Here is a 56874-nt window from a genome sequence, read left to right as displayed (position 1 = left end):
CGCCGCCCAGCCCTCGGTGAGCCCGCATGCCGACGACGACGCCGTGTGCCGCGCCTGTGTGGAGCAGGGCACCCATCCGGTGGCCCTGCGCCGCTGCCTGACCTGCGGCGAGATCGGCTGCTGCGACTCCTCGGTCGGCCAGCACGCGACCGCGCACTTCCGCGCCACCGGCCACCCCGTGATGCAGTCGGCCGAGCCCGGCGAGACCTGGCGCTGGTGCTACGTGCACAGCACCACCGCCTGAACCGATCCCGACGCATCCAGCGCTCGTCGCAGCCTCCTCCGTCGTCCTGGAACCCCGTCCTGCCCGAGCACTGGAGCCGCCGTGTCCACCCCGCCCCCGTCCCAGCCCACGACCTTCGAGCCGGACCGGCCCGTCGGGCCGCAGCCGGCGATCCTGCTCGTCTCGGCCCTTCACGGCGAGGTGCTGACCCGGCAGTTCCGCCGCTACGCCCACGAGTACGACGTCCGCGCGGTGGACTCCCAGCCTGCGCTGAGCGCGGACCTGGAGGAGCTCGAGGCCCAGGGCTCGCCCGTGGCGCTTCTCGTCTTGGACACCTCCCCCGAGACCGAGGACCAGGACTGGTCGCAGACCTTCGCGTCGCTGAAGTCCGTGCGCACGGCCGTGCCCACGGCGCGGCGGATCGTGGTCACCGCCTGGTCCAGCTTCATGCCCCATGTGCAGCTGCTGCGGCACAAGGTGGCCATGGGCGTCCTCGACGCCCACCTGCTGCTGCCGCGCGGGCAGCGCGACGAGGAGTTCCACTCGGCGATCGTCGACCTGCTCAACGACTGGGTCGCCACGACCGGCAGGCCGCAGGTGGAGACCTTCTCGATCGTGGCCCCGCCGGGGCACCCGATCGCCCGGCAGCTGCAGGACCACCTGTATCGGATGGGCACTCCGCACGGGATGCACTCCCCGGATTCCGAGACCGGACGGCGGATCCTGGCCGAGACGGAGGAGGAGATCCGCTGGCCCATGATCAGCGCCTCGGGCCTGCCAGCCGAGCACTGCCCTTCGGCCCGCCACCTCGCCCGGAGGCTCTCGGCGAATCGCGCCCTCACGGTCGATCAGCTGCCCGATGAGCTCGATGTCATCATCGTGGGCGCGGGACCCGCCGGGCTCGCAGCGGCCGTCTATGCGGCCAGCGAGGGACTGAGCACGCTCGTGCTCGAATCCGACGCCGTCGGCGGCCAGGCCGGCACGAGCTCGATGATCCGCAACTACCTGGGCTTCCCGCGCGGCATCTCGGGCATGCGCCTGACGTCGCGGGCGCGCACCCAGGCGCTGCGCTTCGGCGCCGTGATCCGCATTGGCTGGCCGGTCGAGCGCCTGGAGCCCGGGATCGACGGAGACCTGCACACCGTGCACACCGAATCCGAGGCCCTGCGCGCACGCACCGTCCTGATCGCCAGCGGGGTCAGCTACCGCCGGCTCGGCGTCGACTCCCTCGAGCAGCTGGTCGGCCACGGCGTCCACTACGGCGCCGCGATGGCCTCGGCCCCGGAGATGGAGGGCCAGGACGTCGTGGTGGTCGGCGGAGGGAACAGCGCCGGGCAGGCCGCAGTGCACCTGGCACGATTCGCCCGCTCCGTCACGATCGTCGTGCGCAGGCCCGGGCTCGGAGAGACCATGTCGCAGTACCTGATCACCGAGATCGAGGCGAACCCCCGGATCGAGGTCCAGGGCGGGACCCGCGTGGTCGACGGCGGCGCCGAGGAGGGAGAGCTGTCCTGGGTCGAGCTCGAGGAGATCGCCACCGGGCAGCGCCGGCACCAGGAGGTCGGCGGGCTCGTCCTCCTGCTGGGGGCGGCCCCGCACTGCGACTGGCTTCCCGAGGCCGTGTGCCGGGACGAGCGGGGCTTCGTGCTCACCGGCAGGGACGTCCCGGCCGACCACTGGCTGCAGGACGTCCCGCCGGCGCAGCTGTCCACCGCGGTGCCCGGCGTGCTGTGCGCGGGAGACGTCCGCGCGGGGTCCATGAAGCGGGTGGCCTCGGCCACCGGTGAGGGAGCTGCGGCGGTGTCGCTGATCCACGAGCACATCTCGGATGCGCCCGAGCAGGCCTGAGAAGGCCTTTCGGACAAACGTTGAGCGGCCCCTTCATGGGCAGAAGGGGCCGCTCGTCGTTCCACCTCAGGGACCTGCTCCGCGCCGTCCTGCGAGGGGATCCAGTCCTCGCGCGGCTGTCCGGAGTCGAGGCGGTGGGGAGAGCACCGGTCCTCGACAAGTCCTTCAGGAGCGACACCGACACGGACTCCGCGCTGCGCCCTGGATCCGGAAGGTGGAACTTCCCGGGAGCGCGGCGAGGAGCTCCTCACCGAGTCGTCAGCCGCGTCTGGTCGTCACGGCTTTCGCTCACCACGAGTATCCGACGAGTCCATGCCTTCGCACTATGGACTTTGGTCCAGGTTCTCGGGATTTTCTGGCGGACCCCGGGATCCGAGCCGCCGGAGGGGACCCGATCAGTCGACGGCGTCGACCTCCAGGAAGGGCCCCTGGGGGCTGAAGCTGCGCCCCGTGAGCCGCTCGAATGCCTCGATGTAGCGGGCCCGCGTGGGCTCCACGACATCAGCCGGCAGCGCGGGCGCCAGCCCCTCGCCGTTCCAGCCGGAGGCCTCGCTGTGCAGCCAGTCGCGCACGTACTGCTTGTCGAATGACGGCTGCGAGCGCCCCGGCTGCCAGGTCTCGGCATCCCAGAACCGGGAGGAGTCCGGTGTCAGGACCTCATCCCCCAGAGTGATGGCCCCGCGGTAGGAGTCCAGGCCGAACTCGAGCTTGGTGTCGGCCAGGATGATCCCCCGCTCGCGCGCGATCGCCTCGGCGCGGGCGTAGATCTGCAGGCTCAGCTCGCGCAGCCGCTCCGAGACGGCCGTCCCCATGCCCTCGGACATCTCCTCGAAGGTGATGGGGAGGTCGTGCTCGCCGACCTCCGCCTTGCCCGTGGGCGTGAAGATGGGCTCCTCGAGCCGCGAGCCGTCCTCCAGCCCCTCGGGAAGGGCCACGCCGCAGATCTCGCCGTCGCGGCGGTAGTCCTTGAGCCCGGAGCCGGTCAGATAGCCACGCACGATGCACTCGACCGGGAACATCGAGAGGTTCTTGCAGATCACCGCCCGTCCGCGGACCTCCTCCGGGACATCGGTGCTCCACAGGTGGTTGGGGACCTCGCTGAGCTGCTCGAACCACCACAGCGACAGCTGGGTCAGCACGACTCCCTTGTCCGGGATCTCGGTGGGCAGGACCTGGTCGAAGGCCGAGATGCGGTCGGTGGCCAGCACCAGCACGCTGCCCGCCCGGTACTCGGCGTCATCGCCGACGGACGCGCCCGTGGCCGCCATGTGCTCGTCCTCGGGGACGTAGAGCTCGCGGACCTTGCCGGAGTACATGTGCCTCCAGCCCGGCAGCTCGGGCGGGGCGGGGTGACCGGGGAACTCGGGATGCTCCGGTCGACGCTCGCCCTGGGCGGCGGCAGCTGCCGTCGGAACTGCAGGGGCCGGTGCTGCAGCCTCGTCCTCGGCCTGCGCGCGCGCCTGCGCCCGCAGGGCGCCCTCGGCGATGTCGGTGCGGTGCTGGGAGCCCTCCAGCCGGATCAGCTCCACGCCCTGATAGGCACGGTCCCGGGCCTGAGCCAGGTCATCGCCCAGGGCCACGACCGAGAGCACGCGGCCTCCCGAGCTGAGCACGGCCCCGTCCTGGGCGCCGGTGCCGTGCGCCGTGCCCGCATGGATGACCTCGACGCCCTCGAGCGCCTCCGCCTCTTCGATACCGGTGATCGGATCGCCGGTGCGCACGGTGCCCGGGTAGCCGGCCGAGGCGACGACCACGTTGACCGAGCTGCTCGGGCTCCAGCGCAGCGGCAGGGGGCCGTCGTCGGGCGAGGCCTGTTCCTGGGCCAGCCGCCCCTGGGCCGCCGCCTTCAGCAGCTGGCCCAGCGGCGAGACGAGCCGCGCCAGCACGGATTGGGTCTCGGGGTCGCCGAAGCGCACGTTGAACTCGATGACCTTCAGGCCCTCGGAGGTCACGGCCAGGCCGCAGAACAGCACGCCGTTGAACGGGGTTCCGCGGCGGGCCATCTCCTCGAGCACCGGACGGGCCACGGTCGCCACGACCTCGTCGGCGAAACCTGCCGGAAGCCACGGCAGCGGCGTGTAGGCGCCCATGCCTCCGGTATTGGGGCCCTCGTCGCCGTCGAAGATGCGCTTGAAGTCCTGGGCGGGGGTCAGGGCCACGGCCTCGGTGCCGTCGCAGATCACGAACAGCGAGACCTCGGGGCCGTCCAGGAACTGCTCGATCACCACGGTCGAGCCCGCCTCGAGGCAGGCCAGCGCGTGGGCCGCGGCCGCCTGGCGGTCCTCCGTCACCACGACGCCCTTGCCCGCGGCCAGGCCGTCGTCCTTGACCACGTGCGGAGCGCCGAACGCGTCGAGGGCGTCCTGGACCTGCTGCTCGGTCGTGCAGGTCCGGGCCTGGGCCGTGGGCACCCCGGCCTTGTCCATGACCTCCTTGGCGAAGGCCTTGGAACCCTCGAGCCGTGCGGCCTCGGCCGACGGCCCGAACACGTCGATGCCCTCGGCGCGCAGGGCGTCGGCCACTCCCACCACGAGCGGGGCCTCCGGGCCGACGACTACCAGGTCCGCTCCGATCGTTCGCGTCAGGGCGAGGACCGCAGCCGGATCCTGGGGGTCGACCGGATGGACCGGCACCTCCCGGGAGATCCCGGCGTTGCCGGGGGCTGCGTGCACCTCCCTCACGGCCGGATCTCGCAGGAGGGTGCGGACGATGGCGTGCTCTCGACCGCCTGAGCCGATGACCAGAATCTTCACGGGGCCAGCCTAGTGCCCACCCGGGACCGGGTGCGCGGGCCCGCCCATGCCCGATACTGGGGCCATGACGATGCAGAATCCGAGTCCCGACGAGACCTTCGCCGCCTCCTCCGCCGTGGAGATCGCCCGCCTGCGGCGCAGCGGCTTCGTGGAGACCCGCCATATCGGCTCCGCAGTGGTGACCGGCCCGGACGGCTCCCGGCTGATCAGCCTGGGCGATATCGACACGCCGATCTTCCCCCGCTCCACTCTCAAGCCGTTCCAGACGATCGCCGCCATGAACTCCGGGGCGATCCTCAGCCTGGGCCAGATCGCGATCGCCTCCGGCTCCCACCGCGCCGACGACGACCAGGTTGCCGCCGTGCGCTCCATCCTCGAGGAGGCCGGCGTGGCGGAGACGGCCCTGCAGTGCCCGGCCGTGGGGCGCCACCGCCCGGAGGAGCAGGACTCGCGCCTGTTCTACAACTGCTCGGGCAAGCACGCGGCCTTCCTCGCGGCATGCGCGGTCAACGACTGGGATCCGCAGACCTATCTGGATCCGCAGCACCCGCTGCAGCAGGAGGTGCTGCGCGTGATCGCCGAGGTCACCGGCGAGCAGCCCTCCCTCGTGGGGGTCGACGGCTGCGGGGCTCCCCTGGCCGCGATCTCGCTGAGCGGACTCGGCAGGGCGTACGCCTCCCTGGGCGCCGCCGCGCGCAACATCCGCGCAGAGGCCCGCATGGCCACGGTCGCCACCGCCATGCTCGACTACCCCGAGTTCGTCGAGGGCCCCGGCCGGTCGAACACCGTGATCATGGAGCAGCTCGACGTCATCGCCAAGCTCGGCGCCGAGGGCGTGCTGGGGCTGGGCACCACCGACGGCTACTCGGTGGCCGTCAAGACCCTCGACGGCTCCGGGCGCATCAACGCGCTCGTGGGCCTGAACCTGCTGATCGCCGTCGGGGCGATCGACCCCGAGCGGGCCCGACCCGTGATCGAGGACGCCACCCCGTCCATCACGGGCGCCGAGGCGGTCGTGGGCGGATTCGAGCTGGCCCCCGCCGTCGTCGACGTTCTGCGCGAGCACGGGCAGGAGCCGGTCGAGCCGGCCGGAGCCCGGAGGCGCGGCTGATGGCCCGGCGACGAATCGATCCCGCCGACGGCACCCTGGCCGTGGCCGCCTGGCGACGCGACGACGAGCCCCCGCGCAGCACGATCGCCACGGCCGTGCGCTTCACCCTCGAGGAGCTCGCCGAGCGCGCGCCGGGCAACTCGGTGGAGGTGCGCGTTCCGCCCCTGGGCGTGACCCAGTGCATCGAGGGCCCGCGCCACACCCGCGGCACCCCGCCGAACGTGGTCGAGACCGACGCCCGGACGTGGCTCGAGCTGGCCACCGGGCGCCTGAGCTGGGCCGATGCCGTGGCCGATCGCCGAGTGGCGGCCTCCGGGACCCGCACCGATCTCTCGGGCGTCCTGCCGCTGCTCGGGGCCTGAGACGCACGCCTCCCAGCGCGAGGCCTCCGGCGGGATCGCTCGGCCTCCGCGGCCGTTATCCTGAGACCCATGCCCTCCGAAGACTCCCCGACCACCCCGCTCCGCGGCTCCACGGCTCCCGTCGAGGACCAGGAGCAGCTCACGACCCTCAGCCTCCGCCGGGCGCCCAGGGTCTCCGTGTTCCTGGGCACCGGCGCAGCGATCGGCCTGATCGCGGGCATCGTCATCGGCGTGCTGGGATCGGGCAACGTGGAGTTCACGACCACCCAGGTCATCGGCTACATGGCGGTGATCTTCGCACTCCTCGGCATGGCCCTGGGAGCGGTGGCCTACGTGGTCGCCGACCGCATCTCGGTGCGACGAGCCCGGGAGGTGCAGGCACGCCTGGAGTCCCGCACCGCCGCCCCGAACGACCGATCCGCCGACGTGGGAGACTGAACCCGTGCTGCGACCTGATGGACGACTGACCCACGAGACCTTCGACGACGACAGGGCTCCGCAGGACGAATGCGGGGTCTTCGGCGTCTGGGCCCCCGGCGAGGACGTCGCCAAGCTGACGTACTTCGGCCTGTACGCGATCCAGCACCGCGGCCAGGAGTCCGCGGGGATCGCGACCTCCAACGGCGAGCGCATCAGCGTCTACAAGGACATGGGGCTCGTCTCCCAGGTCTTCGACGAGACGACGCTGAACACCCTGATCGGGCACATGGCCGTCGGGCACTGCCGCTACTCGACCACCGGCGGCTCGACCTGGACCAACGCCCAGCCCACCCTGGGCGCCACGCCCCACGGCACGGTCGCCCTGGCCCACAACGGCAACCTCACGAACTCCGCGGAGCTCTACGACAAGCTCATCGACAAGTCGGGCTTCCCCTCTCGAGGCGAGATGGCCCGGGGCAACACCACGGACACCGCCCTGGTGACCTCGCTGCTGGCCGAGCACCCGCACGACTCCCTCGAGGAGGCCGCGCTGGCGCTGCTGCCGCAGCTCGTGGGCTCCTTCTGCCTGAGCTTCATGGACGAGCACACCCTCTACGCCGCGCGCGACCCGCAGGGCATCCGCCCGCTGGTGCTGGGCCGCCTGGAGCGCGGCTGGGTCGTGGCCTCGGAGACCTCCGCCCTGGACATCGTGGGCGCCTCGTTCGTGCGGGAGGTCGAGCCCGGCGAGTTCATCGCGATCGACGAGGACGGCCTGCGCTCGCACCGCTTCGCCGAGGCCCGTCGCGCCGCCTGCGTCTTCGAGTACGTGTACCTGGCCCGCCCGGACACCGCGATCCACGGCCGCTCGGTCTACGAGTCCCGCGTGGACATGGGCCGAGCCCTGGCCCGCGAGCACCCCGTCGAGGCCGATCTGGTCATGCCCACCCCCGAATCCGGGACACCGGCGGCGATCGGCTACGCCGAGGCCTCCGGGATCCCGTTCGGCAACGGCCTGGTCAAGAACTCGTACGTCGGCCGCACGTTCATCCAGCCCTCGGACACGATCCGCCAGCTCGGCATCCGCCTCAAGCTCAACCCGCTGAAGTCCGTGGTCGCGGGCAAGCGGCTGATCGTGGTCGACGACTCCATCGTGCGCGGCAACACCCAGCGCGCGCTGGTGCGCATGCTGCGCGAGGCCGGCGCGGCCGAGATCCACGTGCGCATCTCCTCGCCGCCCATCAAGTGGCCCTGCTTCTACGGCATCGACTTCGCCAATCGCGCGGAGCTGATCGCCAACGGGCTGGCCGTCGATGACATCCGCGCCTCCCTGGGCGCCGACTCCCTGGGCTACATCTCCGAGGACGGCATGATCGAGGCCACCCGGCAGGAGCCCTCCGAGCTGTGCACGGCGTGCTTCTCCGGGCGCTATCCCACCGAGCTGCCCGCAGCCGATGCTCTCGGCAAGTCCGTCGTGGAGGCTCGTCGCGCCCCCTCGGCGCCCCACGGCCGGACTGAGTCCGCAGCCGCCGCGAGCGAGGAGAAGACCGTCGAGGCCTCGGGCGAGCGCATCCGGCTGGCCGACGACGCCGAGCCCTCCTCCGAGGTCGGCTCGTGCGATCCAGGACCCGACTCCGAGCTCGAGGACCTGGTCCTGGAGCAGGACACCCGCACCTCCCACGAGCACAGCTCGTCCCAGCGCTGAGCGCGGCCGTCGGCCCCGCATCGCACACCTCACGACCACCACGCCACCCCAGGAGCATCGTGACCGATCAGAAGAGCACAGACGCGGCCCAGAGCATCACCTACTCCTCGGCCGGCGTCGACGTCGAGGCCGGTGACCGCGCGGTCGAGCTGATGCGCGCCGCCGTCAAGGACACCCACTCGCCCCAGGTCGTCGGCGGGTTCGGCGGCTTCGCCGGGCTGTGGGACGCCTCGGCGCTGACCGGCTACCGCAAGCCGTACCTGGCCTCGTCGACCGACGGCGTGGGCACCAAGGTCGCGATCGCCCAGGCCCTGGACATCCACGACACCATCGGCTGGGACCTGGTGGGCATGGTCGTCGACGACATCGTGGTGGTCGGCGCCGAGCCGCTGTTCATGACCGACTACATCGCCACGGGCAAGGTGGTGCCGGAGCGCATCGCCGATATCGTGCGCGGCATCGCCGCCGCCTGCTCCGCGGCCGGTGCCGCCCTGGTGGGCGGCGAGACCGCCGAGCACCCGGGCCTGCTGCGCCCGGACGAGTACGACGTCGCCGGCGCCACGACCGGCGTGGTCGAGGCCGACGAGCTGCTCGGACCGCACCGCGTGCGCTCGGGCGACGTCCTGATCGCCATGGGCTCCTCGGGCATCCACTCGAACGGCTACTCTCTGGTCCGCCGCGTCCTGGACGTGGCCGGCTGGTCGCTCGAGCGCGAGGTCGAGGAGTTCGGGCGCACCCTGGGTGAGGAGCTGCTCGAGCCCACCCGCGTCTACGCGGCCGACGTCCTGGATCTGGCCCGTTCCTTCCCCGTCAACGGCCGTGACGGCACGACCGGCTCGGGTGTGCGCGGGTTCACCCACGTGACCGGCGGAGGACTGGCCGCCAACCTGGCCCGCGTGCTGCCGCAGGGCACCGTGGCCGTGGTCGATCGCGGGACGTGGTCGGTTCCGCCGGTCTTCCAGCTGATCGGCACCCTGGGCAGCGTCCCGCAGCCCGATCTGGAGCGCACGCTGAACCTGGGCGTGGGCATGATCGCGGTCGTCGATCCGTCCGCGGCCGACTCCGCCCTGGCCCGCCTGCACTCCCGCGGCATGGACGCCTGGATCATGGGCCAGGTCGAGGACCTGCCGGCCGACGGCCTGGGCGGAGGACCGGACTGGGTTCAGGGAGCCAAGGGCGTCGACGGCGGCGCAGTGCACCTGGTCGGCGACTACGCCGGCTGAGCGATCGAGCCCCGCGAGGAGTCGCTCGTGCAGGCCTTCGCGTGCTGAAGCCCTGCACGAGCGACTCCTCGCGGCCGCGGCGGGCCGCTCACGGCCCACGGGGCGCCCGCCCCGAGATCAGCTGGCATGCGAAGAGCCCCCCACCGAACGGTGGGGGGCTCTTCGCACGCCGGTCGCACCGGCTGACCCCTTCAGGAGAGGGGAGGCTCAGCGGCGACGATCGTCGTACTCGTAGCTGTCCTGATCCTCGGAGTGCGAGTCGACCGCGCTGTGCTGGTCGTCCTCGAACGCCGGGCGCCGACTCTCGGTCGGCCCCGACTGCCGCAGCTCGCGCTGCAGTGCGGTGAGGTCGGTGTCGGGGGTGAAGTACTTCATCTCCCGAGCCTGTCGCGTTGCCTTCGCCTTTTGACGGCCGCGCCCCATGAGCGTGACCCCCTCTGTCTCTCGGTTCCGGTCGGCAGCCAGTCGACACACAGTGCTGCCCCGGTGATGTGCGTATGAATCGTGGCCCCAGGGTACACGTTCGAACGCTCCTGGATCGACCCGACCCTACCTGGCAGAGACCTGGCAGTCGCCCCTCCGCGGGAGGAAGGGGCGACCGCCGGGCGGCTGCGGCGTCTGACGATCAGTCGCGCTCGGCGGTGACGACCAGCCCGTCGCTGTCTATGCTCGGATCGACATCCACGCGGACGGTGTCGCCGTCGACGATGTCGCCGGCGAGCAGACCGCGGGCCAGCCGATCGCCGATCTGCTGCTGCACCAGGCGGCGCAGCGGCCGGGCGCCGAATGCCGGGTCGAACCCGGCGAGCCCCAGCCACTCGCGGGCCGCCGGGGTCACCTCCAGGCGCAAGCGGCGCGGCTCGAGGCGACGCGCCAGCTCGCGCACCTGGATCTCGACGATGTGCGACAGGTCCTCGGTGCTCAGCGGATCGAACATGATCGTCTCGTCAAGCCGGTTCAGGAACTCCGGCTTGAACGAGGCATTGACCACGTTCATCACGGCCTCCCGCTTGGCGGTCTCGTCGAGCTCGGGATCCACCAGGAACTGGCTGCCCAGGTTCGAGGTCAGGATCAGGATCGTGTTGCGGAAGTCCACGGTCCGGCCCTGTCCGTCGGTCAGGCGGCCGTCGTCGAGCACCTGCAGGAGGATGTCGAAGACCTCGGGGTGGGCCTTCTCGACCTCGTCGAGCAGCACGACCGAATAGGGCCGGCGCCGCACCGACTCGGTGAGCTGACCGCCCTCCTCGTAGCCCACGTATCCCGGAGGGGCCCCGACGAGACGGGCGACGGAATGCTTCTCCGAGTACTCCGACATGTCGATGCGCACCAGGGCGCGCTCGTCGTCGAACTGGAACTCGGCCAGCGCCTTGGCCAGCTCGGTCTTGCCCACGCCCGTGGGGCCGAGGAACAGGAAGGAGCCGATCGGGCGGTCGGGGTCGGAGACGCCGGCGCGCGAGCGGCGCACGGCGTCGGCGACCGCCTTCACGGCCTTCTTCTGGCCGATCAGGCGCCGACCCAGGATGGACTCCATCTCGAGCAGCTTCTCTGCCTCGCCCTGCAGCATCTTCCCGGCGGGGATGCCCGTCCAGGCGGAGACCACCTCGGCGATGTCATCGGCGGTGACCTCCTCCGAGACCATGAGCTCGCGATCGGCAGCGGCGTCCTCCTGCTCCTGTGCGCGCTCCAGCTCTTTCTGCAGAGCCGGGATCTCGCCGTAGAGCAGGCGCGAGGCCTCCCCCAGATCGCCGCCGCGCTGGGCGCGCTCGGCCTGCGAGCGCAACTCATCGATCTGCGCCTTGAGATCGCCCACGCGGTTCAGCCCGGCCTTCTCCTGCTCCCACCGGGAGTTCAGGACATCCAGCTCGGCCTGCTTGTCCGCCTTGTCCTTGCGCAGTGCGGCCAGCCGCTCGACCGAAGCGGGGTCGGTCTCCCCTTCCAGGGCCAGCTCCTCCATGGTCAGGCGGTCCACCTGGCGGCGCAGCTGGTCGATCTCCTCCGGAGCGGAGTCGATCTCCATGCGCAGCCGGGAGGCAGCCTCATCGATCAGGTCGATGGCCTTGTCCGGAAGCTGGCGCTGCGGGATGTACCGGTTGGACAGGCTCGCAGCCGCCACCAAGGCGCTGTCGGCGATCTGGACCTTGTGATGCGCCTCGTAGCGCTCCTTGAGCCCGCGCAGGATCGCGACCGTGTCCTCCACCGACGGCTCCCCCACGAAGACCTGCTGGAAGCGGCGCTCCAGCGCGGCGTCCTTCTCGATGTTCTCGCGGTACTCGTCCAGCGTGGTGGCACCGATCAGGCGCAGCTCGCCGCGGGCGAGCATGGGCTTGAGCATGTTGCCCGCATCCATGGCGCCCTCGGAGCCGCCGCCGGCGCCCACGATGGTGTGGATCTCATCGATGAAGGTGACGATCTGCCCCTCGGAGGCCTTGATCTCATCCAGGACGGCCTTGAAGCGCTCCTCGAACTCGCCGCGGTACTTGGCGCCGGCGATCATGGCACCGATGTCCAGGGCGATCAGGGTCTTGCCGCGCAGCGACTCGGGGACGTCCCCGGCCACCATGCGCTGAGCCAGACCCTCGACGACCGAGGTCTTGCCCACGCCGGGCTCGCCGATCAGCACGGGGTTGTTCTTGGTGCGCCGCGACAGCACCTGGATGACGCGGCGAATCTCGCCGTCGCGTCCGATCACCGGATCGAGCTTGCCCTCGCGGGCGATCGCGGTCAGGTCGGTGCCGTACTTCTCGAGCGCCTGGAAGGTCTGCTCGGGATCCGGCGAGGTCACGCGACGGTCACCGCGCACCTTGGGGATCGTCTCCCGGATGACCGCGGGCGAGGCGCCGGCCGAGGCCAGCAGCTCGGCCGCAGCGCCCTGGCCCTCGGCGATGCCGTAGAGCAGGTGCTCGGTCGAGACGTACTCGTCCCCGAGCTCGCGGGCGAAGGCCTCGGCCGCCTTGACCGCCTGCAGGGCGGCGCGGTTGAACTGGGCCTGGTTGGCAGTGTCGCCAGAGACCGACGGCAGCGCGCCGAGCTTGGCGGTGACCGCCGTGGCCAGTGCGGCGACGTCCGTGCCTGCGGCCTCCAGGATGGCGACGGCGACGCCGTCGCGCTGCTGGAGCAGCGCGTCCAGCAGGTGCAGAGGCTCGATCTGCGGGTGGCCTCCGGTCGAGGCCGCAGCGGCCGCCGCCGAGACGGCCTCCTGCGAGCGAGTGGTCAGCTGAGTGTCCACAGGTTCCTCCTTGTTCCGGCGCTGCCGCCCGCTGCACTCCTGCGGACCTCGACGCCTCTTGTGTTGTCTTGACTTGAGTCTACTCCACTCAAGTTTATTGCGCCATACACCATGGGCACGGGCTTGCGTCACCGGAGTGATGCTCGACACCTCTCCCCGCTATCTTCTCTACCATCGGGGCATGACCTCCACCTACCGGATGTACCAGCAGTTCGCCGCCCGCCCCCTGGGAAAGCGAGCGTTCTCCCTGGCCTACATGCTCAAGGCCCCCTACTTCGCCTCCGTGCGCCCGCAGGTCCTCGAGATGGCCCCGCACCGCGCCGTGGTGCAGATCCGCAAGCGGCGCGCGGTGCAGAACCACATCGGCACCGTCCACGCCCTGGCCGTCGGCAACGGACTCGAGGCGGCCATGGGCCTGCTGGCCGAGGCCACGCTGCCGGAGGGCACGCGCTGGATCCCCAAGGGCATCCGGCTCGACTACGTGGCCAAGGTCCCCGGCGACGTCCGATGCCTGGCCGAGACCGACCCGGCGGACTGGGAGCAGCCCCTCCCCTGCGAGGTGCCCGTGCGCGTGACGGCCCACCTGCGCGACGGCACCGAGGTGGTGCGCGGCGTCATCCCCCTGTGGCTCTCGGAGGCCAGGCGCTGAATGCCCTGCAGGGCCGCCGCCGGACTGGATAGTGTGACCCCGCTGCCCCGACGCGCTCCGTAGCGGCGCAGTCCCGACCCGAAAGGCTCCGCGATGACCACCTCCGAGACCGCGATCCGCGTCCGCCCGGCAAGCGCCGAGGACCTCGAGACGATCGCCGGAGTGATGGCACTGGCCTTCACCGATGATCCGTGGGCCCGCGCCCATGCGGCGCCGGGCGAGGACCTCACCAAGCGGCTCGAGGCCCACTACCGCCTGCTGCTCGAGCAGGTCTGGCTGCCCCATGCCGCGGTGGACGTCGCGGAGCTGCACGGCGATCAGGGTCCACAGATCCTGGGTGCGGCCGTCTGGGACCGCCCCGAGTCGAAGGCCCACGAGGACCCGGCAGCCCGGGAGGCCGAGCGCCGCGCTGGCGAGATCCTGGGGACGGACCCGCAGAAGCAGCAGCAGGACAGCCGCACCTACGACCGCCTGCACCCCCAGGAGCCGCACTGGCGCCTGTCCTACCTCACGGTGGCTCCGGCCGCGCAGGGCCGTCGCGTGGGCTCGACCCTGCTGGAGCACGGCCTGGCCCGCGCCGAGGGCCTGCCCGTGGGCCTCGAGTCGACCACCCCGGGCAGCCGTCGGCTCTACGAGCGCAGCGGCTTCGAGCTCGTGGAGCTGATCACCGACTCCGCCGGGGTGGAGCAGGTGGTCATGCGCCGCGGCTGATCCGCAGGGCGGTGCGTGCGTAGCCGATCCCGTTGAGCACGTGCAGCACGGCGCCGACCTGCACGCACACCGAGCCCAGGGCGGTGAGCCACGACCAGTCGAAGGCCGGCCCTGCCAGCACCCCGACCACGCCCAGCATGGTCAGGGCGGTGCGCAGCTTGCCCGCCCAGGTGACCGCCATGCCCTCGCGCAGGCGCAGCCGGACCAGCATGACCAGAAGCGCCACATCGACCGCGGCGATCACCAGGATCGCCCACAGCGGCAGCATGCCCTCGACCGTCAGCGCGATGATCACCAGGCCCAGGCCGATCCGGTCGGCGATCGGATCCAGCTTGGCGCCGAACTCGCTGAACTGGTCCAGCAGTCGCGCCAGGAAGCCGTCGACCCAGTCGGTCAGCGAGAAGATCGCCACCAGCACCAGCGGCATCCAGGGCCGCTCCTGGATCTGCAGGATCGCGATGACCGCCGGGATGATCAGCAGGAAGCGCAGCGCGGTGAAGGCATTGGGGACCGTGACCACGCCGCTGTCCGCGTGCGACGACGACTGCGCGGCACGCCCCTGTCCCGCGGGCTCATCGCCTCGCAGGGACGGCGGCAGGAGTCCGTCGCGCAGAGCGGTCAGGGCCTTGTTCATGGTGCGGATCCGTTGTTCGGCGGGAGGGGTGCAGGCGCGGTCACCGGAAGGAGTCGAGCCACTGCTCGCGCAGGCGGTCCTCGTCCTCGGGCTCAGGGATGAGGGGCACGCCGCGGCTCAGCAGGCGGGTGCGGCGGACGTCGAGCGCCGCAGCCAGCAGGCTCGCAGCAGCCGCGGCGAACATCAGCACGCCCACGGTGTTGGCGAATCCCGAGCTCAGACCGGGGGTGGCTCCGGGGAAGGTGGCCAGGAAGAGCGAGGCGGGCTCGCCGTCCACCAGATCCGGCAGCAGCGCCCCCAGCACCACGGCCAGGGACCAGGAGACGACCATGAGCCAGCAGGTCAGCGGCCGAGCCCGGCGCTGGATGTAGTGACGTGCATCGGCGAGCACCATGCCCGCGGCGATCCACAGCAGCAGTGCCAGCGGGGCGCCCAGCGCGCCGAGCCAGATCGGCCAGCGCTGCCCCGGCCCGCCCACGGGTGCTGAGGACAGCGCGAGCCACGCGGCCAGCAGCAGCGCCATCGCCGGGGCCAGCAGCGGCACCGTCCTGGCGACGGCTCCGCGGCGTCGGGGGTCATCCAGCGGGGCGCTCATGGCTCCATCCTAGAAGCGCTCTCCGACGCTCCCGCCCAGCGCTCACGGGGCCGGGCACCGCACCGGCGGCAGTGGAGCTGCCGGCGGCGTGATAATTTCCGGAAGGGTCGGCGTCGACGAGGCCCCGTGCTGCAGGAGGTGCGCCATGGCTGATCGCCCCACGATCCCCCGCCCCCACGACCATGCCTGCGCGCAGACCCGCAGCGCCCATGCCGTCCCCGACGGCGCCGCCGCAGAGGCCTCCGGCCACAGTCACGGCCATGCGCACGGAGGCGGGCACTCCCACGACCATGCAGCGGGTGCGGGCCGTCGCCGCCTGGCCATCGCCTTCGCCATCACGTCGAGCATCCTGATCGCCGAGGTCATCGGGGCGGTGATCACCGGCTCCCTGGCCCTGCTCGTGGATGCCGCCCACATGCTCGTCGACGCCGGCGGTCTGCTGCTGGCCCTGCTCGCCGCCTCGCTGGCGGCCAGGCCGAGCTCCTCGCACCGGACGTGGGGCTGGCTGCGCGCCGAGATCCTGGCCGCGGGCATGCAGGCCGCCGTCCTGCTCGTGGTCGGCCTCTACGCGATCGTCGAGGGCGTCCGGCGGCTGCTGGATCCCCCGCCGGCCGCGGACACGGACGTGGTGCTGCTCGCCGTGATCGGCGCCGTGGGCCTGGCTGCCAATATCGCCTCGCTGCTGGTTCTGGCGGGCGGGCGCGGGGATTCGATGAACATGCGCGCCGCCTTCCTGGAGGTGCTCAACGACGCCCTGGGCTCCGTCGCCGTGATCGCGGCGGCCGCCGTCATCCACTTCACCGGCTGGACCGGCGCCGATGCCCTGGCCGGCCTGCTGATCTCGCTGCTGATCCTGCCCCGGGCGCTCATGCTGCTGCGCGAGTCCGGCTCCGTGCTGCTCGAATCCGCCCCCCGCGGTCTGGATGTGACCGAGGTCCGCGAGCACCTGGAGACCGTCCCGCACGTGGCGGCGATCCACGATCTGCACGCCTCCGTGGTGGCCACCGGGGTGCCCGTGCTCACCGCGCACGTGGTCGTGGACGACGACTGCTTCCACGACGGCTCCCTGCCCGCCGTCCTGGACGCGCTGCAGCTGTGCACGGTGGAGCACTTCCCCGTGGCCGTGGAGCACACCACCTTCCAGCTCGAGCCCGCATCGCACCGCCGCCACGAGGCTCTGGGCCCCGCCCACGACTGAGGCTGCGCCGCCCCTCGGCGTCACCTGTTCCCCTCTGCAAACCGGAGGGCCACCCTGGATGGCGTGCCCCCGACGCCGAAGGAGGCAGATCATGGCACGCCGTCTCTTCTCCGAGCTCTCGCCGACGACCTATCAGATCGCCCTCGCCCGCCGCCGGATGCAGCGCAGGATCGCCGACGGCCTGCGGCGCAGCAGCTTCGCGCGGCAGGCGTCGCAGGAGTCGCTGCCGGTCAAGGTCTACACCCACAACTCGCTGATCCGCCGCCGTCTGGGCAATGCGCAGCCCGAGCTGCAGGAGGGGAAGGCCGTCTCGCTCGGTCTGGCCGCCCCGCACGTGGACGGGATCCTGATCCGCCCCGGAGAGACGTTCTCCTTCTGGCGGCTGGTGGGCGAGCCCAGCTCCAGGCGGGGGTTCCAGCCCGGCGTGGTGATCTTCGACGACCGCGCGGAGACCGGGGTGGGAGGCGGGCTGTGCCAGTTCACCAACCTCCTGCACTGGATGGCGCTGCATTCGCCGCTGAGCATCGTGGAGCACCACCACCACTCCGGCCTGGATCTCTTCCCCGACTTCAAGCGACAGATCCCGTTCGGCACCGGCACCTCCATCGTGTGGAACTTCCTGGACTACCGCCTGCGCAACGACACCGGCATCACCTTCCAGTTCCGGGTCCGCACGGATGACGAGCACCTGCGCGGCGAGCTGCGCGCCGATGCTCCCCTGGACCAGAAGTTCCATGTCCGCGAGGAGGACGGGTGGTTCTACGAGGCGCTGGACCCGCAGACCGGGAAGCTGCAGGTGCGCCGGCACAACATCGTCAGCCGGAGCACCAGGGACAAGCGCACGGGCAACATCGTGGCGAGCGAGACGCTGCTCGAGAACGACGCCCTGGTGGTCTACGACCGCGACCGGATCACCGAGCCCATCCGCCCGCTGTCGGAATCCGAGTCCGCCCAGCGCCGATAGGCTGGTGCGCATGTCCTCTCGCACCTTCCCCCAGGCCGTCCTGTTCGACCACGACGGCACCCTGATGGACACCGAGCCCCTCTGGGACCTGGCCAAGCGGCGGCTGGCCGCTGAGCACGGCGGCACGTGGACCGCCCAGGACACCGACGACGTCATGGGCCGGTCGATCGGGCTGACGCTGCAGCGGCTGCGCGAGCGCGGCGTGGAGCTCGAGGACCGGGCCATGGGCGAGCGCCTGGTGCTGCTGTCCCGCGAGCTGCTGCGCGAGCAGGACCCAGAGCTCATCCCGGGTGTCGAGTCGCTGCTCGAGGAGGTGGCCGCTGCCGGCATCCCGGCCGGGATCGTCACGAACGCCACCACCGAGATCGCCGAGCACACGGCCGCCAAGGGCCCCGAGAACATGTTCGACGTCATCATCGGCGACCGCGAGCTCGCCCAGGGCATCGCCGCCAAGCCGTCCCCGGAGGGCTACCTGGAGGCCGCTCGCCGCCTGCGGGTGGACCCGGCGCAGTGCATCGCGATCGAGGACTCCCCCTCCGGTGTGGAGGCCGCCCAGGCCGCGGGCATGACCGTGGTCGTCGTCCCCGGGGCCCTGCCCGTGGACCCGCAGCGGGGAACCGTCCATCTGACCGATCACCGCCAGCTCTCCCTGGCCCTGCTCGAGTGGCTGGATCCCCAGCACCGCTCGTGGCCCAAGGCCGTCCTGCTCGATCACGACGGCACCCTGGTGGACACGGAGCCCGAGTGGGCCATCGCCAAGCGCACCGTGGCCCGCTCGTTCGGCCAGGAGTGGACCGAGGAGGACGACATGGCCACCCTGGGCCGCACCGTCCAGGAGTCGGCGCAGCTGATGCTCGATCGCGGAGCGCAGGGAGAGCTGCAGGAGGTCACCGACCGCATCGGCGCCGAGGTGGCGGCGGCGACCGCCGAGCACGTCCCCTTCCTGCCCGCACGCCCGCAGCTGCTCGACGAGCTCGCCGAGGCCGCGATCCCCGCCGCGATCGTGACCAATGCGCTGGCCGCGGTCATCGCGGGCACCGCGGCGGCAGCCCCGCACGCGATCCGCGCGGCGGTCTCGCGCGAGGACGTGGAGCACGCCAAGCCGCACCCGGAGCCCTATCTGACGGCCGCCGAGCGGCTCATGACGGCCCCCGAGGACTGCATCGCCGTGGAGGACTCGATCGCCGGCGCCCAGTCGGCCACTGCCGCCGGCATGCCGGTGGTGATCGTCCCCGGCGAGCGAGAGGTCCCCACCGAGCCCGGCTTCGTGCCCGTGGCCCGGCACGAAGACGTGACCCTCGAGCTGCTGCGCTCGATCGGCCCGCTGGTGCCCGAGCTGCCCCGCTGTGACATGACGGCAGATCTGCAGGGGGATCCGTCCGAGGCCTCCGCTCGGGCAGATGCCGCCGATCGCTCCCGCGCCGAGCTCGAGCGCGCCACCCGACGCCCCGCCAGTCAGGTGCTGCACCTGAACCGCGGCTGATCCGCCGCCCCGGTCGGGCACGGCAGAAGCCCGGGATCTCCACGTGGAGATCCCGGGCTTCTGCTCTGTGCGGGTGCCGCCGTCCGCCTGAGACGACGCGGCCCTGGGCGGCAGGGGCCGGCCCGGCTGCTCAGCCGAGCCGGCCCCTGCGCCTCACGGGGCGGGCCTCAGCCGCGCGGCGAGCCGCCGGCGCGGCGGTCACGACGACGAGCCGCTGCCTGCGTGGCGCGATCGGCCACCGCGTCCGCGGTGCCGTGCAGCGCCACAGCGCTTGCCGGGGCGTCCGTGCGAGCAGCGGTGCTGCGAGCGCCGCCGCTGCGTCCGCGGCCCGAGCCGGCGGGACGACCGCCGCCGGAGCGGCCGCCGCCCTGGACCGGACGGCCTCCGCGGCCTCCGTCGCGCCGGCCCTGGGCCTGGCCCTGCTCGGCGCCGCGTCCACCGCGACCGCCCGAGCGGGACTGGCCGCGCTCACCGGCGCGGCCCTCGGAGCGCCCGCCCCGCTGGCCGCCCTGGGCCTCGGGCTGTGCGCCGCGGCCGCCGCGCGAGCGGCCGCCCTCGGCGCGGGACTCGCCGCGGGCGTCGTCCCCGCCGCGGCCGCCGCGGCCCGAGCCCTGACGACCGCCCTGGCGCTGGGCGGGACGGCCCTCGACGGCGCGGCCGCCGGAGCGCCGCGCACCCCGGCCGCCGGAGGGCTGCTGCTGGGCCGGAGCCACGTACTCCACGCGCTCTGCGCGCTCGCCCACGAGATCGGCGACGACCGGCGAGCCGATCGAGACCTCGGAGAACTCGGCGATCACACCGGCCTGCTTCATGAGCTTCTCGACGTCGCGGCGCTCCTCGCGCGTGGCGATCGTGATGACCTGGCCCTGGGCGCCGGCGCGGGCCGTGCGACCGGAGCGGTGCAGGTAGGACTTGTGCTCGGCCGGCGGATCGATGTGCACGACCAGCTCGACGTCATCCACGTGCACGCCGCGGGCGGCCACGTCGGTGGCCACGAGCACGCGGACATCGCCCTGGGAGAAGCTCGCCAGGTTCCGGTCGCGCGCGTTCTGCGAGAGGTTGCCCTGCAGGTCCACCGCCGGAATGCCCTGCTGCGAGAGCTTCTTGGCCAGCTTCTTGGCGCGGTGCTTGGTGCGCGTGAACATCACGCGCCGCCCCGTGCCGGAGGCCAGGGTCTCGATCAGCGCCTGCTTCTCATCGGCATCGACCACGAGCACGTGGTGCTCCATGGTCGAGACCGCGGCCTTGGGCGCATCCACCGAGTGGGTGACGGGGTCGTGCAGGAACTTCTTGACCAGCACGTCCACGCCGCCGTCGAGCGTGGCCGAGAACAGCAGGCGCTGGCCGTCGTCCGGGGTCTGCTTGAGGATGCGGGTGACCACGGGCAGGAAGCCCATGTCGGCCATGTGATCGGCCTCGTCGATCACGGTCACGCGGATGTCGTCGAGGGTCAGGACCCCCTGCTTGAGCAGGTCCTCGAGGCGGCCCGGGCAGGCCACGACGATGTCGGCGCCGCGGGAGAGCGCGCGCTCCTGGTGGACCTGCGAGACGCCGCCGAAGATCACGGTGGTCGACAGCCCGGCCTCCTCGGCCAGTGGAGCGATCGCCCGATCGATCTGGGTGGCGAGCTCGCGAGTGGGGGCCAGCACCAGGCCGGTGGGCCGGTTGGCCCTGCGCGGCGCGCGGCTGGTTCCCTGGGCCAGGCCTGCCAGGCGGGTCACCAGGGGAAGGGCGAAGGCGATGGTCTTGCCGGAGCCGGTGCGGCCTCGGCCGAGCACATCGCGCCCGGACAGCGAGTCCGGGAGGGTCTTGGTCTGGATGGGGAAGGGCTGGTCGATCCCGTGCTGGGAGAGGACACGAGCCAGTGCCTCGGGCACGCCGAGGTCGATGAAGGACGTCAAGGGAAGAGCACTTTCGATCGGATGTCCCGGCGCCGGTATCGGCCGGCCGGGGTGCGCCGATCTCACGATCCGCGTGGAGGCGACGTACCGGACTCGCGCAGTGACGTCCGGGGCTTTCGAGCTCCCGGTCCGCTGCAGGCGTAGACCCGAGGTCTGCCCTCGAGGGTCCGTCTGCGTCCTGCGCCGTCCGCGTGCCCGCGGGGTGTTCGACGCGCTGCCTGCCCATCTCGCTTCAGATCTCACGTCCCGGGCCGATGAACGGCCGTCGGGTCCGGTGCGCGGCGGGCAGTGCCATGTGCAACTCATCGACCCTACATGAATAGGCCCCTGACCGCCGTGAGGCGCAGCACGAGCCCGGCCCTCGCTCAGCGGGGCCGGCGCCCCGACGCGCACCGGCCCACCCCGGGAGGCCCTGCTAACATCGTGACGGATCACCCATCGGCTCCTCGCGGCACGCGGGAGCCGAGACCCCCGACCTGAAGGAGCACGAATGCGCCTCTCCAATGCCATCCTCCGCGGCGTCTCCGGCGCCTACCTCATCCAGTCCGGGCTGGGGAAGAAGGACCTCCCCGAGGAGGCCTACGGCCACCTCAAGGGCATGGCCGCCAGCGGCATCCCGCAGTTCGGCGAGTGGGACGACAAGACCTTCGGGCAGTTCCTGTGGCTGTCCGAGGTCGGCATCGGCGCAGCGCTGGTCACCCCGTTCGTGAACAAGCGCCTGGCCGGCGCCGCTCTGCTCGCGTTCTCCGCCGGCATGCTGAGCATGTACTTCCGCAACGACGAGCTCACCCAGGCGGACGGCATCCGCCCCTCCCAGGAGGGCACGCCGCTGTCCAAGGACGTCTGGCTCGCCGCGATCGGCGCCAGCCTGATCGCTCAGGGCAAGAAGTGAGCTGAGCGCTCCGCTTCCGCCCGGGCGCAGCCGCTGACAGCTGCCGCCCCGAGAGCAGGCGAACGCCCCCACCGTGACGGTGGGGGCGTTCGCATGTCCGGGCAGCAGGCTCTCGATGGATTCAGTCGGTCTCGACGTCGATCCGATAGCCGAGCTCGTGGACCTCGCCGGGTGCGACCCGCACCGCGTGCTCGAGCGCATTGGCGCCCTCGAGACACAGCATGGCCGGCCACTCCTCGTCGCCGAAGTCGGACATGGCCGCGGCCTTCTCGCTCCACGGATTCCACACGACGGTGTCCGCAGCCCCGCGCATGGTGATGCGCAGGCGCCGGCCCAGCACAGGATCCTCGACCGTCACGGGCCCGCCCGAGAGGTACACGCGGTCCGTCTCCCCCGTCAGCCGCAGCGACCGGCCGGCGGCGGGCACGAGCGCGTTGTCCTGCGTCTTGTCGATGAACTCGGCGTCCTCGAGGCCGCGCACCTCGACCTCCCGGACGTCGCCGACGGCCAGGTAGGTGTGCAGCGCCTCCTCGATCTCGAAGGCCTCCTCCCCCGTGTTCTCCACGCTGAGCACGACCTCCAGCGACGCCCCGGCACGCACGGAGAGCCGAGCGCGGAACGCGTGCGGGAAGGACTCCCGGTGCTCCTGCGACAGGGCGGCGTCGGTGAGCTCGAAGACCGCCGCATCCTGCTCGGTGCTCACCCGCGCCCAGTCCACGATGCGCGCGAATCCGTGCGCCGGCTTCCGGTCCCCGCTGCGGCCGGGGCCGAACCACGGGAAGCACACGGGGATCCCGCCGCGGATGGACGTGCCCACCTGGAATCCGGAGCGCCGGGACACGAACAGGACCGGGTCGTGGCCGAACGGGGTCCAGGAGGCGACGTGGGCGCCCTGGTCGTAGACGGTGGCGATCCCGGCGTCGCCGCTCAGGGCCAGAGGGTGGTTGAGTTCGCTCATGCTCCCACCCTAGGCACGCTCGGCTGCCGCAGGGGAAGCTGTCGTCGTCGTTTGCCGTGGAAAAGCGACGAGGGGCCTGCCGGTCCGCCGGCAGGCCCCTCCCGAGTGCGCTCAGCGCCCGGTCGACTCGTACGTGTCGATGCCGCCGGGGTGGCCCGCCATGAAGGCGTCGATCTGCGCCTTGCCGGCCCGCAGCTGCGGATCGTTGTCGAGGTAGTACTTGGTCTCCCGGTAGATCAGCCCGGAGAGCACAAGCAGGCCGATCAGGTTGGGGATCGCCATGAGGCCGTTCATGACGTCGGCGAAGTTCCACACGACCGCCAGGGGGACGGTGCAGCCGATGTAGACGACGATCGAGAACACGACGCGGTAGGGCATGACGGCCCTCCGGCCGAACAGCCGCTCCATGCAGCGCTCGCCGTAGTAGGCCCAGCCCAGGATCGTGGAGTAGGCGAACAGGACGAGTCCGATGGTCACCACGTAGTGGCCCCAGTTGCCGGGCAGGCCGTGCGAGAAGGCGTCGCCCGTCATGGTCGCGGCGAAGTCCGAGCCCTGCTCCCACACGCCGGTCGTGATGATCACCAGGCCGGTGAACGTCACCACGATGATCGTGTCGATGAAGGTCTGGGTCATGGACACCAGGCCCTGGCGCACCGGGTGGGTGGTCTGGGCGGCGGCGGCGGCGATGGCGGCCGAGCCCATGCCGGACTCGTTGGAGAACGCGCCACGGGCCACGCCCATCTGCACGGCCAGGATCAGCGCAGAGCCGGCGAAGCCGCCCACGGCGGCCGTCCCGGAGAAGGCGTCGGTGAAGATCAGGGCGATCGCCGCGGGGACGTCGACGATGTTGACGATCAGGATCCAGATCGCGCCCACGACGTAGAACACGATCATGATCGGCACAAAGCCCGAGGAGACCTTGGCGATCGACTTGATGCCGCCCACCAGCACGGCGAGCGTCAGGATGGCCAGCACCGCTCCGGTGATCCACAGGGGGATGCCGAACGAGCCCTCGACATTCGAGGAGATGGAGTTGCCCTGCGTCATGTTGCCGATGCCGAACGACGCCAGCGCTGCGGCCACCGCGAAGAACAGGGCCAGGAACTTGCCGATGCCGCCCGGGATGCCGCGCTGCAGGTAGTACTGCGGCCCGCCCGAGATCTCCCCCTTGGCATCGGTCGTGCGGAAGCGCACGCCCAGGAAGGCCTCGGAGTACTTGGAGGCCATGCCGAACACGCCCGTGACCCACATCCAGAACAGGGCGCCGGGGCCGCCGATCGAGATCGCGGTGGCCACGCCCACGATGTTGCCGGTGCCCACCGTGGCCGCCAGGGCCGTGGTGAGCGCTTGGAACTGGGAGACGTCGCCGCCCACGGCGTCGTCGTCCGCCCGGTCGAGCAGGGCCAGGCGCAGCGACGGGCCCAGCTTGCGCAGCTGCAGGCCCGAGAGGCGGATGGTCAGGTACATGCCCGTGAGCAGCATCAGCGGGATGAGGCAGAAGGGCCCCCAGATGATCGAGCCGAAGCTGCCGAAGCACTGGGCGGCATCGATCGAGCCGGGGGTGAAGCAGTACGAGCCGATGCCCGCGAGCTGGTCGAGCAGGTCCTGGATCACGGGGGGTCCTCTCGTCAGGGAGTCTGGAGCCGGAGAGACGCGCGACACGCCGCATCCGAAAGCATCTAAGCACACAGGTGATTGCCAGCCGGTGCTCGGCCTGCTCACGGGAGAAGTGTGTCGGCAGGCCTGCCCGTCGCTGGTCCGCTCAGTCGGCGTCGGCGCGCCGGGACAGCCGCAGGGCGGTCACGGCGCAGATCAGCGCCAGTCCGGAGAAGATCAGCATCCACACCGCCATGGGCACCGCGGTGCTGTCGCCGCCGAGTCCGGACAGCGGGCTGGCGATCCCTCCGAGCAGGAACTGCAGCAGCCCGAGAACCGCCGAGCCGGCCCCGGCCCGGTGCCGCGCCTCGGCCTGGCCCAGCGCGATCGCATTGCCCATCACGAATCCGAAGCACGCCTGGGCGGCCACCACGTGGGCGATCAGCGTCCACATCGGCGCACCGGCCAGCAGAGCCGCCAGACCCACCAGGTTGATGCAGCTGAGCGCGATCAGCGCCGTGCGCAGGATGGCGCCCGGGGAGAAGCGGTTCAGGAGGCGGACGTTGACCAGGCCCCCGATCAGCCCGCACAGCGCGCCGAGGGCGAAGACGACCGAGTAGCCGAGCTCCGAGAGCCCCACGATGTTCTGGAGCACGAACGAGGAGGCGGAGATGTAGGAGAACAGGCAGCCGAAGGCGAAGGCCAGGGCCAGCGCCCAGCGCCCAGCCCATGAACACGGGCTGGCCCAGCATGCGCCACGGCCCCTCGAAGATCCCCACCAGGCCGGCACGGCTGCGCTCGGCCGGAGGCAGCGTCTCCTTGAGGACCACGAGCGTCCCGGTGAGCATGAGCAGGCCGAAGCCCGTGAGCAGCCAGAAGACCGTCTGCCACACCGCCTGCGAGGCGATCACTCCGCCGATCAGCGGCGCGACGATGGGCGCCATGGAGGTGATCGTGCCGAGCAGCGTGTAGACCTTGGCGGCCTCGATGCCGGAGACCGTGTCCGAGACCATCGCACGCCCGACCACCACGCCCGCGGCACCGGCGATCCCCTGGACGGCGCGCAGCACGAGCATCATCTCGATGCTCGTGGACAGGGCGATGCCCGCCGAGCTCAGCGTGAACACCGAGGTGCCGGCCACGATCAGGCCGTAGCGCCCCAGGCGATCGGAGACGGGCCCCAGCACGAGCTGCCCCAGGGCCATGCCGATCATGTACGTGCTCAGCGAGAGCTGGACCGCCGTGATCGGGGTCCGGAAGTACTCGGCCGCCGCCGGGATCGAGGCCAGGTAGATGTCCGTGGCCATGGGGCTCACCGCCGCCATGATGCCCAGGGCCACGATGAACATGGCCCGATCTGCTCCGGAGGACAGCTTCAGCCTGGTCAGCGACGACATGGTGCTCCTGCGGGACATGCCCGGTCAGGGCGGGGAGGGGTGGGCGGCGGCCCCATCACCCTAGCGGCTGGCTAGACTCATCGATTGATGAGCGAGCACAGTTCCCCCGATCAGACCGCGCCCGAGACCGACGACCAGACCGGCGGGGATGCGGATCCCACCCGCTTCCACCGCCAGCCGCTGTCCTTCGTGCGCCGGGGCGACCGCCTGACCCATCGCCGGCAGAGGGCCTGGGACGAGCTGGCCCCCGAGCGGATCCTTCAGGTCCCGCGCGAGATCACCGACACCTCCGTGGCCGCCCACGCCGTGTTCGACCAGGAGGCCGTCTACGGCCGGCGCGCCCCGCTGGTCGTCGAGATCGGCTCCGGGCTGGGCGAGGCCATGGCCCACCGCGCCGCCGAGGTCCCCGACCAGGACTTCCTGGCTGTCGAGGTCTACACCCCCGGTCTGGCCGACCTGCTCTCCAAGTCCGACGCCGCCGGGGCCACCAACGTGCGCGCCGTGCAGGCCAATGCCCCCGAGGTGCTCGAGCACTTCCTGGAGCCGGCCTCGGTCGACGAGCTGTGGGTCTTCTTCCCCGATCCGTGGCACAAGAAGCGCCACCACAAGCGCCGCCTGGTCTCCCCCGGCTTCGTCGAGAAGGTCGCCCGCGTGCTGCGCCCGGGCGCCACCTGGCGACTGGCCACGGACTGGCAGGAGTACGCGATCCAGATGCGCGAGGTCATCGAGGCCGACGGCCGCTTCGAGAACCTGCACCCCGGCCCCCTGGCCGATGACGCCCAGCCGGATCAGGGCTGGGCGCCGCGCTGGGAGGGCCGCACCCTCACCAGCTTCGAGCGCAAGGCCAGGGAGGCCGGGCGCACTCCGCGGGATCTGACCTACCGCTTCTCGGGCTGATCCTCGCCGGGGCCGGCCTCGGCGCCCGGCTGGGCGCCGGCCTCCGGGCGCCCCTCGACCGACGACCCGTCGGCGTCCGGGCTGCGGGGCTCGTCCTCCTGAGCGGGGAACGTGCCCGTGCCCCAGTCGTAGTCCACGGGACGGCCGTTCTCATCGGTGCGCTGGTACCAGTCGGTGTACTCGCTGGCCGAGGAGTCGAAATCGGCCGCCGTGGCCCACTCCCGGTCGGGGCCGTCGGCCTTCTGCACGGCGAGCATGAAGTCGTCGCCGTGCTCGTCCACGCCGTGGCGCACGGCCTTCTCCAGGGCCCACTCCCCGTAGGCGCTGCGCAGGATGTAGGGGTCGGTGCGCAGATCCTTGTGGAAGGCCACGGCCATGGCGAAGATGATCAGCGTGAACGGCAGCGCGGTCACGGTGATCATGTTCTGCAGCCCGGTCAGGGCGTTCTCACCGCCGACCAGCAGCAGCACGACCGCGATCCCGGCCATGCACAGGCCCCAGAAGACGGTGACGAGCCTGCGGGGCTCGGGATTGCCCTTCTGCGACATCTGGGAGGCCACGACGGAGGCCGAATCGGCGGTCGTGATGAAGAAGACCGCGAGCATCACGATCACGATCCCCGTCACGACCGCCCCGCCGGGCAGGGTATCGGCCACGACGAAAAAGATCTCCTCGGGAGCCGGCAGGCTGGCCGCCGTTCCGTCGGGGGCGATCGTCTGATGCTGGAACTGCTCGCGGATGGCCGTGCCGCCCAGGATGGTGAAGGCCAGCACCACGATCGACGACGGGATGAACAGCACCCCGAAGATGAACTGCCGGATGGTGCGCCCGCGCGAGATCTTGGCGACGAACACGCCCACGAACGGCGACCACGAGACCCACCAGGCCCAGTAGAACGTGGTCCACGACGACAGGAACTCCTGCATCTCGGGACCGTCGGACATCGAGGCGGAGAGCATCGTGGGCAGCTCGGCGAAGTACGTCACCACGACGGCGGGGACGTAATTGGCCAGGAACGCCGTGGGGCCCACGATGAAGAAGAACAGCGCCAGGGCCACCGCCAGCACCATGTTGATGTTGGACAGCCAGCGGATGCCGCGCGAGACCCCGGAGACGGCCGAGGCGATGAATCCGGAGGTGAGCAGGGCGATGATCATCAGCGCCATAGCATTGCCCGTCTCGCCCAGGCCGGCGAAGATCTCGACGCCGCGCCCGATCTGCAGCGCCCCGATGCCGAGCGAGGCGGCCGTGCCGAACAGCGTGGCGATGATCGCCAGGATGTCGATGATCTTCCCGACGGCGTTGTCCGTGCGCCCGTCGCGGAAGAACGGGGCGAACACCGAGCTCATCAGCGGGACGCGGCCGCGGCGGTAGGAGGCGTAGGCCACGGCCAGTCCCACCATCCCGTAGATCGCCCACGCGTTGAGGCCCCAGTGCAGGGCGGCCTGGGCCGAGGCCAGCTTCATGGCCTCCTGCGTGCCCGGATCGACCGAGCCGGGGCGCGGCGAGAGGAAGTAGGTCATGGGCTCGAACGGCCCGAAGAAGATGATGCCGATGCCGATGCCCGCCGCGAAGAGCATGGCCGCCCACGACGCGGTCGAGTACTCGGGCTCGTCGGTGTCCAGGCCGAGCGGGATCCGGCCGTAGCGCGACAGGGCGAGGCACACCAGGTAGATCAGCAGCCCCACGGCCAGGGAGTTGAAGGCCCAGCCCATGTTCACACTGGTCCACCGCAGCGCGGCCGTCGAGATCTCGGTCAGCGACTGGGTGTCGAGCAGGCCCCACACGATGAACGCCAGGATCAGCGCTCCGGTGACCACGGTGACGATGCGGTCCACGCCGTAGCGGTTGAGCTGGCCGTCCACCGAGATGCCGGGCACCAGCACCGGGTGGATATTGTGCGGGTAGGTGATCTCCCGCAGGAAGGCTCGCCCTGCTGCGGCCTCCTTCCCGTGTCGTCGGGACTCGGTGGGGGTGCCGGACGCTTCGCTCCTGGGCATGGGGGGGGCCTTCGGTGTCGCGGTTCGATGGACTGCTTCACCATAGGCGAAGGCGGCGGCCCGTCCCGGGGAGGACGGACCGCCGCCTTCACAGCCTCGACCAGCGCGTGCCGCTGTGCTGCCTCAGGGCCGCTGGCGCTGCGTCGCGGAGGCGCGCCCCTGGCCGTCGCTCGGGCGGTAGAGCATCAGCGCCCGGGAGCTGGAGACCTCGGGGCGCTCGCTCGGCAGGCGCCGCCTGCCGCGGGGCAGGCGCACGATCTCGCCCGAGGCCGTGGCCGCGAACACGTACTGGTCGGACTCCACCTGCTCCAGGGCCTCGTCGCGCTCCCGCGTGAGCTCGGTGACCCGGTGCTGCAGGGCGGCGACCTGGTTCTCGAGCTCGATGATGCGCTTGATCCCCTGCAGCGAGACACCGTCCTGGGACAGCTCCTGGACCTGGCGCAGCTTCTCCACATCGCGCTGGGAGTAGCGCCGGGCACGGCCCGGGGCTCGCGAGGGCTGGACCAGCCCCAGGCGGTCGTACTGCCGCAGGGTCTGCGGGTGCATGGACGCCAGCTCGGCCGCCACGGAGATCACGAACAGCGGCTTGTCCGTGTCGAGAGCCATGGCATTCACGTTCCTTTCCAGATGATGGGGTTCCGGTGTCCCGGCGGGCGGCCCCGGGAGCGATCCCGGGCCGGCGCTGCGAGGCCGGGCCCGGAGCCGGCTCACGCGCCGGCGCGCTCCATGAGCTTGGCCCGGGGATCCTCGCCGGCTGTGGCGGCGGCGAAGTCCTCGACCGCCTTCTTGGCTGCGTCGTTGAGCTCGGCGGGCACGGCCACCTCCACGGTGACGATCAGATTGCCCTGGCCCTTGGACGAGTGCACGCCCTGGCCCTTCACGCGGAAGCGGCGTCCCGACGACGTCCCGGCCGGAATGCGCAGCGACACGGTGCCGCCGGTCGGCTTGGGGACCTGGACGGTGCCCCCGAGCGCGGCCTCCGGGAAGGAGATCGGCACCGTGACCAGGAGGTCGTCCGTCTCCCCCTTGCGGGAGAAGACCGGGTGCTCGCCGACCTTGACCGTGAGGATCAGGTCGCCCGGGCCGCCCGGGCCGTCATGGCCCTTGCCCCGCAGCTTGAGCTTCTGACCGTCGCGCACGCCCTGCGGGACCTTGACCGTGGTGGTCTTGCCGTCGGAGCGGCGCAGCCGCACCGTGGTGCCCTTGAGCATGTCGTCGAAGGAGATCAGCGTGGACGTGGTGAGGTTCTCGCCCTTGGCGGGCGGCTGAGGGGACTCGTAGCCGTCGAAGCCTCCGGCGCTGTAGCCGCCGCTGTAGCCCCCACCGCCGAAGCCGCCGCCTCCGAAGAGGTCCTCGAAGCTGAAGCCTCCGCCGCCGCCGGTGGTGGTGTAGCGGGTGCGGGTGCGCCCGCCCCCTCCGAAGGCGTCGCCGAACAGGTCCTCGAAACCCCCGCCTCCGGAGCCGCCGGCGAAGCGGGCGCCGGAGCCCATGGCGCGGATCTGGTCGTACTGCTGGCGCTCCTCGGGATCGGCGAGGACGTCGTGCGCCTCGGAGATCTCCTTGAAGCGGGCCTCCGCCTCCGGGTCACCGGGGTGGCGATCCGGGTGATGCTTCTTGGCGAGCGTGCGGTAGGCCTTCTTGATCTCGGCGTCGGTCGCGTCCTTGGAGACGCCCAGAACGCCATAGAAGTCCTTGTCGATCCAGTCCTGACTGGCCATGACGCCTCCTTTCAGGGGCAGTTGACGGTGTGGATGCTGATGACTGCAGGCCCGATCCCTCGGGCGGTGCAGAAGGAGCTGACGGGACCGCCCGCCGAGGCGGACGGCCCCGTCAGCTCAGGTTCTCGAGTCCGCGCAGCGGCTCGGGGCGCGGTGCTCGCGAGCGCATCGAGCTCAGTCGCCGGGGGCGACGGCCACCTGGGCCGCGCGCACCACTCGATCCCCGACGCGGAAGCCGGACCGCAGCACGAGCGAGACGTGATCGGCCTCGACGCCCTCCGCCGGCTGCTGCAGCACGGCCTCGTGCACGTTCGGGTCGAAGGCCTCCCCGACCGCTCCCACGCGCTGCAGGCCGCTGCGCTGCAGCGTCTCCTCGAGCTTGTCGGAGATCCGGGCGAAGGGGCCGTCGGTGATCTCACCGGCCTGGCGGCCGGCATCGATGTCATCGAGCACGGGGATCAGCGAGCCGATGACGTCGGCGATGACGTGATCGCGCAGCTGATCGCGCTCGCGGGCCGTGCGGTTCTTGTAGTTCACGAACTCGGCCTGCAGGCGTCGCAGGTCCTCGAGCCGCTCGCGGGCGAGGTCATCGCCCTTCGGCTCGCCCTCGGCGGAGCCGGCCTGATCGGCCTGGCGGGCCTCCTCGGTCTGCTCCGCGCCCAGGACGTCCTCCGGGGTCAGCGGCTGCTCGGCTGAGGCCTGCTCCTGGTTCTCGGCGGGCTGCTCGGCATCGCCGGGCACCTGATCCTCCGAGCGCGGGTCCTCTGGATTGGTGGTCATGTCTGGCTCCTCAAGCGGTGTGGGCGCGCAGCCCGCCCGAACGGGCTGGGGCTCGCGCGACGGGGTGCGGATGCGGGTGAGGCCCGCCCGGCGCCGCCGCGGGGCCGTCGCTGTGCGCGACGGGCCCCGCGAGGCGCTCGGGCGAGCCTCGCAGCACGGGTCACTTGGACGAGTCGGAGTCCTTCTCGTCGTCGACGACCTCGGCGTCGACGATGTCCTCGTCCTCATCCTGGGCGGGCTGCTCGCCTGCGGCAGCGCCCTCGGCGCCGTCCTGCGAGTAGACGGCCTCGCCGATCTTGCCCATGGAGCCCTGCAGCTTCTCGACGGCCGACTCCACGGCGGAGTCGTCGTCGCCCTCGAGCGCGGTCTTCACCGCGTCGATGTCCGCCTGGACCTCGGTCTTGACATCGTCGGAGAGCTTCTCCTCGTTGTCCTTGACGAGCTTCTCGGTCGAGTAGGCCAGCTGCTCGGCGTTGTTGCGCATGTCGGCCGCCTCGCGGCGCTTCTTGTCCGACTCGGCGTTGGCCTCGGCGTCCTTGACCATGCGGTCGATGTCCTCCTGCGACAGCGAGGTGCCGCCGGTGATGGTCATGGACTGCTCGGTGCCGGTGCCCTTGTCCTTGGCGGACACGTGCACGATGCCGTTGGCGTCGATGTCGAAGGTGACCTCGATCTGCGGCACGCCGCGCGGGGCCGGCGCGATGCCGGTCAGCTCGAACGTGCCCAGGTTCTTGTTGTCCCGGGTGAACTCGCGCTCGCCCTGGAAGACCTGGATCGAGACCGAGGGCTGGTTGTCCTCGGCGGTCGTGTAGACCTGCGAGCGCTTGGTCGGGATGGCCGTGTTGCGCTCGATCAGCTTGTTCATGACGCCGCCCTTGGTCTCGATGCCCAGCGACAGCGGGGTCACGTCGATCAGCAGCACGTCCTTGCGGTCGCCCTTGAGCACGCCTGCCTGGATGGCGGCGCCGATCGCGACGACCTCATCCGGGTTGACGCTCTTGCTGGGCTCCTTGCCGCCCGAGAGCTCCTTGACCTTCTCCACGACCGCGGGCATGCGGGTCGAACCGCCCACGAGGACCACGTGGTCGATGTCCGAGACCTTGATCCCGGCCTCCGAGATGACATCCCGGAAGGGCTTCTCCACGCGGGCCAGCAGATCCGAGGTCAGGGACTCGAACTTGGCGCGGGTCAGGGTCTCATCCAGGTGCACCGGGCCCTCGCTGGTGACGGAGAGGTACTGCAGCGAGATGTTGGTCGAGGAGGCCGAGGACAGCTCCTTCTTGGCCTGCTCGGCGGTCTCCTTGAGGCGCTGCAGGGCGATCTTGTCCTTGGACAGATCCGCGCCGGTCTTGGACTTCACCTGCTCCAGCAGCCAGTCGACGATGCGCTGATCCCAGTCATCGCCGCCCAGGCGGTTGTCGCCGGCGGTGGCAGCGACCTGGATGGTGGAGAAGTCGTCGTCGTCCTTGCCGACCTCCAGCAGGGAGACGTCGAACGTGCCGCCGCCGAGGTCGAAGACGAGGATGTTCTCGTCCTCCCTGCCCTTCTCCAGGCCGTAGGCCAGGGCAGCCGCGGTGGGCTCGTTGATGATGCGCAGGACGTTCAGGCCCGCGATCTCGCCGGCCTCCTTGGTGGCCTGGCGCTCTGCGTCGTTGAAGTAGGCCGGAACGGTGATGACGGCGTCCGTGACGTCGTCGCCCAGGTAGGCCTCCGCGTCCGCCTTGAGCTTCATGAGCGTGCGGGCCGAGATCTCCTGCGGGGTGTACTTCTTGTCGTCGACCGTAATCGTCCAGTCCGTGCCCATGTGGCGCTTGACCGAAGCGATGGTGCGATCGACGTTCGTGACGGCCTGTCGCTTGGCGACGGCGCCCACGAGGGTCTCGCCGTCCTTGGAGAATGCGACGACCGACGGGGTGGTGCGGGCACCCTCCGCGTTCGCAATGACGACGGGCTCGCCGCCCTCCAGCACTGCGACGCAGGAGTTGGTGGTGCCCAGATCGATGCCGACTGCTCGAGCCATGCTAATTCCTCCTTCTGCCGAAGCCTTTCCGGGGCCTTCGGATCTATGCGTGTCCTGCTCACTGCGAGCGGTTGCCGGACCCTTCGCCCCGGACGGCCTCTCTCGTTGAGCTTTCTGGACTCAAGTATAGCCCTGCCAACCTTCGTGTCAAGCAGACTTGAGTCAGTTCGTATCAACTTTCCGATGCGCCCGTGCACTCCGCTGTCCCGCGCTCGTCAGGGCCCGCTCATACGCCGCACATGCATGCCGCCTACACTGGAACGCATGTATCGCATCGCAGTCGTGTGCACCGGCAACATCTGCCGCTCGCCGATGGCCGAGCTGGCCCTCGAGCGCGAGCTCGATCGCGCCGGGCTCTCCTCATCGGTCGCGGTGGACTCCGGGGGCATCTCGGACGAGGAGCACGGCAACCCCGTGGATCCCCGGGCGGCGCGGGTGCTCGAGCGCGAGGGGCTCGATCCCTCCGGGCACAGCGCCCGCCAGGTCACCCTGCAGTGGTTCGAGGACCACGACCTCCTGCTGGCCATGACTCCTGAGCACGCTCGGGCCCTGCGCGCCATGGCCCCGGAGGGCGCCCAGGACCGGGTGCGCCTGTACCGCTCCTTCGACCCGCAGGCCGCCGATCTGCCCGAGTCCGAGCAGGGCGTGGCGGACCCCTGGTACGGCGGGGCCGAGGGCTTCGAGAGCACGTGGGAGATGGTCGTCGACGCGCTGCCGGGGATCGTCGAGCACGCCCGCGAACAGGCAGGGGCCTGAGGCATGCAGGACGTCGAGCTGCACATGGACCCCGCGATCGCCGAGCGCAACCCCTCGGGCATCGCCCTCATGCATCAGCTCACCGAGCCGATCCACCGGCCCCACCTCATCGGGATCGACGGACGCTCCGGGGCGGGCAAGACCTCGCTGGCCGGGCAGCTCGCGCAGGTGCTGTCCGTGACCCGAGATGTCGTGGTCTTCCACCTCGAGGACCTCTACCCGGGCTGGGACGGCCTGGATCGGGGCATCGCCATGTACGAGGAGTCCATCCTCTCCCCGCTGCGCGACGGCCGGGACGCCTACTGGACGGCGTGGGACTGGCTGGCCGACTCGCCGGGCGGACCGCGGCTGACCCGTGCTGCGGAGATCGTGGTCCTGGAGGGTGTGGGAGCCTGCAGCGCACCGGCGCGAGAGGTCCTCGACGTCTCCGTGTGGGTCGAGCTGCCGGAGGCCCAGCGCCGGGAGCGCGCCCTGAACCGCGACAGCGGCTTCGAGCCCTACTGGGACATTTGGGCCCAGCAGGAGCTGGACTACCTGCAGCGCGATCCCGTGTGGGAGTCCGCCACCATCATCCAGCCCGGCCCCACCGGCTGAGCCCTCGGTCTCACTGCCAGATGAAGCGGTGGGTCCCCAGCAGCTCGGAGACCGCCGGCGCCGCCCCCGCCGCTGCGACCGCGACCCCCAGCAGCAGGGCATCGGCCCGTCCGAAGCGCAGAGGTCGAGCCCAGGTGCGGCTGCCGGCGTCCACCACCCCGCCGAAGCCGCGCACCTCCATGGTCACGGCCAGCCGCGAGGCCCGCCGCAGGGACTGCACGAGCAGCCCGAACGCACGCCCGCCCAGCTCCCGCACTGCCGCCAGGGGGGCTCGGGAGCCGCCGACGCCGCGTGCCCGACGAGCCGTCACGAGCACCTGCCACTGATCGATCATGACCGTGACCAGGCGCAGCCCCACGAGCGCTGCCAGCACGACCCGCACCGGCAGCCGCATGGTCCGGGCAAGCCGGTCGGCCAGATCGGTCGGGTCGGTGCTCAGCAGCAGCATGACGCCCGGCAGGGCCAGGGCCAGCCCACGCAGCGCGATCGCGGCCCCGGCGGCGATCGAGCCCGAGGTCAGCTGCAGGGGCCCGGCACTCACCCACAGGTGCCCGCCGGCATCCGAGAGAACCGCGGTGCCCCAGCCCGAGAGCAGGGCGGCCACCAGCAGGGGCCAGATCCGCAGCAGCAGAGCACCGGGCCGCTGGCCGATCGCAGCCAGGCCCACGAGCTCCACGGCCAGGATCAGTCCGGAGGTCACGGGATCCGCCGAGAGCAGCAGCGCCAGGCTCAGCACCGCGACCGCCCCGAGCTTGGCCAGGGCGTCGCGGCGAGCCAGGGCGCCGCGCTGCCGAGCGGGCGCGCTCGTGGGCCGCGCTTCCTCCGTCGGCCGGGTTCGGGGTCGCACCGCGATCTCCTCGGCTCCCAGGGCGCGGACCAGGTCGTCATCATGGGTCACGACCACGACGCAGCGGCCCTGCCGCACCTGCTCGGCCAGCAGCTCGACGACGGCCGCCCAGGTCACTGCGTCCTGCCCGAAGGTGGGCTCGTCCAGGATGAGGATCTGGGGTGCTGCAGCCATCACCGTGCCCACGGACAGGCGGCGCTTCTGGCCCCCGGAGAGGGTGAAGGGATTGGCCTCGGCGTGGGCCGAAAGATGCAGCCGCTCGAGCAGCTCGTCCACGCGGCGGGCGATCTCGTCCTCGGGGACCCCGGCCCGGCGCGGGCCCACGGCGAGCTCCTCGCGCACGCTGCCGGTGAGGAACTGATGCTCGGGCTCCTGGAAGACCGTGCCGATGCGCTCCACAAGCTCCGGGCCGGACCATACCGAAGGATCGTCCGGCAGCCCTCCGGCGAGGCTGCCGGCAGCGCGCACCGTACCGGCGCTAGGCACGAGCAGACCGGCCAGCGTCAGGGCCAGCGTCGACTTCCCGGCGCCGTTCGGCCCGGTCAGCGCGAGCGCGCTGCCGGCGCGCAGGCGCAGGTCCACCGGCTGCGCCGCCGGGGCGCCGGCCCAGGCCCCGTCGGGCACCGCGTCCCCGCGGCGCACGCGGCGACGGCGGCGGGAGAGCAGGCCCTGCGAGGGCTGCTCGCGCGAGACCTCAAGCTCGTCGGCGCGCAGGAGCAGCTCACCGGGGGCGGGGGCCGGGGCGGCCGCGGCGGCGCGCTGGCCCGGCAGCCAGATGCCGGCGCGGCGCAGCTGCTCGCGCTGGGCCCCCCGGGCGCCGAGGACGTCCTCGGGGCTCCCGTCGGCCAGCACTCCCCGCGGCCCCAGGACCACGACGCGCTCCACCAGATCCGCCCAGACCTCGGTGCGGTGCTCGACCACGATCAGCGTGGCCCCGGTGTCCTCGACCACCGTCTCGACCGCCCTGCGGACGGTGGCCACCCCCTCTGGATCCAGGTTGGCCGTGGGCTCGTCGAGCAGCAGCAGGCGCGGGCGCATGGCGGTGATGCCGGCCAGGCCGAGGCGCTGCTGCTGCCCGCCGGACAGCGCCGAGGTGTCCCGGCTGCGGGAGATCTCCAGCCCCACGGCACGTAGGGCGGCATCGGCCTGGTCCCAGATCTCCTCGGCGGGCACGGCCAGGTTCTCCGGGCCGAACGCGACGTCGTCGCCGGCCCTGGCCAGCAGGATCGAGGACTCCGGATCCTGCTGGAGCAGGCCGGTGACGACGCCGCGCTGGGCTGCGGGCTGTCCGTCCACGAGCAGTTCGCCGCGCGGGCCGCTGCCTCCTGAGGGCGCTGCGCGACCGCCGTCGGGCCCCGGCCCGGGGGCATCGGAGGGGGCATCGTCCTCGGTGTCCGGGAGCACGCCCGCCAGGGCGTGCAGCAGCGTGGACTTGCCCGAGCCGCTGGCGCCCAGCAGCAGCACGCGCTGCCCCGCGGGGATCTCGAGGTCCACCTGCTCGAGGGCTGGGGTCTTCCGACCCTCGGGCTGCCAGCCGAAGCCGCGCGCGAGCACGGCGGCTCCGCCGCGCACGGCCCTGTCGGCTCCGTGCGTGCGAGCGGTCATCGACCGGAGGCCAGGCCCGAGAGCACTCCCGTGGAGCGCAGAGCGCGCGTCAGTGCCCACATGGCAAGACCGGCGATGACCGCCCCGGACACCGTGCCCAGCACGACGTAGACCGCCTGGTGGGCCATCGGCCACTCGTAGTAGTAGATCAGGCACTCGGTCAGCGTCCCGAGCGCTCCGGCGGCAGCGCCCGAGGCCACGGCCACGACCGGGCCGAAGCGGCGGTACCCAGCGGCCAGGAAGACGGCCTCCGCCGCCGCGCCCTGGATGAGACCGGAGAGCACGACCGTCATGCCGAAGTGGGTGCCCAGCAGCCCCTCGAAGCACGCCGCCAGCAGCTCGCAGGCCAGCGCTGCGCCGGGGCGGCGGATGATGAGGGCGGCCAGCGGCCCGGCCATCAGCCATCCGCCGACCAGCAGGCCGCCCGCCGGCGGATAGCCGACCGTGACGGCCTGGGAGAGGGGGTAGACCAGAGCGGACCAGGCCCAGAAGATCACGCCGCAGGCGGCGGCCAGCACTGCGAGGACCACGAGGTCGAGCACGCGCCACCGCAGGCGGGAGCGCGCGCTGCGCTGCGGGGAGCCGACGGTTCCGGAGTCGCGGTCCGAGCGCGTATCGAGGCCGGATCCGGTGCTCATCTGACCGGTGCTGCGATGCTGCGTCATGGTGGTCCTCCTGGGGGCCCGGGGACGCCGCGGCGCCCCTGTCATCAGGAGGGGAGAAGCGCTTCTCGCGCGATGCTGCGTGGGCGGGCGCCCGCAGGAACGCGCGAGAAGCACCTCCGAGATGCTCGACTTCCTTCGCCGGTGCTAGCCGGAGCAGGTTCGAGGGTCTGCGGCGGACCGCACTCTCAGCGCCCTCGGGCGCTCCCCTGTCGTATTCCTGGGATCCTACGCCAAACGCGCAGCAGATGCAGGTCGCCCTCAGCCGGACCCGGAACGGACGAAGGCGCCGGGAGCACACGGCTCCCGGCGCCTTCGCCATCGATCAGCAGGCCGCGCGCAGCGGCCGGCCCGGATTGGTCGAGATCAGGCGCGGCCCTTGGCCTTCTCATGGGCCTTGAGCTCGGCCTTCTCGCGCTGCTCGGCGACCTGGCGGTTGACCAGGGTCCGCACGACCGTGGTCAGCACGCCGCTGACCACCGCGAACAGGACGATGTCGAGCCAGCGGTCCTCACGGGGGTCATCGCCCTTGGACGGGACCTGGCGGCCGGTGACCTTCTTCCACGTGGCGTCGAGGCCCTTGGTGGCGGCCTGCACGCCCAGCACGGACGCGCCGGTGCCGATGAGTCCCATGATCTTGGGGTTCATGTCATCTCCTACCCCGAGTGAGCCACTCGGGAGATCGCGGAACCGGCGCCTCAGCCGGCGCCGGAGGTTCGGTGCTCACCCTAGCGCGCTCGGCGAGCCGTCGCGGATCACGACGGGCGATCCGCGCCGCCCTGCGACTCGGCGGTGTCGGCCTCGTCCAGGGCTGCGGCCAGGTCATCGGCGATCAGCGTCTCATCGAGCACGTGCTTGGTCCGATAGCTCGAGCGCCCCACCATGTGCGCCGAGACCGGCGCCGTGAGCAGCATCAGGGCCCAGCCCAGCAGGGCCAGCGGCAGCAGCGTCCACTCGCGGGAGTGGATCACCACGGCCAGCAGCATGCACAGCAGACCGAGCACCTGCGGCTTGGTGGCCGCGTGCATCCGCGACAGGACGTCCGGCAGCCGGATCAGGCCGAGGCCGGCCGTCAGGGACATGAGGCAGCCCACGAGCAGCAGCACGCCCACGACGATGTCGAGCACGAGGTCCATGGGATCCATCAGCGGTGTCCCTCCTTCTCGGACGGGGCGGGCTTCTGCATCGGGGCGGGCCGGTGATCCTGCTCGGCCCGCTCGCCCTCGACCGGCTCCTTGGTGGCGCCCTCATCGGTCTGGCCCGTCTTCCGGGGCCGCGTGGGCTGGACGAACCGCGCCACGGACACCGAGCCGATGAAGCCCAGCAGCGAGACGGTCACGATGACCATCATGTAGTCGGAGTGATCGCTCCAGACCATCTCCAGGGCGATCGCGGCGACCACCACGGAGAGCAGGACGTCGCTGGAGAGCACGCGGTCCAGCAGCGAGGGTCCCTTCACCAGTCGGTACAGCACGCCGGCGGCCCCACCGGCGAGCATCACGAGGCACACGGCCATGACGAAGGTGCTCATCGGCTCTGCTCCTCATCCCGTCGTTCGGCCTTCGATCTGTGGGCGTAGCCCGCCCAGCTGCGCAGCACGGCCCGAGGGCTGAGTCCACGGCCCTTCTGGGCGTCCTCGCGCCGCAGCGCGGCGTAGTCCTCCGGAGAGCCCATCATGCGGATCCAGGCAGCCTCGGTGTTGCGCACGGACTCCCGGAAGTGCTCGATGTCCTCGTCGTCGTGCACGTCCAGGACGTGGAAGTAGAGGATCGCGTTCGGACGATCCACCTCCAGCAGCACCGAGCCCGGGATCAGTCCCGTGGTGCTTCCGGTCGCGGTCATGATCAGATCGGAGTGCGAGCGCATCTGCACGGCGGTCACCGACGAGGAGGCCCTGGGCCCATGGGCGATCACGGTCCACATGACCTCGAAGCTGGCGCGGATGACCTGCCACAGGAAGGTGACGAACAGGGTCACGGCGTGCAGCACGTTGAAGCGGCTGGACAGCTGCACGGGCGGCAGTGCCAGCGCCCGGGTGACCAGCAGGGACAGCACCAGGCCCACCAGGAGGTTCTTGGCCGTCAGCTCGCCCCACAGCACGGCCCATACGAGCATGAGCCACAGGATCAGGGGGATCTCCACGGCCCAGCGGTGCTCGCGCCGCCGCGGCCGGGCGGATGCGGACCCGCGGGATGTCGCTGTCGAGCTCACTGATCTGCCTCCTCGGACTGCTCGGCGCCCTGCCGCTGCGCGTCGGCCTCGGCCGAGGGCCGCGAATCCGTGCCGTCGTAGACCTCGCGCTGGATGCCGGCGCCGCTGTCCTCGCCCACGTCCTCCCCGTACTGCTCGCCCTCCGGCACGCTCGGTGCGGCAGGGTCATCGGAGCTCGGGTCCTCGCCGTCGTCCACGACGCCGCGCGGTCCCGATTCGTCGCCGAAGACCGCCTCGACGTAGCGCTCGGGGTGCATGAGGTTCTCCGCGGCGTTGTCGGCCACCGAGAACAGCGGTCCCGCGAAGACCGTGAGGGCGACCCCGACCGCCACGAGCATCCCGGTGGGCATCACCATGGAGAACGGCATGAGCTGCACGTTGCTGCGACCGGCCCACCGGCCGCCGCCCTCGGCCTCCATGGACACCGAGGCGGCGCTGCGGGGCCCGTGCTCCCGTGCCTCGTCCCGGGAGACCAGCAGGACCGGATCCGGGTAGTCGGCGTCGTCGGGGGCGCGCAGGAACGCCTTGTTCCAGATGCGCATCAGGGCCATCAGCGTCAGCAGCGAGGTGAGCACGGAGCCGGCGATCACGACCCAGATGGCCCAGCCGCCCTGGTCGGTGCCCGCCTGGATCAGGCCCACCTTCCCCAGGAAGCCGGAGAACGGCGGGATGCCGCCCAGGTTCAGCGCGGGGATCATGAACAGCAGGGCCAGCAGCGGCGACAGCCCGACCAGACCGCCCAGGCGGTCCGTGTTGGTCGACCCGCCCCGGCGCTCGATCAGACCGGCCACCAGGAAGAGGCTGGTCTGGATGATGATGTGGTGGACCACGTAGTAGACAACTGCCGCCATGGCGGTCTGCGTGCCGACCGCGATGCCGAAGATCATGTAGCCGATGTGGCTGACCAGCGTGAAGGACAGCAGACGCTTGATGTCGATCTGGGCCAGCGCTCCCAGGATGCCCACGACCATCGTGAGCAGCGAGACCCACAGCAGCAGCTGATCCGCCCCGTCCCCCGGGAACAGCAGCGTCTCGGTGCGGATGATCGCGTAGACGCCCACCTTGGTGAGCAGGCCCGCGAACACGGCCGTGACGGGTGCCGAGGCCGTGGGGTAGGAGTCGGGCAGCCAGAACGACAGCGGGAAGACCGCGGCCTTGATGCCGAAGGCGACCAGCAGCATCAGGTGCAGCTGCATCTGCGTGCCCACCGGCAGATCGCCGAGCTTCACGGCCAGATCCGCCATGTTCACGGTGCCGGTGGCCGCGTAGATCATCGCGATGGCGATCAGGAACAGGACCGAGGAGATCACGGAGACGACCACGTAGGTCACGCCGGCCCGGATGCGCTGGGCCGTGCCGCCCATGGTCATCAGGACGTAGGAGGCCATCAGCAGGATCTCGAAGCCCACGTACAGGTTGAAGAGATCACCCGCAAGGAACGCGTTCGAGACGCCCGCGACCAGGATCAGGAAGGTGGGGTAGAAGATCGAGATGGGGCCGTCGTCGTCGCCGTCGGCGATGCCCTGCCCGGTCGCGAACAGCAGCACCGCCAGCGAGACCAGGGTCGAGACCACGAGCATGATGGCCGAGAGCTGGTCCACGACCAGCACGATGCCGAACGGGGCCTGCCACCCGGCGATGTTGATCGAGGTGGGGGCCGACTCCCATGCCGTGGCCAGCACGAGGCACTCGGCCAGCAGCGTCAGCGACAGCGACACGATCGCCACGAAGCGCTGGGCCCGGTTGCGGCGCACCAGCACCAGCGACAGCGCCGCGCCCAGGAAGGGCAGGACGATGGCCAGCGGGGCGAGCTGGATGATGTCGAAGCTCATCGCCGTCCCTCCTTGCGCTGACGCCGCCGCTCAGCGGACTCATGCTCCCTGCGGTGGCGTGCCAGCTCCTTGGCCCTCTCCTTCTCGTGCTTGTCGATCTCGTCGTCGTCGAACTCCGAGTCCTCCTCGGGCACCTCGGCGTCCAGCTCCTCGTCGTACGACGACTGGACTGCCACGCGGCGGTCCTCGGCGTCGTCAGTGATCTCATCGCGATGGGAGAGCACCCAGGAGCGGTAGATCATGCCGAGCAGGAACGCGGTGATCGCGAAGCCGATCACGATCGCCGTGAGCACGAGCGCCTGCGGCAGCGGGTCCGAGTAGGCCCTCGGGTCCAGACCTGAGTCGTAGAGCGGCGAGCGCCCCGGCAGCCCTCCGGTGTGCAGCAGCAGCAGGTTGGTGCCGTTGGTCAGCAGCATGATGCCCAGCAGCACGCGGGTCAGCGAGCGCTCGAGCAGCATGTAGACGCCCACGGCGTAGAGCACGCCCATGACCACCAACATGGTGAGGTTCAGGCTCATCGTCGTCCCTCCCCCGTCCGGTCGTCATCGGTGCTTGTGCGCTTGCCGGCGCTGAGGATCTGCTGCCGGTCCATGCCCCCGCCCCCGAAGTCCTTGAGGTCGGTCTCGGAGACGGTGACGTCCTGCGTGGCGTCGCTCTCGGTCAGGTCGACGTCGTCGCTGGCCTCTTCGCGCAGGACGGTGATCGCCCCGGTGCTGCCCGGCTCCGAGGAGGGGCGGCGCACCACGCGGATGCGGGCGCCGCCGCGACCGGCGGCACGACGACGGCGGCGCAGCGCCTCGTCCTCCGTGTGCCGATCGATCTGCCCGCCGAGCGAGCGCAGGACGTCCAGGACCATGCCCACGACCACCAGGTAGACGCCGACATCGAAGATCATGGCGGTCACGAACTTCACCTCGCCGATGATCGGCCAGGTCCACTCGAACGTGTAGCTCTGCATGATCGAGCCGCCGAAGAAGATCGGGGCTATGGCGTAGACCGCGGCGATGGCCAGGCCCAGGCCCAGCATGGTGCCCGCGTTGATGGGCGTCGAGCGCCACAGCTCGTAGCGCCCGCCCGCGAGATAGCGCAGCGTGAGCGCCAGACCGGCGGTCAGGCCGCCGGCGAATCCGCCGCCGGGGAGGTTGTGACCGGCGATCAGGAAGTACAGCGAGACCATGATGATCGTGTGGAACAGCAGCCGAGTCACGATCTCGAGCACGATCGAGCGCCGCTCCGGGGACAGCGTGCGCCCGGCCACGATGTAGGGATCGTCCTCGTCGCCGCGGAAGGACCGCGAGACGCGGTCGAACTCGGTCTCGAAGCTGCGCGCGGTGATCTCGGCGCGCTGGCGGATCTGGCGGATCTGCCCGGTGCTGGGCTGGGCCGTGGCGTGCGGGCGGTCCCGGCGCCCGAGCACGAAGATCAGCGAGGCGATGCCGGTGGCTGCCAGGACCAGCACGGAGATCTCCCCGAACGTGTCCCACACGCGGATGTCCACGAGCAGCACGTTCACGACGTTCGCGCCGTCGCCCTCCTCGTAGGCCAGCCGCGGCATGGCGAACGAGACCGGGGACTCGGTGCGCGAGGCCATGGAGAAGGCCGCCAGCAGCATCATGAAGCCGCCGAAGAGGATCGCGATGATGGCCCGCGGCAGGCGGGTGCGATCGGCCTTGCGGTCCCACACGGGCGCCGGCAGGGTCCGCAGCGCCAGCACGAAGGCCACCAGGGCGATGGTCTCCACGAGGGTCTGGGTCAGCGCGAGGTCCGGGGCGCCCTGCAGGGCGAAGGTCAGCGCCAGGCCGTAGCCCGTCACGGAGACGAGCAGCACGGCCAGGAAGCGCTTGCCCGCGCGCAGCACGGCCAGGCACGCGCCGATGATCAGCGCGGCCGCCACGAGCTGTCCCCACGAGTCCGCGATGCGCATGGAGCCCAGCGGCGGGGTTTCGTAGAGGAACAGGACGGTGACCGGCACGACGATCGCCGTGATCAGGATGACCGAGAGGTAGAAGCTCAGCGAGCCCCTCTGGGTCTTGCCCGTGACCCACACAGCCAGCTTGTCCAGGGAGTCGATGACCTCGCGGTAGATCCGCTCGGCCGGGGTCATGTGCGGCAGGGAGTGCAGCACCGCGGCCAGCGTGCGGCGATTGGCGTGCATGAGGAGCCCGAGCGCGATGATCCCCAGCGAGATCAGCAGCGCGCCGTTGATGCCGTGCCACAGCGCCAGGTGCAGCGTGGCCTCGCCGGCGAACTCGCCCACCCAGGGCAGCAGCGAGTGCTCGACCGGTCCGGGCACGAAGCCGTAGACGATCGTCAGGACGGTGAGCACCACGGCAGGGGCCACGAAGGAGCGGGCTGCGTGGTGGGCCGGGGTGCGCATGGGCCGGCCGTCCTCGCCCGTGGGCAGCTGGGCGAACGCGCTGCGCTTGACCCCGAAGGCGCCCCACACGAAGCGGGCCGAGTACACGACGGTGAACACCGAGCCGAGGATCACGCCGAGCAGGCGGATCCAGGCCAGGGCGTCTCCCGTGTCCGCCTGGACGTCGTGGAGCAGGGTGCCGAGCACGGCCTCCTTGGCCACGAAGCCCCCGAACGGCGGGACGCCTGCCATCGAGGCCGCTGCGATGATCGCCACGACCAGCAGGACGGGCATCTGGCGACCGAGCTCGGAGAGCTTGCGGATGTCGCGGGTGCCGGTCTCGTGGTCGATGATCCCGACCGTGAGGAAGAGGGTCGCCTTGAACAGCGCGTGGCCCACGAGCAGCGCCATGCCGGCCAGGGCGGCGTCGGGGGTGCCGACGGACAGGACCAGGATCATGAAGCCCAGCTGGGACACGGTGCCGTAGGCCAGCAGCAGCTTGAGGTCGTACTGGCGCATGGCGACCCAGCCGCCGAAGACCATGGTGCCGACGCCCAGCGTGAGCAGCATGGGCTGCCAGGCGGCGGTGTCCGAGTAGCCCGGGGCCAGCCGGGCCACCAGGTAGACGCCGGCCTTCACCATGGAGGCGGCGTGCAGGTAGGCCGAGACGGGCGTGGGGGCGGCCATGGCCTCGGGCAGCCAGAAGTGGAACGGGATCAGCGCCGACTTGGTCACAGCGCCCACGAGCAGCAGCGCGATCGCGACGTCGATGATCGGCCCGTGCGAGGCCAGCTGCGGGCCCATGGCCACGAGCTCGGAGATCCGGTAGGTGCCGGCGCTCTGCCCCAGCAGGATGACGCCCACGAGCATGGTCAGGCCGCCGGCGGTCGTGATGATCAGGGCCTGCATGGAGGCGCGACGAGCCGAGAGCCGGACGCGGGCATACCCGATGAGCAGGAACGACAGGACGGTCGTGATCTCCCAGAAGATGAACAGCAGCAGGAGATCATCGGCCACGACGAGCCCGTACATGGCCCCGGCGAAGGCGACCAGCTGCGCGCCGAAGGAGCCCGTGTCCGGGGAGTCCTCCGAGAAGTAGCGGGCGCAGTAGGCCAGCACGAGCGCACCGATGCCCAGCACGATCAGCGACATCACCCACGCCAGGGAGTCGGTGCGCAGGGCGATCGCCAGGTCCATGGTGGGCAGCCAGGGGATCACCTGCTGCCACTGCCCGGAATGCGCGGCCCCGCCCTGCAGCAGCACCCAGATGAACGAGGCCGCCGGCACCGCCGCGATGACGTAGAAGGCGGACCGGCCGAAGCGGGTGAACAGGAGCGGTGCGAGCAGAGCGATGGCTGCGTGGGCTATCAGCACTGCCAGCACGTGCGCCTCCGTTGCGGCTCGAGGAGTTGACGACCAGCGGCTCTGCAGGCCGGCCGATCGGTCGAGGGACCGGCGACAAGGGCAGCGGCTCGTAAGTCGTCTTGCGGGGTCGTCTTGCGGGGAACTGCCCAGCAGACTACCAACTCGCCGGCAGGCCCCGCCGTGCCCAGGGCCACCTTCACCTTGTCGCGAAATCGTCCGACGGCCGCCGTCGCCCCTAGTCTTCAGCATCATGGAATCCACTGCGCGGCCCGCGGCCGTCGATCCGACGGTTCCCCCTGCTCCGCTGTCCCCCGCCGGGCCCGGCGCCCTGCGCTCCTGGTACCTCTACGACGCCGCGATCTCCGTGATCGATGCGCTGATGATCACGTTCGTCTTCGGGACATACCTGACGTCAGGGTCCTTCGGCAGCACCGAGCACGCCACGCAGATGCTGTCCCGGGGAACGGTCGTGGCCGCGGTGATGATCGCCGTGGCGGCTCCGCTGATCGGCTGGCTCTCCGACCGCAGCGGCCGCCGATCGACCGGCATCGCCGTGTTCACGGGGATCTGCGCGGCGTGCACGGCAGCCTGCTTCCTCGTGCGCCCCGACGAGCAGCTGCTCATGCTCGGCGTCGTCCTGCTCAGCGCCGCCAACGCGGCCAAGGAGCTCGCCGTCGTGGACTACTACGCGACCCTTCCCGGACTGACCTCCCCGGAGTCGATCGGACGCGTCAGCGGACGCGGCTGGGCTGTCGGCTACATCTTCTCGATCCTGGCCACCGCGTTCGTGCTGTTCGGCTTCATCACGCCCGGCTTCGTGGGGCTGCCCACGGACGAGGCCCTCAACGTCCGGGCGGTCGCCCTGTTCTGCGCCGTGTGGTGCGTCGTCCTGGCTGTCCCGCTGATCGTGAGCCTGCGCCGCATCGAAGCCCGGTGTCCCAGCCACCGGGCCCCGGGCACCGGCGGCGGAGCTCTGGCTCCCCACCGGGAGATCGTGCGCATGGTGGTCCACCTCTGGCGCACAGATCGTCGGGCGCTGCACTTCCTCGCGGCCTCGGCCGTGTTCCGCGACGGCCTCTCCGCCGTGTTCGCCTTCGGCGGCCTGATCGCTGCGGGGACCTTCGGGTTCAGCCTCACCGAGGTCATGATCTTCGCGATCGCGGGCAACCTGATCGCGGGCCTCGGTGCACTGCTGGGCGGCCAGCTCGACGACCGCCTGGGTCCCAAGCCGGTGATCGTCGCCGCACTGGCCCTGGTCGCCGTGGCCGGCACCGCCCTGATGCTGCTCGAGGGCAAGGGGGCCTTCTGGGTCTGCGGCCTGGCGCTGTGCGTAGCGGTCGGCCCGGCCCAGGCCTCGTCGCGGTCCTACCTGGGGCGGCTGACCACCGAGGGCACGGAGGGCTCCCTCTACGGGCTCTACGCCACGACCGGGCGTGCGGTGAGCTTCCTGGCCCCGCTGCTGTTCGGGACGGCCATCGGCGTCTTCGGCGAACAGCGCTACGGGATCCTGGGCATCGTGGCCGTCGTCCTGCTGGGCCTTCTCATGATGATCGGGCTGCCCACGCGGCCCCGGCCCGCGGTGGCCGCCGCCGAAGCGGTCTCCACCGCGCACACCGCCTGAGCCCTGCAGCATGCGGCTGCGCACAGCAGCCCGCGCCGCCCGAGTGCTCTTCAGCGCGGCAGCTGCGTGCGGTGGAAGCTCAGGTGCGAGCGCGAGGCCGTGGGTCCGCGCTGGCCCTGGTAGCGGTTCTGGTGATCCCCCGTGCCGTAGGGCTCCTCGGCGGACGACGACAGTCGGAAGAAGCACAGCTGCCCGACCTTCGAGCCCGGCCACAGCTTGATCGGCAGCGTGGCCATGTTGGACAGCTCGAGGGTCACGTGCCCCGAGAAGCCCGGGTCGATGAAGCCCGCGGTCGAATGCGTCAGCAGCCCCAGGCGCCCCAGCGAGGACTTGCCCTCGAGCCGGGCGGCGATGTCGTCTGGCAGGCTCACGCACTCGTAGGTGGAGCCCAGCACGAACTCGCCGGGATGCAGCACGAAGGACTCCTCCGGATCCACCTCCACGAGCCGGGTCAGCCCCGGCTGCTCGATCGACGGGTCGATCACGGCGTGCTTGTGGTTGTCGAAGAGCCGGAACCATCGGTCCAGGCGGACGTCGATGCTCGAGGGCTGGATGAGGTCGAGGTCGCAGGGCTCGAGCCGGACCCGCTGGGCCTCGAGCTCGGCGCGGATGTCGCGATCGGAGAGCAGCACGGCTGCCACGGTAGTCCACGCGGGAGCCCGACGCATTGGCGCCATGTCGTGGACTGCGCTAGAGTCGGCGTTCGTCGCGCGGCTGTAGCTCAATGGTAGAGCGCACGCTTCCCAAGCCTGATACGCGGGTTCGATTCCCGTCAGCCGCTCTCTCGTCGGCCTGCGCCGACCGCGCCCGCAGACCCTCCGGTCTGCGGGCGCTTCTCATCGGACGGCCCTTCCGGCTGCGGACAGGGGCGCTCCGTGCGGCCGCAGCCCCGAACGCCACGCGCATATGCCGTCAGCGGCATCCGAGCTTCCCCGCACCCCTGCTCTCGTCTCGTGAAAGGCAGCCATGCTGCGCACCATGTTCACCGGCAAGATCCACCGCGCGACCGTGACCCACGCGGACCTGCACTACGTGGGCTCCGTGACCGTCGACCTGGACCTGCTCGAGGCCGCCGACATCCTCCCGGGCCAGCTGGTCCACATCGTCGACATCACCAACGGGGCGCGCCTGGAGACCTACACGATCCCCGGCGAGCGCGGCTCGGGCGTGATCGGCATCAACGGCGCCGCCGCCCACCTCGTGTCCGTGGGCGACCTCGTGATCCTGATGGCCTACGCCCAGATGGACGACCAGGAGGCCCGCACGTACGAGCCGCACGTCGTCCATGTGGATGCCGGCAACCGCATCGTGCACCTGGGGCAGGACCCCGCCGAGGCCGTCGTCGGGGACGTGAAGACCCCCGATCACGCCGTGAGCTCCCCGGACGCGCGCGCCGAGCTGGGCGGGCGCGGCTGAGATGGCCGGGGTCCTCGCGGGATTCGCGGTCATCTGGATCATCATCCTGGTGGGGGCCGTCGTCTCCCGCGCGGGGATCCTGGGCGATGCCGACCAGCGCTCCCTGAGCGCCTTCTCCTTCTGGGTGGCCTCCCCCTGCCTGCTGTTCCTGACGGTCTCCGGGGCGGACGCCTCCCAGATCTTCTCCGCCCCGCTGCTCGTGGCCCTGGTCTCCGCCTGGGCCACCGCCTCGTTGTGGTGGGGCTTCGCCTTCGCACGGCGCGCCCTGCGGCGGCGGGATCAGCGGGATCGGGCCGCGCAGAGCCTCCCCTCGGCCGACGACGACGGCAGCTCCGTCGAGCGCCGCGGCGCCCAGGGCGGACGCGCACGGCTGGGCTCCGTGATCATGTCCGGACAGTCCGCCTCGATGGTCAACTCCGCCAACCTGGGCATCCCGCTGACGACCTTCGTGCTCGGCGATGCCTCGGCCGTCGTGCCCGTGATCCTGTTCCAGCTGGCGATCTACACGCCCATCTACCTGGCCCTCATGGACATCGCAGTGCTCGGGCGCCGCCCGAACCCGCTGTCGCTGCTGCGCTCCGTGGCCACGAATCCCATGATCCTGGGCTCGCTGCTCGGCGTGGTCTTCTCGGCCACCGGCTGGCAGCTGCCGACCGTGGCCCACCAGCCGATCGAGCTGATCTCCGGGGCGGCCATCCCGTGCATGCTCGCGGCGTTCGGGATGTCGCTGGTCTCCCACCGCCCGCTGCAGGGCACTCGCGCCCACCGCCAGGAGGTCGCGCTGCTCTCCGCGCTGAAGCTGATCGCCCAGCCCGTCCTGGCCTGGCTGTTCGGCCTCGCCCTGGGCTTGGACCCCGCCATGCTCTACGGCGTGGTCCTGATGGCGGCGCTGCCGACGGCGCAGAACGTCTATGTGGCGGCCGTGCGCTATCGCAGCGCTGAGGCCGTGACCCGCGACGTCGTGCTCGTGACCTCCGTGGCCGCCATGGGGACCATGGCCGTCGTGGCCCTGCTGCTCGCCTGAGCCGCCCCCGTTCACCTGCCGTTGCGCGACTTCCGGGGACTCGCCCAGATGATTGTGTGCCAATTCACATCTGGGAGTATTCTGGGCCGTGGAGGTGCCTGCCGTGTCCACGGTGCGCCTCGCACGAATCGAGCACACGGAGGAACCTCGTGAGAGCAGAGCACCATCGGCGACGGCTGCGCACCGCAGCGCTCGCCTCGATCGGAGCACTGATGCTGGCGGGCTGCGCATCGGATGATGGCGGTCCCACCGAGCTGACGTGGTACATCAACCCGGACAACGGGGGGCAGGCCACGATCGCCGAGCAGTGCTCCGCGGACTCGGGCGGGAAGTACACCATCACCACCTCGCTGCTGCCGCGCGATGCCGCCACGCAGCGCGAGCAGCTGGCCCGCCGCCTGGCGGCCGGCGACAGGTCCATGGACATCATGTCCCTGGACCCGCCCTTCATCCCCGAGCTGGCCGAGCCGGGCTTCCTGGCCGCACCGCCGCAGGAGCTCGTGGAGACAGCTACGCAGGACACCCTCGAGGGCGCCCAGGCCGGTGCGCAGTGGGACGGCGAGTACGTCTCCATCCCGTTCTGGGCCAACACGCAGCTGCTGTGGTACCGCAAGTCCGTGGCCGAGGCCGCCGGGCTGGACATGACCCAGCCCGTGACGTGGGAGCAGATCATCACGGCCGCGAAGGACCAGGACAAGTACCTGGGAGTGCAGGGCGTGCAGGGCGAGTCCATGACCGTGTGGGTCAACAGCCTCGTGGAGTCCGCCGGCGGCTCGATCGTGGAGGGCGACCCCGCCTCGGTCGACACCCTGGAGCTCGCGCTCGATTCCGAGGCCGGGGGCAAGGCCGCAGGCATCGTCGGGACGATCGGCGAGGAGGGACTGGGCGGTCCGGGCATCGACACCCAGGACGAGAACGCCGCCATGGAGCAGTTCCGCGGCGAGAAGGGCTCGTTCATGGTCAACTGGCCGTTCGTCTACTCCGCCACCCAGGGCGCTGTCGCGGAGGGCTCGGTCGAGCAGTCCGTGATGGACGACATCGCCTGGACCACCTGGCCCCGCGTGGACGCGGACACCCCGTCGGCTCCCCCGCTGGGCGGCATCAACCTGGGCGTGGGCGCCAGCTCCGAGAACCAGGACCTGGCATGGGAGGCCATCGAGTGCATCTCGGACCCGGCCAACCAGGCGAAGTACATGGTCTCCGACGGCAACCCCGCCGCCGCCTCCTCTGCCTACGAGGACAAGGCCGTGCAGGAGGCCTACCCCATGTACGAGGCCATCCGCGAGTCCCTGGACAGCGCCGCCCCGCGCCCGCAGACCCCGTACTACAACGAGATCTCCTCCGGCATCCAGCAGGAGTGGACCCCGATCCATGAGGTCAACGAGAACACCCCGGCGAACTCGCAGGAGTTCATCGACTCCGTCCTGAAGGGAGAGTCGCTGCTGTGAGCACCTCGACTCAGGGCCGCCGACGGCCCGCCTCCGCCCCGGTCTCCGACCGGCTGAAGTCCGAGCGCCGCCTCGGCTGGCTGCTGGCCGGACCGGCCTTCGCGGTCATGCTGCTGGTGACCATGTACCCCATCATCCAGGCGCTGTTCGACTCGCTGTTCTCCTACCGCCTCACGGCCCCGGATGACCGCGAGTTCATCGGCCTCCAGAACTACTGGACGGTCCTCACGGACGGTGTGTTCTGGAAGGACCTGTGGGTCACGTTGCTCATCACGGTCGTGACCGTCGCCGTGGAGCTCGTGCTCGGCTTCGCGCTGGCGCTGGTCATGCACTCGGCGATCAAGCAGCTGCGCGGCCTGCTGCGCACCGTGATCCTGGTGCCCTACGGCATCATCACGGTCGTGTCGGCCTTCGCCTGGTTCTACGCCTTCGACATCAACACCGGCTACGTGAACTCGTGGTTCGCCTGGCTGCCGGTCATCGGCCCGGACTTCAACTGGTTCGGCCAGGGCTGGTCCGCGCTGCTGGTGATCATGGCCTCCGAGATCTGGAAGACCACACCGTTCATCTCCCTGCTGCTGCTCTCGGGCCTGGCGCAGGTGCCGAACGAGCTCGGCGAGGCCGCCAAGGTCGACGGCGCCGGCTGGTGGGAGCGCATGGTCAAGGTGACCATCCCCTCCATGAAGGCCGCCATCATGGTCGCGGTCGTCTTCCGCGCCCTGGATGCCTTCCGCATCTTCGACAACATCTACATCATGACCAACGGCCAGTACGGGACCGAGTCGCTGTCGCTGCTGGCCTACCGCACCTCGATCACCCGTCTGGAGATCGGCCTCGGCTCGGCGATCTCCGTGATCCTGTTCATCTGCGTCCTGCTGATCGCCGTCGTGGCCATCAAGGGCTTCAAGGTGGATCTCACCGGAAGGAAGGGCTGATCCCATGACCAGCAAGCAGAAGCTCGGCTGGGCGGTCATCACCGTCCTCGTCCTCGTGTGGTGCCTCTTCCCGGTGCTCTCGATCCTCATGAACTCCTTCAAGTCCGCCTCGGACCTGACCTCGGGCGGGTTCATCCCCACCCAGTTCACGTGGGAGAACTACGAGATGATCTTCGTGGGCTCGGCCCAGGACCTCTTCGTCCCGGCGCTGCGCAACTCGATCGGCATCACGCTGATCGCCACGGCGATCGCCGTGGTGCTGGCGACCCTGTGCGCCTACGCCATCGCCCGCCTGGACTTCCGCGGCAAGTCCCTGATCCTCACGACCTCGCTCATGGTCTCCATGTTCCCCGTCGTGTCGATCGTGACCCCGCTGTTCAACATGTGGCGCCAGATCGGGCTCTACGACACCTGGCTGGGCCTGATCCTGCCGTACCTGTCGCTGACCCTGCCGATCTCCATCTGGACGCTGGCGGCCTACTTCCAGCAGATCCCGTGGGATCTGGACTCCGCGGCCCAGGTCGACGGCGCCACCACCCTGCAGTCCTTCCGCAAGGTGATCGTGCCCATGGTGACCCCGGGCATCTTCACGACCGCGATCATCGCGTTCTTCATCGCCTGGAACGACTTCGTGTTCGGCATCGGCCTGACCTCGACCTCGGCGGCCCGCCCCGTGCCGGCCGCACTGGGCTTCTTCACCGGCGCCTCGCAGTTCGAGGACCCCGCCGGCGCCATCTCCGCCGCCGCGATCGTGGTCACCATCCCGGTGGTCCTGCTGGTGCTGCTGTTCCAGCGCCAGATCGTCTCCGGCCTCACCCAGGGCGCCGTCAAGGGCTGACGCCCGGTACGGACCCGAAACCACACTTCCTCCCCACGAGAGGCGCACAGCACCATGGCATCCATCACCATCGACAATCTCATCAAGAAGTACGACGACGGCTTCCCCGCCATCAAGGGCGTCAGCATCGACGTCGCCGACGGCGAGTTCCTGATCCTCGTCGGCCCGTCCGGCTGCGGAAAGTCCACCCTCCTGCGCATGGTCGTGGGTCTGGAGGACATCACCGACGGCGAGCTGCGGATCGACGGGACCCGCGTCAACGAGAAGCAGCCACGAGAGCGCAACCTCTCGATGGTCTTCCAGAACTACGCCCTGTACCCGTTCCTGACCGTGTACGAGAACATCGCGTTCCCGCTGCGCCTGGCCAAGGGCTCGGACAAGCTCTCCGAGGACCAGATCGACGCCAAGGTCCGCGAGGCCTCGCGCCTGCTGGATCTCGACGATCACCTGGAGCGCAAGCCCGGCAACCTGTCCGGCGGTCAGCGCCAGCGCGTGGCCATGGGCCGCGCGATCGTGCGCGAGGCCGACGCCTTCCTGTTCGACGAGCCGCTGTCCAACCTGGACGCCAAGCTGCGCGGGCAGATGCGCACCGAGATCGCGCAGCTGCAGCGCCGTCTGGGCATCACCTCGCTGTACGTGACCCACGATCAGACCGAGGCCATGACCCTGGGCGATCGCGTGGCCGTGCTGAAGAAGGGCGAGCTGCAGCAGATCGCCTCTCCGCGCGAGCTCTACGAGCAGCCCGTCAACCTGTTCGTGGCCGGGTTCATCGGCGCCCCGTCGATGAACTTCCTGCCGGCCCATCGCAACGGCGACGTCTTCGTGACGCCGCTGGGCGAGATCCCGGTCCCGGCCCATGCCCAGGGCCGTCTGGACTCGGCCGGCGAGCTGCTCGTGCTGGGCGTGCGCCCGGAGCACTTCGCGGATGCCCGCGACGTCGCCGACACCCCGTGGTCGGCCAAGGGCGCCACGTTCGACGCCGAGCTCTCGCACACGGAGTGGCTGGGCAACCAGCAGTACGGCTACGTGCAGTTCGAGCAGGACCGGGACGTCAAGGACAAGCTCGACGAGCTCGCCCGCGACCTGGACGCCGATGAGATGCCCGCCCAGGTGGTCGTCGAGCTGCCCGCCAGCTCTCGCGTGCGCGGCGGCTCGCAGGCCAAGCTGTGGCTGAACACCTCCAAGATGCACGTGTTCGACCCGCAGACCGGCGAGAACCTCACCCGCGACGAGGAGGCCGGCGCCGAGCTGACCCGCGAGGCCAACGAGGAGCGCAAGGCCGACATCGCGCGGATGCGCGACCATCAGGCCTGACCCGCCTCCTGCCTGACGACAGCGGCCGGGCCTCCCCTCACGGGAGGACCGGCCGCTGTCGTCGTGCCGGGTCGCAGGGTGGCCGTCCGCCTGACTCCCGCATGGCGATCCGGCGGGGCCGGCGGCTCAGCCCTGGTTCCAGGCCATCCACACCAGCAGCAGGACCGCGGCGATCGCCGCCAGACCCGTGAGCAGGGGACGCAGCCACGGGAAGCGCATCAAGGGGCCCACGAGCCGCGGCCAGGTCTTCGCCATGTGCGCTGGGCTGGCCTGGGCGAAGCGCTCCGTCTTCACCCCCAGGTGCTCCACGAGGCGGTCGATGGACTTCCGGTCCCAGATCGTCCCATCCATGCGGAACAGGCGCCGCCCCGCGTCGTCGGCCGCCCACAGGTAGGGCCGAGCGACGCCGCGGCGGCGCTTGGTCCCGTCGGAGCCGGTGCGCGCCGGGCGGCGCAGGGAGTCCACGACCACCAGCCGCTCGATCTTCGACCGCTCCATCGTGTGGAAGCCGATCGTGCGCGAGCCGAGCACATGGGTGGGCGTGATCGCCACGGTCACGGGCCGCAGCCAGCGCCACGCGCTGACGGCGCAGCCGATGATGACGATGACCAGCACGATGATCCCCATGGGCGCCGGCCGCCGCACCCCCAGCACGGCAAGGCACAGGAGCCCGAGCACGACCGCGGGCAGGCAGGCCAGCAGACGCCGGCCCATCGAGCCGATGCGAGGGTGCAGAACCCGCTCGGCGGTGCCGTACTTCGCGGGGATCTGGCGGATGGACTCGGCCATGGAGTGCGGCTCCTTCGAAGCGCGGGCGGTGTCGTCGACTAGCGTAAGGAGGATGGATCAGAACACGGCGGTGCGCAGGGCGATCGGCATGTGGCTGGTCCTTCTCGTGCTCGCCATGGCTGCCGCGTGGATCACGATCTCGCTGGTCAACAAGTACATGTACGGCCCGGAGACGGACGTCCGTGCCTACTTCGAGAGCCTCCAGGACGGCGACGGCGCCCGCGCCCTGGGCCTGCTCAATGCGCAGGTCGATCCCGACGACGATGCCGTCCTGCTCGACGGCGAGCCGCTGGCCGCGGCCACCGAGGCGCTCGAGGACCTCGAGATCTCGACCGTCTCCCAGGACTCGGAGGAGGCCGTGGTGCGCGCCGACTTCACCCTGGACGGTCAGCCGCATGCCTCCGAGTACCGCCTGGTGCCCGTGGACACCCAGTGGGGCTTCTTCACGGTGTGGGGCTTCGAGGAATCCGAGCTCCCCTCGGTCACCGTGTCCATGCCCGGGGCCACCAGCGCCGATCTCAACGGAGCCTCGGCGGCGCTGCCGGAGTCCGAGCAGCGCTTCGCAGCCTTCCCGCCCGGTGTCTACTCGGCCTCCTACGCCTCGCGCTGGGTCGACACCGATCCTGCCTCGGTCGTCCTGACGGACGAGGCCCAGACCGAGACCATCGCGCTGGAGGCCACCCCGTCGGAGGCTCTGGAGACCGAGATCTCCGAGCAGATCGCCGCTGACCTGAGCACCTGCACCGAGCAGTCCAGCCTGTACCCGACCGACTGCCCGTTCTCCTACGACTTCGACGGCCGAGTGGACGGCGACGTCACCTGGAGCATCACCAAGCAGCCCGAGCCGCCGGTGACGATCGGCGTGGACGGCGGCAAGGACTGGGCCCTGGGCTCGGCGAAGGGCATGGCCGAGGTCTCGTTCACCTCCGTGGACCTGTTCGACGGCACCACCGAGGAGGTCACCGAGTCGGTGCCCTTCACCTACCAGGCCGATCTGGCCGTCAGCGACGACAGCGTGAAGGTCACCCGCCGCTGAGCCCCTCGCACCTGCTGCCCGCATGCGCTTCCGCGCCGCGCATGCGGCATCCAGGCACACAGGCGCGGGAGGCCGGGTGGGAGGGGTCAGGCGTTCAGACCGCGCAGATCCAGCACCAGGGAGTCCTCGGCGCCCTCGGCGACCGTGAACGGGATCCCCCAGTCCTGCTGGTACAGGTGGCAGGCGGCGTGGTCCGGGATCTCGCCGCCGGGCTCGCCGTCGCAGGCGGCCGCGCGGGCGGTGATGTGCAGGACGCCCTCGGTGACGCCATCGGCGAGCGTGATCTCGCGCTTGAGGCCCTGGGCGGCGCCGCCGCCGTCGACCAGCGCCTCGGCCGGGGAGACCGACAGCTTCAGCTGCGTGGGATCTCCCCAGCGGTCGTCGAGCTTCTGGCCGCTGGGGGCGGCGAAGCGGACGTCGATCGTCATGGTGCCGCCGGCGATCGGGGTGCGGCTGCGCTGGGAGACGGAGGCGCCCTCGTCGACCTGCAGCAGCTTCTCCGGAACGGGCAGGCGCACCAGGCGGTGCCGGTTGGTCTCCACCACGATCAGCTCGGGGGTCTCCCCCGAGGGGTCGACCAGCAGGTCCGACGGCTCGTCGAAGTCGCGCTCGAGCGTGGAGAGCTGTCCCTCGACGGGATCCCAGCGCCGGATGGCGCCGTTGTAGGTGTCGGCCACGGCGATCGAGCCGTCGGGCAGCACCGCGACGCCGAGCGGGTGCTGCAGGCGCGCCTGGGTCGAGTCGCCGTCGCGGAAGCCGAAGTCGTAGAGGCCGAGCCCCGCGGCCGTGGCCACGCCCGAGAGGGCGCCGTCCGCCACCGCGATGGAGCGCAGCGCCGAGGACTCGGAATCCGCCGCCCAGATCGTGCCGTCCGGGGCCTCGACCAGCCCCGACGTCTGCGCGAACCAGGACTGCGAGGGATCCCCGTCGACCAGGCCCTCGTCGCCGGTGCCCGCCGCCACGG

At 71.0% G+C, this 56874-nt stretch carries 49 protein-coding genes, 1 tRNA gene, 1 pseudogene and 1 riboswitch (2 of these 52 running past the window's edge); of the genes and pseudogenes, 25 read left to right on the top strand and 26 right to left on the bottom strand.

Annotated features, from left to right (window positions below; translation table 11 throughout):
* Positions 1 to 244 carry the end of a Na+/H+ antiporter gene (locus QSJ40_RS01795; protein ID WP_285728872.1) on the top strand. The gene continues 1580 nt to the left of window position 1, outside the view, so 244 of the gene's 1824 nt are visible here — the last part of the coding sequence; the start codon falls outside the window, past its left edge; its stop codon occupies positions 242 to 244.
* An 81-nt stretch (positions 245 to 325) separates the two neighbouring features.
* A complete protein-coding gene (locus QSJ40_RS01790) occupies positions 326 to 2071 on the top strand; it encodes an NAD(P)/FAD-dependent oxidoreductase (RefSeq protein WP_285728418.1) in 1746 nt (581 codons plus the stop codon).
* A 395-nt stretch (positions 2072 to 2466) separates the two neighbouring features.
* Here the strand turns inward: QSJ40_RS01790 and purD are convergent, their stop codons facing one another.
* Positions 2467 to 4824 carry a phosphoribosylamine--glycine ligase gene (gene purD, locus QSJ40_RS01785; RefSeq protein WP_285728417.1) on the bottom strand — a complete coding sequence of 786 codons (2358 nt, stop codon included), beginning with the start codon at positions 4822 to 4824 and terminating at the stop codon, positions 2467 to 2469.
* A 64-nt stretch (positions 4825 to 4888) separates the two neighbouring features.
* On the opposite strand from purD, the gene QSJ40_RS01780 reads away from it, so the two are divergent.
* From QSJ40_RS01780 to purM, 5 genes are all read left to right on the top strand, one after another.
* Entirely contained in the window at positions 4889 to 5935 is a 1047-nt protein-coding gene (locus QSJ40_RS01780; RefSeq protein WP_058870748.1) for an asparaginase, read from the top strand.
* A complete protein-coding gene (locus QSJ40_RS01775) occupies positions 5935 to 6297 on the top strand; it encodes a sterol carrier family protein (RefSeq protein ID WP_006213814.1) in 363 nt (120 codons plus the stop codon). The genes QSJ40_RS01780 and QSJ40_RS01775 overlap by 1 nt, the downstream gene beginning before the upstream one ends.
* A 69-nt stretch (positions 6298 to 6366) precedes the next feature.
* Positions 6367 to 6735 (top strand): hypothetical protein, encoded by a 369-nt coding sequence (locus tag QSJ40_RS01770; protein WP_058870749.1) that lies wholly within the window; start codon positions 6367 to 6369, stop codon positions 6733 to 6735.
* Positions 6736 to 6739: 4 nt separating this feature from the next.
* The gene (gene purF / locus QSJ40_RS01765) at positions 6740 to 8419 is read left to right on the top strand and encodes an amidophosphoribosyltransferase (RefSeq protein WP_006213816.1); all 1680 of its coding nucleotides are present in this window, start codon (positions 6740 to 6742) and stop codon (positions 8417 to 8419) included.
* A 59-nt stretch (positions 8420 to 8478) separates the two neighbouring features.
* Positions 8479 to 9642, top strand: coding sequence for a phosphoribosylformylglycinamidine cyclo-ligase (gene purM, locus QSJ40_RS01760; RefSeq protein WP_058870750.1), 1164 nt, complete (start codon positions 8479 to 8481; stop codon positions 9640 to 9642).
* A gap of 207 nt (positions 9643 to 9849) precedes the next feature.
* On the opposite strand, the gene QSJ40_RS01755 is transcribed toward purM, so the two are convergent.
* Entirely contained in the window at positions 9850 to 10065 is a 216-nt protein-coding gene (locus QSJ40_RS01755) for a DUF3073 domain-containing protein (RefSeq protein WP_024289822.1), read from the bottom strand.
* Between the two features lie 202 nt (positions 10066 to 10267).
* The gene (gene clpB, locus QSJ40_RS01750; protein ID WP_058870751.1) at positions 10268 to 12868 is read right to left on the bottom strand and encodes an ATP-dependent chaperone ClpB; all 2601 of its coding nucleotides are present in this window, start codon (positions 12866 to 12868) and stop codon (positions 10268 to 10270) included.
* A 181-nt stretch (positions 12869 to 13049) separates the two neighbouring features.
* Between clpB and QSJ40_RS01745 the strand changes: the two genes are divergently transcribed.
* Entirely contained in the window at positions 13050 to 13517 is a 468-nt protein-coding gene (locus QSJ40_RS01745; RefSeq protein WP_024289820.1) for a hotdog fold domain-containing protein, read from the top strand.
* A gap of 93 nt (positions 13518 to 13610) precedes the next feature.
* Positions 13611 to 14228: a GNAT family N-acetyltransferase gene (locus QSJ40_RS01740; RefSeq protein ID WP_058870752.1), complete on the top strand. Its 618-nt coding sequence runs from the start codon at positions 13611 to 13613 to the stop codon at positions 14226 to 14228.
* On the opposite strand, the gene QSJ40_RS01735 is transcribed toward QSJ40_RS01740, so the two are convergent.
* Both QSJ40_RS01735 and QSJ40_RS01730 read right to left on the bottom strand, forming a co-directional pair.
* Positions 14212 to 14862, bottom strand: a complete 651-nt coding sequence (locus QSJ40_RS01735) for a CDP-alcohol phosphatidyltransferase family protein (protein ID WP_006213822.1) — start codon at positions 14860 to 14862, stop codon at positions 14212 to 14214. The two genes, QSJ40_RS01740 and QSJ40_RS01735, sit on opposite strands and share 17 nt — an antisense overlap.
* 40 nt (positions 14863 to 14902) lie before the next feature.
* A complete protein-coding gene (locus QSJ40_RS01730) occupies positions 14903 to 15457 on the bottom strand; it encodes a hypothetical protein (protein WP_058870753.1) in 555 nt (184 codons plus the stop codon).
* A 145-nt stretch (positions 15458 to 15602) separates the two neighbouring features.
* Between QSJ40_RS01730 and QSJ40_RS01725 the strand changes: the two genes are divergently transcribed.
* The 3 genes from QSJ40_RS01725 to QSJ40_RS01715 all read left to right on the top strand — a co-directional run bounded on the left by QSJ40_RS01725 (position 15603) and on the right by QSJ40_RS01715 (position 19102).
* Entirely contained in the window at positions 15603 to 16655 is a 1053-nt protein-coding gene (locus QSJ40_RS01725) for a cation diffusion facilitator family transporter (RefSeq protein ID WP_053447893.1), read from the top strand.
* A gap of 91 nt (positions 16656 to 16746) precedes the next feature.
* Entirely contained in the window at positions 16747 to 17619 is an 873-nt protein-coding gene (locus tag QSJ40_RS01720; RefSeq protein ID WP_058870754.1) for a VanW family protein, read from the top strand.
* Positions 17620 to 17629: 10 nt separating this feature from the next.
* Entirely contained in the window at positions 17630 to 19102 is a 1473-nt protein-coding gene (locus QSJ40_RS01715; RefSeq protein ID WP_285728416.1) for an HAD family hydrolase, read from the top strand.
* Positions 19103 to 19269: 167 nt separating this feature from the next.
* On the opposite strand, the gene QSJ40_RS01710 is transcribed toward QSJ40_RS01715, so the two are convergent.
* A complete protein-coding gene (locus QSJ40_RS01710) occupies positions 19270 to 21003 on the bottom strand; it encodes a DEAD/DEAH box helicase (protein WP_285728415.1) in 1734 nt (577 codons plus the stop codon).
* Positions 21004 to 21493: 490 nt separating this feature from the next.
* Here QSJ40_RS01710 and QSJ40_RS01705 point away from each other — a divergent pair, with 490 nt between their 5' ends.
* Positions 21494 to 21895 (top strand): hypothetical protein, encoded by a 402-nt coding sequence (locus QSJ40_RS01705; RefSeq protein WP_024289814.1) that lies wholly within the window; start codon positions 21494 to 21496, stop codon positions 21893 to 21895.
* A gap of 121 nt (positions 21896 to 22016) precedes the next feature.
* On the opposite strand, the gene QSJ40_RS01700 is transcribed toward QSJ40_RS01705, so the two are convergent.
* From QSJ40_RS01700 to QSJ40_RS12760, 3 genes and pseudogenes are all read right to left on the bottom strand, one after another.
* Positions 22017 to 22853 (bottom strand): D-hexose-6-phosphate mutarotase, encoded by an 837-nt coding sequence (locus QSJ40_RS01700; RefSeq protein WP_204782225.1) that lies wholly within the window; start codon positions 22851 to 22853, stop codon positions 22017 to 22019.
* A gap of 111 nt (positions 22854 to 22964) precedes the next feature.
* A complete protein-coding gene (locus tag QSJ40_RS01695; RefSeq protein WP_040560477.1) occupies positions 22965 to 24404 on the bottom strand; it encodes an alanine/glycine:cation symporter family protein in 1440 nt (479 codons plus the stop codon).
* A 211-nt stretch (positions 24405 to 24615) separates the two neighbouring features.
* Positions 24616 to 25756: pseudogene (locus QSJ40_RS12760) on the bottom strand (multidrug effflux MFS transporter).
* A gap of 177 nt (positions 25757 to 25933) precedes the next feature.
* Here QSJ40_RS12760 and trmB point away from each other — a divergent pair.
* Complete coding sequence (gene trmB / locus QSJ40_RS01680; RefSeq protein ID WP_006213835.1) at positions 25934 to 26743, top strand: tRNA (guanosine(46)-N7)-methyltransferase TrmB; 810 nt, start codon at positions 25934 to 25936, stop codon at positions 26741 to 26743.
* Here the strand turns inward: trmB and QSJ40_RS01675 are convergent.
* The 5 genes from QSJ40_RS01675 to dnaK form a co-directional block, all read right to left on the bottom strand.
* Positions 26725 to 28743 (bottom strand): BCCT family transporter, encoded by a 2019-nt coding sequence (locus tag QSJ40_RS01675; RefSeq protein ID WP_278856413.1) that lies wholly within the window; start codon positions 28741 to 28743, stop codon positions 26725 to 26727. The two genes, trmB and QSJ40_RS01675, sit on opposite strands and share 19 nt — an antisense overlap.
* A gap of 123 nt (positions 28744 to 28866) precedes the next feature.
* Positions 28867 to 29349 carry a heat shock protein transcriptional repressor HspR gene (locus QSJ40_RS01670; protein ID WP_006213838.1) on the bottom strand — a complete coding sequence of 161 codons (483 nt, stop codon included), beginning with the start codon at positions 29347 to 29349 and terminating at the stop codon, positions 28867 to 28869.
* A gap of 101 nt (positions 29350 to 29450) precedes the next feature.
* On the bottom strand, positions 29451 to 30461 hold the full coding sequence (locus QSJ40_RS01665) for a DnaJ C-terminal domain-containing protein (protein ID WP_024289805.1): 1011 nt from the start codon (positions 30459 to 30461) through the stop codon (positions 29451 to 29453).
* A gap of 174 nt (positions 30462 to 30635) precedes the next feature.
* Positions 30636 to 31241 (bottom strand): nucleotide exchange factor GrpE, encoded by a 606-nt coding sequence (locus QSJ40_RS01660; RefSeq protein ID WP_285728414.1) that lies wholly within the window; start codon positions 31239 to 31241, stop codon positions 30636 to 30638.
* 160 nt (positions 31242 to 31401) lie between these two features.
* Positions 31402 to 33261 (bottom strand): molecular chaperone DnaK, encoded by a 1860-nt coding sequence (gene dnaK, locus QSJ40_RS01655; protein WP_285728413.1) that lies wholly within the window; start codon positions 33259 to 33261, stop codon positions 31402 to 31404.
* 264 nt (positions 33262 to 33525) lie between these two features.
* Between dnaK and QSJ40_RS01650 the strand changes: the two genes are divergently transcribed.
* Both QSJ40_RS01650 and QSJ40_RS01645 read left to right on the top strand, forming a co-directional pair.
* A complete protein-coding gene (locus QSJ40_RS01650) occupies positions 33526 to 34017 on the top strand; it encodes a low molecular weight protein-tyrosine-phosphatase (RefSeq protein ID WP_285728412.1) in 492 nt (163 codons plus the stop codon).
* 3 nt (positions 34018 to 34020) lie between these two features.
* Entirely contained in the window at positions 34021 to 34611 is a 591-nt protein-coding gene (locus QSJ40_RS01645) for a nucleoside/nucleotide kinase family protein (protein ID WP_285728411.1), read from the top strand.
* A 10-nt stretch (positions 34612 to 34621) separates the two neighbouring features.
* On the opposite strand, the gene QSJ40_RS01640 is transcribed toward QSJ40_RS01645, so the two are convergent.
* From QSJ40_RS01640 to QSJ40_RS01600, 9 genes are all read right to left on the bottom strand, one after another.
* Complete coding sequence (locus tag QSJ40_RS01640) at positions 34622 to 37063, bottom strand: ATP-binding cassette domain-containing protein (protein ID WP_040560441.1); 2442 nt, start codon at positions 37061 to 37063, stop codon at positions 34622 to 34624.
* Positions 37060 to 37728, bottom strand: coding sequence for an ECF transporter S component (locus QSJ40_RS01635; RefSeq protein ID WP_006213845.1), 669 nt, complete (start codon positions 37726 to 37728; stop codon positions 37060 to 37062). The genes QSJ40_RS01640 and QSJ40_RS01635 overlap by 4 nt, the downstream gene beginning before the upstream one ends.
* Before the next feature lie 113 nt (positions 37729 to 37841).
* A riboswitch (TPP riboswitch) is annotated at positions 37842 to 37946 on the bottom strand.
* A gap of 145 nt (positions 37947 to 38091) precedes the next feature.
* The gene (locus tag QSJ40_RS01630; protein WP_285728410.1) at positions 38092 to 38373 is read right to left on the bottom strand and encodes a DUF4235 domain-containing protein; all 282 of its coding nucleotides are present in this window, start codon (positions 38371 to 38373) and stop codon (positions 38092 to 38094) included.
* A 107-nt stretch (positions 38374 to 38480) separates the two neighbouring features.
* Positions 38481 to 38870: a monovalent cation/H(+) antiporter subunit G gene (mnhG, locus tag QSJ40_RS01625; RefSeq protein WP_024289798.1), complete on the bottom strand. Its 390-nt coding sequence runs from the start codon at positions 38868 to 38870 to the stop codon at positions 38481 to 38483.
* Entirely contained in the window at positions 38870 to 39256 is a 387-nt protein-coding gene (locus tag QSJ40_RS12755) for an MrpF/PhaF family protein (RefSeq protein WP_352155859.1), read from the bottom strand. Before QSJ40_RS12755 ends, mnhG begins: the two co-directional genes overlap by 1 nt.
* Positions 39253 to 39936 carry a Na+/H+ antiporter subunit E gene (locus tag QSJ40_RS01615; RefSeq protein WP_061712173.1) on the bottom strand — a complete coding sequence of 228 codons (684 nt, stop codon included), beginning with the start codon at positions 39934 to 39936 and terminating at the stop codon, positions 39253 to 39255. The genes QSJ40_RS12755 and QSJ40_RS01615 overlap by 4 nt, the downstream gene beginning before the upstream one ends.
* Positions 39933 to 41768, bottom strand: a complete 1836-nt coding sequence (locus QSJ40_RS01610) for a Na+/H+ antiporter subunit D (protein ID WP_285728409.1) — start codon at positions 41766 to 41768, stop codon at positions 39933 to 39935. The genes QSJ40_RS01615 and QSJ40_RS01610 overlap by 4 nt, the downstream gene beginning before the upstream one ends.
* Positions 41765 to 42286 (bottom strand): Na(+)/H(+) antiporter subunit C, encoded by a 522-nt coding sequence (locus QSJ40_RS01605; protein ID WP_285728408.1) that lies wholly within the window; start codon positions 42284 to 42286, stop codon positions 41765 to 41767. Before QSJ40_RS01605 ends, QSJ40_RS01610 begins: the two co-directional genes overlap by 4 nt.
* Entirely contained in the window at positions 42283 to 45507 is a 3225-nt protein-coding gene (locus QSJ40_RS01600) for a Na+/H+ antiporter subunit A (protein WP_285728407.1), read from the bottom strand. The genes QSJ40_RS01605 and QSJ40_RS01600 overlap by 4 nt, the downstream gene beginning before the upstream one ends.
* 232 nt (positions 45508 to 45739) lie before the next feature.
* Between QSJ40_RS01600 and QSJ40_RS01595 the strand changes: the two genes are divergently transcribed.
* Complete coding sequence (locus QSJ40_RS01595; protein ID WP_285728406.1) at positions 45740 to 47110, top strand: MFS transporter; 1371 nt, start codon at positions 45740 to 45742, stop codon at positions 47108 to 47110.
* A gap of 50 nt (positions 47111 to 47160) precedes the next feature.
* Here QSJ40_RS01595 and dcd read toward each other — a convergent pair whose 3' ends face one another.
* Positions 47161 to 47742 carry a dCTP deaminase gene (gene dcd / locus QSJ40_RS01590; protein ID WP_285728405.1) on the bottom strand — a complete coding sequence of 194 codons (582 nt, stop codon included), beginning with the start codon at positions 47740 to 47742 and terminating at the stop codon, positions 47161 to 47163.
* 78 nt (positions 47743 to 47820) lie between these two features.
* On the opposite strand from dcd, the gene QSJ40_RS01585 reads away from it, so the two are divergent.
* The 7 genes from QSJ40_RS01585 (at position 47821) to QSJ40_RS01555 (ending at position 54085) form a co-directional block, all read left to right on the top strand.
* Positions 47821 to 47891: transfer RNA gene (locus QSJ40_RS01585), tRNA-Gly, on the top strand.
* 185 nt (positions 47892 to 48076) lie between these two features.
* Entirely contained in the window at positions 48077 to 48526 is a 450-nt protein-coding gene (panD, locus tag QSJ40_RS01580) for an aspartate 1-decarboxylase (RefSeq protein WP_006213858.1), read from the top strand.
* Position 48527: 1 nt separating this feature from the next.
* On the top strand, positions 48528 to 49550 hold the full coding sequence (locus QSJ40_RS01575; protein WP_285728404.1) for an AEC family transporter: 1023 nt from the start codon (positions 48528 to 48530) through the stop codon (positions 49548 to 49550).
* A gap of 149 nt (positions 49551 to 49699) precedes the next feature.
* A complete protein-coding gene (locus QSJ40_RS01570; RefSeq protein WP_285728403.1) occupies positions 49700 to 50998 on the top strand; it encodes an extracellular solute-binding protein in 1299 nt (432 codons plus the stop codon).
* Positions 50995 to 51933, top strand: a complete 939-nt coding sequence (locus tag QSJ40_RS01565) for a carbohydrate ABC transporter permease (RefSeq protein WP_024289787.1) — start codon at positions 50995 to 50997, stop codon at positions 51931 to 51933. Before QSJ40_RS01570 ends, QSJ40_RS01565 begins: the two co-directional genes overlap by 4 nt.
* A gap of 4 nt (positions 51934 to 51937) precedes the next feature.
* On the top strand, positions 51938 to 52771 hold the full coding sequence (locus QSJ40_RS01560; protein ID WP_006213862.1) for a carbohydrate ABC transporter permease: 834 nt from the start codon (positions 51938 to 51940) through the stop codon (positions 52769 to 52771).
* A 54-nt stretch (positions 52772 to 52825) separates the two neighbouring features.
* A complete protein-coding gene (locus QSJ40_RS01555; RefSeq protein ID WP_053447908.1) occupies positions 52826 to 54085 on the top strand; it encodes an ABC transporter ATP-binding protein in 1260 nt (419 codons plus the stop codon).
* Between the two features lie 126 nt (positions 54086 to 54211).
* Here the strand turns inward: QSJ40_RS01555 and QSJ40_RS01550 are convergent, their stop codons facing one another.
* On the bottom strand, positions 54212 to 54874 hold the full coding sequence (locus QSJ40_RS01550; RefSeq protein WP_285728402.1) for a hypothetical protein: 663 nt from the start codon (positions 54872 to 54874) through the stop codon (positions 54212 to 54214).
* Positions 54875 to 54926: 52 nt separating this feature from the next.
* Here QSJ40_RS01550 and QSJ40_RS01545 point away from each other — a divergent pair, with 52 nt between their 5' ends.
* Positions 54927 to 55910, top strand: a complete 984-nt coding sequence (locus tag QSJ40_RS01545) for a hypothetical protein (protein ID WP_285728401.1) — start codon at positions 54927 to 54929, stop codon at positions 55908 to 55910.
* 86 nt (positions 55911 to 55996) lie between these two features.
* On the opposite strand, the gene QSJ40_RS01540 is transcribed toward QSJ40_RS01545, so the two are convergent.
* A protein-coding gene (locus tag QSJ40_RS01540) for an NHL domain-containing thioredoxin family protein (RefSeq protein ID WP_285728400.1) crosses the window boundary here: on the bottom strand, positions 55997 to 56874 show its end. It continues 1021 nt past the right edge of the window; only the last 878 of its 1899 coding nucleotides appear in the window; its start codon lies beyond the right edge, outside the window; the stop codon is at positions 55997 to 55999.

This window comes from Kocuria sp. NBRC 114282 (assembly GCF_030268385.1).
GTDB lineage: Bacteria > Actinomycetota > Actinomycetes > Actinomycetales > Micrococcaceae > Kocuria > Kocuria palustris.
The sequence above is the reverse complement of the archived record's forward strand: the minus strand, read 5'-3'. Positions and strand labels throughout refer to the sequence as shown.

What these genes read in the sequence shown, in the direction of transcription:
- QSJ40_RS01610 (WP_285728409.1), bottom strand. Translation starts at nt 41,768, where the DNA reads ATGAGCTTCGACATCATCCAGCTCGCCCCGCTGGCCATCGTCCTGCCC.
- QSJ40_RS01755 (WP_024289822.1), bottom strand. Translation starts at nt 10,065, where the DNA reads ATGGGGCGCGGCCGTCAAAAGGCGAAGGCAACGCGACAGGCTCGGGAG.
- QSJ40_RS01670 (WP_006213838.1), bottom strand. Translation starts at nt 29,349, where the DNA reads ATGGCTCTCGACACGGACAAGCCGCTGTTCGTGATCTCCGTGGCGGCC.
- QSJ40_RS01545 (WP_285728401.1), top strand. Translation starts at nt 54,927, where the DNA reads ATGGATCAGAACACGGCGGTGCGCAGGGCGATCGGCATGTGGCTGGTC.
- QSJ40_RS01550 (WP_285728402.1), bottom strand. Translation starts at nt 54,874, where the DNA reads ATGGCCGAGTCCATCCGCCAGATCCCCGCGAAGTACGGCACCGCCGAG.
- QSJ40_RS01780 (WP_058870748.1), top strand. Translation starts at nt 4,889, where the DNA reads ATGACGATGCAGAATCCGAGTCCCGACGAGACCTTCGCCGCCTCCTCC.
- QSJ40_RS01775 (WP_006213814.1), top strand. Translation starts at nt 5,935, where the DNA reads ATGGCCCGGCGACGAATCGATCCCGCCGACGGCACCCTGGCCGTGGCC.
- QSJ40_RS01715 (WP_285728416.1), top strand. Translation starts at nt 17,630, where the DNA reads ATGTCCTCTCGCACCTTCCCCCAGGCCGTCCTGTTCGACCACGACGGC.
- QSJ40_RS01720 (WP_058870754.1), top strand. Translation starts at nt 16,747, where the DNA reads ATGGCACGCCGTCTCTTCTCCGAGCTCTCGCCGACGACCTATCAGATC.
- QSJ40_RS01725 (WP_053447893.1), top strand. Translation starts at nt 15,603, where the DNA reads ATGGCTGATCGCCCCACGATCCCCCGCCCCCACGACCATGCCTGCGCG.
- QSJ40_RS01635 (WP_006213845.1), bottom strand. Translation starts at nt 37,728, where the DNA reads ATGACGCAGCATCGCAGCACCGGTCAGATGAGCACCGGATCCGGCCTC.
- QSJ40_RS01555 (WP_053447908.1), top strand. Translation starts at nt 52,826, where the DNA reads ATGGCATCCATCACCATCGACAATCTCATCAAGAAGTACGACGACGGC.
- QSJ40_RS01745 (WP_024289820.1), top strand. Translation starts at nt 13,050, where the DNA reads ATGACCTCCACCTACCGGATGTACCAGCAGTTCGCCGCCCGCCCCCTG.
- QSJ40_RS01650 (WP_285728412.1), top strand. Translation starts at nt 33,526, where the DNA reads ATGTATCGCATCGCAGTCGTGTGCACCGGCAACATCTGCCGCTCGCCG.
- QSJ40_RS01660 (WP_285728414.1), bottom strand. Translation starts at nt 31,241, where the DNA reads ATGACCACCAATCCAGAGGACCCGCGCTCGGAGGATCAGGTGCCCGGC.
- QSJ40_RS01640 (WP_040560441.1), bottom strand. Translation starts at nt 37,063, where the DNA reads ATGACCGCTCGCACGCACGGAGCCGACAGGGCCGTGCGCGGCGGAGCC.
- QSJ40_RS01705 (WP_024289814.1), top strand. Translation starts at nt 21,494, where the DNA reads ATGCGCCTCTCCAATGCCATCCTCCGCGGCGTCTCCGGCGCCTACCTC.
- trmB (WP_006213835.1), top strand. Translation starts at nt 25,934, where the DNA reads ATGAGCGAGCACAGTTCCCCCGATCAGACCGCGCCCGAGACCGACGAC.
- QSJ40_RS01740 (WP_058870752.1), top strand. Translation starts at nt 13,611, where the DNA reads ATGACCACCTCCGAGACCGCGATCCGCGTCCGCCCGGCAAGCGCCGAG.
- QSJ40_RS01645 (WP_285728411.1), top strand. Translation starts at nt 34,021, where the DNA reads ATGCAGGACGTCGAGCTGCACATGGACCCCGCGATCGCCGAGCGCAAC.
- QSJ40_RS01575 (WP_285728404.1), top strand. Translation starts at nt 48,528, where the DNA reads ATGGCCGGGGTCCTCGCGGGATTCGCGGTCATCTGGATCATCATCCTG.
- QSJ40_RS01665 (WP_024289805.1), bottom strand. Translation starts at nt 30,461, where the DNA reads ATGGCCAGTCAGGACTGGATCGACAAGGACTTCTATGGCGTTCTGGGC.
- QSJ40_RS01700 (WP_204782225.1), bottom strand. Translation starts at nt 22,853, where the DNA reads ATGAGCGAACTCAACCACCCTCTGGCCCTGAGCGGCGACGCCGGGATC.
- QSJ40_RS01560 (WP_006213862.1), top strand. Translation starts at nt 51,938, where the DNA reads ATGACCAGCAAGCAGAAGCTCGGCTGGGCGGTCATCACCGTCCTCGTC.
- QSJ40_RS01630 (WP_285728410.1), bottom strand. Translation starts at nt 38,373, where the DNA reads ATGAACCCCAAGATCATGGGACTCATCGGCACCGGCGCGTCCGTGCTG.
- panD (WP_006213858.1), top strand. Translation starts at nt 48,077, where the DNA reads ATGCTGCGCACCATGTTCACCGGCAAGATCCACCGCGCGACCGTGACC.
- mnhG (WP_024289798.1), bottom strand. Translation starts at nt 38,870, where the DNA reads ATGGATCCCATGGACCTCGTGCTCGACATCGTCGTGGGCGTGCTGCTG.
- QSJ40_RS01605 (WP_285728408.1), bottom strand. Translation starts at nt 42,286, where the DNA reads ATGAGCCTGAACCTCACCATGTTGGTGGTCATGGGCGTGCTCTACGCC.
- QSJ40_RS01595 (WP_285728406.1), top strand. Translation starts at nt 45,740, where the DNA reads ATGGAATCCACTGCGCGGCCCGCGGCCGTCGATCCGACGGTTCCCCCT.
- QSJ40_RS12755 (WP_352155859.1), bottom strand. Translation starts at nt 39,256, where the DNA reads ATGAGCACCTTCGTCATGGCCGTGTGCCTCGTGATGCTCGCCGGTGGG.
- QSJ40_RS01675 (WP_278856413.1), bottom strand. Translation starts at nt 28,743, where the DNA reads ATGCCCAGGAGCGAAGCGTCCGGCACCCCCACCGAGTCCCGACGACAC.
- QSJ40_RS01730 (WP_058870753.1), bottom strand. Translation starts at nt 15,457, where the DNA reads ATGAGCGCCCCGCTGGATGACCCCCGACGCCGCGGAGCCGTCGCCAGG.
- dnaK (WP_285728413.1), bottom strand. Translation starts at nt 33,261, where the DNA reads ATGGCTCGAGCAGTCGGCATCGATCTGGGCACCACCAACTCCTGCGTC.
- QSJ40_RS01735 (WP_006213822.1), bottom strand. Translation starts at nt 14,862, where the DNA reads ATGAACAAGGCCCTGACCGCTCTGCGCGACGGACTCCTGCCGCCGTCC.
- QSJ40_RS01770 (WP_058870749.1), top strand. Translation starts at nt 6,367, where the DNA reads ATGCCCTCCGAAGACTCCCCGACCACCCCGCTCCGCGGCTCCACGGCT.